We start from the raw sequence: 57671 nt of genomic DNA on the forward strand, positions 1-57671 counted from the left end.
CTGAGACAAAATCTGAAGAACTTTCAGAAATAGATTCTGATTCTAAAATACTTAATTCCTCACTCTCGGAAACAGAAGCCGTAGTGCTGATGGAAACAGAGGCAATAAGTTCTTGTGAAGCTGATTCACTGTAGCTTTCGCTTTCTGAGACAAAATCTGAAGAACTTTCAGAAATAGATTCTGATTCTAAAATACTTAATTCCTCACTCTCGGAAACAGAATCCATAGTGCTGATGGAAACGGAGTCAATAACTTGCTGTGATTCTGATTCACTATGACTCTCACTTTCAAATACAAAATCAGAAGAACTTTCAGAAATGGATTCTGATTCTAAAATACTTGTTTCCTCACTCTCTGAAATAAAGTCTGAGGTACTGATTGAAACAGAGGCGATAAGTTCTTGTGAAGCTGAATCACTGTAGCTTTCGCTTTCTGAGACAGGGGCTGAACTGCCATCTGAGATAGAGGCAGAAGCAAAGGTTTCTTTCGATTCTAAGGTGCTCGTTTCTTCACTTTCTAACGAAGAAGCACTAACTGACAAAGACTGCGAAACACTAAGTGATTCTAACTCTGCTACACTAGCACTTTGGCTAGACAATAAGCTTTCTGAATCAGAGACATATAAACTATGGCTCATAGATTCTTCAACAGAAGAAACTGAGAGAGATTCTGACACTGAAAAAGAATCACTAATCGAGTAAGAAGCAGACATTGAATTACGCAAAGAGTAGCCCTTTTCAGAAATACTTTGACTATAAGATTCACTGTAAGAAACTGCGATGAACTCACTCAGTGAAGCTAGTGCACTAGTCGATAAACTCAAGCTGACATTTTTTATCAATTCAGCCATGTTTAAACTATTTTTTTCTTGGAAAGCTTCTAGAACTTCCATAACTGAAACAGACTCTAATGGTAATTCAAAACTCTCACTAGCTTTCCTCACCATTTCTTTTTGTTCCCTCATCTTTTTGCTAACAGGTTTCACTTCGACTTCATCCGAATGGTAATCATCATAGTCATTCTCTTCCTCATTGACCAATCGCTTGATCTTCGATAACAGGAGCTGAAATCCTGATAACTCTTCTTTTTTACTCATTATATTATTTTTCTCCCAAAAACTATTTATCACTACTATTATAAGGTTTGAAGTTCAATCTGTCAAAGCATTACCCAGAAAAGACCACTAATTTTCTTTTGTTATTCATATCAATATAGAAATAGGCTTTATCATATACAATGCGCAAGTTTCGGTTTAGGATTTTTTCACATAGAATGTTCCCAAAATTTTTTAAACCAAAATGTGAGAAACTTTTATAGCAAGCCATACTGTGATGCTTTCTAATTATTCCATTTCGCTAAAATCTATCATACATTAGCTAAAATTTGCTATAAATTTTAGGCAACTGATCCATAGAAAGTTATTTTCAGTTTATATTTCTCCTCATCCACTCTTCTGTTGTCTCTAGATTTATATTCTGTAATAAAAGTGACTGATCTAATAGATGGACACAATTGGATAGTTCCTGAGTTGCCATTTTCAAATTTGCATATTCTTTAACTCTTGTTGAATCAAATCGATATAGCAATAAATCCCTAAAAATCGGATAATGCACTCGTTTTCGATGGCGTTCCAGTAGGTGATGATAGTCTAATTCAGCTAGAAAATTATCCGTTACCAAGGCATAAGAAGTTAAAAATTGTTTTGAATAAAACAGGGCTGCAATATTTGAAATAGGCCCATAGCCAATAAAAGCCACTTTTTTAAAAGCATACTGTCCTGACAAATCCTCAATTTTTTCGAGTAGGATTCTGAAAAAATCTTTTTCCATATATAAAAGTGCGTTTTTATAGGAAGAATTCACCATCACTAAATTTGGAAAATGTTTTTGCACTCTTTCTGGAACAAAACCTGTCCGATTGAGATCAGGCTCTGTAAAGCAAACGTAAATAGTATCTCTCTTATTATCCTTATAAAGTAAATCTGAAATCCAATAACGATCAACCGTATAGTCTGCTATCCCTTCTTGAACAATATAGATTCCTTCAAACAAGAACCGATGGCAACCACCACTCACTAATTGAATTTTATAGTGATGGGTATCATTTGGCACATAAACACTTACTGTCTCCCCTTGTTTCACACTATGAGAAAAAATCTCCCTATCACTCGAATCCATAAAAATAACTTTTAAGTAAGTAGAACTCTCAGGAAGAGTTTCTATGTAGCTTCCAATAATGTATTTCTCTCCCCGTTTCAAATCAGGAAGTTGGCTTGTATTTCTCAAATCCTGATAATTGGCTTTCGAGTACCATTCGTGAATAACTGTTCCAGACGGCATAAATTGATTCTCATATAAAACTCGGCCATCTTCTAAAATCCTGACAGATGAACCATATAAATACTGAGATACACTTTGCACATCCCAATAAGCAAAATAGACTTCCTCTTTGTATCTCACGAATTAAACTTCCTTTCAAAACTATTCATTAGTAGTGCTATGTATTGATTAAAAAACCATTCGACAACACCTTGTGTATCATCATTATGTCGTCCAGCAAAACTCTTACTAATGATGCTAACCTTATAGTCACGATTTTTTAGTTCTTCCTCCAAGGTAGCATAGGCACGACCATCATAATCATCCTGACTCATATATGCTATGATAAATTTTGTTCTTGAAAAATCAGCAGCTCTAAAGGATTTCCAAAAATACTCATTTAGTTTTGTTGCTGTTTCATCAGATAGCTTGCCCATCGTACGATAAAGGATGTCTAAAGATGTTGGGAAACCGCCTGGACGGAGAGAAGACTCATTTTCAGCAATATCTCCTAAATTTACCAAGGGTTTACCGACAATAACGGTGTGAGGCTCTAGTTTAGAAGCATAATAGAGAGCGCCAAATGTCCCCATTGATAAACCAGACAAAACTAGCTGATCAGCTGTAAATTCTAATTCATCCAAACAATGGTGAATCACTTGAATAAGCTTTTGCTCTAACTCATCTGACCCAAGATAAAAACCACCACCCTCTAAACGCGGATCTCCAATCAATAAAAAGGGTGCTCCCATACCAGCCATCATATCGAATCCTTCAAAGCCTTCTGCTGGACGATAACCTGAAAAATATACATTGAGAGGTGGTTTCAAATCACCTGGATGGAAGAAATAAATCAGTTCCTCTCTATTTTTATCAATAATGCGATTCCCACCAACTAACAAGTCACCATAGCCTAAATGAGAATCTCGATGATGAAGGGGACCTATTTTCACGATGCCTTGTCCCTTAGCTTGAATACTAATGCTTAGATAGTAGGAATCCTGCATGTCTAAAACTAGAGGTTTGTCATAGACCGTTTCATCATAAATCCATTCTTGCATTGGAGAAAGCGCGACAGGATAACCTTTGATAACATAGCGGACCGAGCAGTCTCCTGAGACCCTAAATTCTGGCCACAAGTCCAAAGGGGTATCTGCATCCAGATAAATATTATACTGATAGTTTGCTAGTGTTTGATAATCCTCTCCAAATTGCCCAGCCAAGCTGAGATAATTGTTCCCTTCATAGTTAGTCTGACCACTGAAGAGAGGATGAACTGCCAAATGATTCACTTTGAGCTTGGAGCCACTTTGATGAGGAAAAAAAGCTCGAGAAAAACTATACAAGATCTGCTCAGGATTTTCAAAGTTAAACTTGACTGCTTTCTTACGAAACAAGAATATTTCCAAATCTTTCGTAGTAATCTGACAACGTTCATGGTAAAACAAACGATAAGGTTGAATCAGGATATCCATGACAGTGATGTATTCGAAATGCTCTGCCGTATCCACCAATACAAGGTCATAAATCTTTGCGAGTCTAGCTCTATCTTCTTTACTTCTACTCAGCATCTCAATATCAGTAGGCAAAAGTGATACGATGTCTTCTGGCTTAACAAATGTCCACCTTATATTACTTGGAATATCATATTGTTCTTGCCAATTTTCATCAGCAATTTGTAGAACACTAATCTCTCTCATTTTCCTTTAATTCCTTTATTGTGTTTTTCCACATTTCGATAATTTCTCCCTTTTTGTACTGCTCGATCTTACTAGATGAATGTGCCTTGCATTTATGTACAGACTCTATACCCGTCAAATAATACAAGACTACATTTTTAAGGTCAGAAATATCTGTTATAATAGATCCATTTTCTCCATGCTTGACATAAGAAGAATTATATAAATTAATCTGAGGTATCCCCCCACTTATCCCAACAATTTGTGTGAATTTATCTGCTGGGTTTCCCAAATCAAGAATGACGCGAACATCTTTCATCATTTTTGCCAGTTCAGCTGCACTGTGGAACATCCTAAACTCCATTCGCTCTCTGAAACTCTTCTCATTATCCAAAGTAGCTTCTTTATCTATGGAGTTTATTCCTTCATTAATTGATGTCTTTTCTTCTGAAGCTAGCTTGTTTAACAAATATTCTTTGACAAATTGTCTGATAAATACTACTCTTTCAGACTCCAAACTTTGGGTTCCAATCAGTAACTTCATCCACTCATTCTCTACCATCATATCAAACATGGTCGTAAAGACAGTTTGAAGATATTCTTCAGATAAAGTATCAACATTGATATAGACCGTTGGCTGCTTTTCCTGCTGCCCATCTTCAATATGTAAATGGATATCATAAGGGGCTAACTCATAATATGGCGGAAGTTGGGCTTCTCCGACCATCCCATACATTTTTTGAATCTTGTTGAAACTATCAATAATAAAGAATGGAGTATCTTGCAGATCCTCAAGTATTTCTTCTTTCTCCTCAATCAGATAGCGTTCACCAAAGAAAGAGAAAATAACATTGTGCGCCATCTTAATTTTTTGGAAAAGATGGTTATGCTGAGGATCTGCTGAAACAATAACCATATCATCACTTTCTAGGAACGAGGCTAAGTATTGCTCTAGCTTTTCCTTGATTAATTCTTCAATGTCACGATAAGTAGCCTTTGCAAATACTTCTTGGACTTCAGGATTGATAAGCACCTGACGATTATCTATCGTCAAGAATTCTCTAAATTGCCATTTACCTTGTAAATTGAGGTAATCTTGATAATTTGGTTGGTTATTTTCAAAATAAATCACGCTGGAAACTATACCACGATCATCAAAGATTAAACGATGGTTCGTCTGTTCATTCTTAAAATAGATAATGTCGAAAATATTGCCAGTCTGAGAAAAATTAATCTGAGCATAATGTTTTTGGTCTAAATAAACATCCACAAGAAAGGGGGTATAAAAAAATTCCACTCCCTGAGGCCATTTCAAGTCGTCCAAACGAAGCTTTCGAGGCAATACATCTGTCAAACCTTGCAGACTATCAAATAGATTCCACATACTAGCTGGCTCAATTCTCTCTTGATAAAAAAAGGTTCGAATATGGGGTGAATAGTTCAAAATTAGAATTGTGCTATCTTTTTTCTCTGGTTGAAACATCTGCAATAAATTCATAGTATCATCAAACATCATCTGGTTTGATGAACAATAAAAAGGCAAAGCTGTAGAATACCATTTCCTGCCTTGACAATACCAAGATGGTACAAAGTAAAACATTTCCCTCTATTCTCCTTAACATTCAATTCTTCATTGTAATCAGTTTTAACTCTTAAGGTATACAAGATCCGTATGAAGATAGTCGCAATCAAAAATAAGAGCCTCTTCCTTCAGAGATACTTTAACGAGCCATAAGACGAAATCAATCCTAAAAATGGATCAGTCAATTTTGTAGTGTTTTTCTGTGGTTCAACACTATATAGTCCTCCAAAACTTAACCCATTTTTGCTAGAGTTATTCTTTTTAGTATAGCATATTTAGCGTCTTTCTTCAAACGTCTCTAAACTCTGTTTATGTATTCATGTAACAGATAGAAAGACCAGAGCGTCACTCTGGCCTTTTCCTGTTCAGTTTAGTTTGTAACTAAACTTAGTCTTCTTTTTTGCGAGTAGTAGCTGCAAGTCCTGCACCTAAGCCCAAAAGAGCCAATCCTGCTGCTAAAGCTGACACCTGAGACTCACTTCCTGTATTTGGAAGGTGACCTTTTTCAGTTTGTGTCGCTTTTTCTTCTTGAGATTGTTCTCCTGTTTGAGCCAGTTGGTGCGCATCTGGATTGACAGGAACTTGTGAATTTGGTTCTTCTTGTGCTACAGCAGTTCCCACTTCTACTATGCGATCTTGCGATGCTAGCTTATCAAAGGTTTCCTTTAGAGTGCGTTTCCCATTGTCCACTTCGATGAGATGAACACGTACACCTTTTTGGCCTTCTTGGATCACACGAGTTTGCCCTACTGGAAGTTTATCGTTCTTACGTTCTTGAACTTTGAAATCAATTGCCTCTTCTTCAACCAGAAGTTTTGGTTTTTCATGAACCAAACCTGTAGCTCCATCAAGTGGTTGGGCTGTACCTCGCTTAGTTCCAACGAGAAGAACCCGGTTAACAGGAGCCTGAAGCACTTCACGGAGTTTCTCTTCACGAGTTCCGTCTGGACTAACAGATGTAAGAATGCGTTCCTTACCAACTTGTCCTTCTTGAGCCACACGGCTTTCACCAACATATAGACTTGAATCTTCTTTTTCTACAGTCTGGAAGGCAAGTTCTTTTTCGACAACCTCAAGACTTGGATTCTCTTCTTGAACAGCAGGGGCTGTTTTCTCAGAAACTGGTTTTTCCTTGGTTAACTGGATACGGTATTCCTTGACTTGTTTTCCACTTTCTGAAAGGAGACGAACAAGTACTGGAAGGCTATCATCGCCACTATCTACAACTGTTGAAGCCACTTGATTGCTTTCTTGAACGGTCACTTTTGGACGCTGTCCGCTATAGGTTACTTGATAATCTTGACGGTTTTCAGCGAAATCAGGAAGTTCTTTTCCATCTACTAGAATCTTTGATGCAGTGCTTTCTTGAGCATACTCGCTCGGTGCAAGGAAGGTCATCTCAATCATCGCAACACCGCTCTTATCACCCTTACGCTCCATACGCCATCTCATGACTTTGGCTTTCACGGCTTTAAATGTTACGTTGATTTCATCACCAGCTTCAATGTCTTTATCCGCACGATAAGGAACAGCTTCCCAGTTATCTGGATTGTTGAATGGATGACCTGATTCATAGGCTTGATAGTTTGAATAGTAGGTAGGCACTTCAAAGTCTGGACCGATATAGCGTTCCAAAACAAGTTTAGATGGTGCATCCGTACCACTATCTGCAAAGAAGTGGAGTTTGGCTTGCGCAACAGTCCGTTCGACAATCTTGCCATTTTCACGGAAGATAACACCTGCTGATACTTCTGGATTAGAAGATGGTGTTGGAGACCAGTTTGTCCAACGACGATTTTCATTGTGGTCTCCATCATTGATATAGTCTACACGGTCATGTGAACTTGAATCAATATCATTAGTTGCAGAAGCAAAGGCTTGGTTACTGTTTTCATCATAGTTAGGGTTGTTTGAGAGAGCCTCACCAAGTTTGTCTGTCACTCGTACAGTGAACTCAGCAACGAGGTCACTACCAAGGACACGACCTCGAACGGTAAATTGACCTGCTTTTGTCAGATTTTCTGCTGGAACTTCTTCCCATTCCACTGCCAAGTCTTTTGTTTCGTAACCGTCTTTACCTGTGAAGTAAACAGGAACCTTAGTTGGCAATTCAAGAGGTTGCCCTACTTGTATCAAGCGAGCTTGTTTGGCCGCGGCAACTGGTTTACGAGAGAGCAAGTCTTTATTGCTTGTAAAGTGTAGACGGTATTCTCCTAGGATGTCGCCATTTTCAGCTTTCGCGACGACACGAACTGGCTCACCTTCACGAACACTTGGAACAACGGTAGCGAGACCATTATTGCTAACACTTGCTGTTACTGTAGGAACTTTTCCATTTACAGACTCAAGGTAGTAGTCTGTCAAATCAGGGTTGAAGTTTGTTAAGTCTTTACCGTCAACTTTGATTCTTGTTTGTCCTTGTTTAGCCGCTGCGACTTGTTTCGCAAAGATTTGTACTTCTGTAATAGAGGTTCCAAGTTTGTTGTCTGCTCTTACCATACGAATACGGACAGCATAGGTTTCAACCTTGTCAAAGGTGAAATGATTCATTTCTCCAGCTTTTAATTGAGCTGGTGCTTTGAGATTGGTAACAGGTTTCCAGTTAGCTGGATCGTTAAAGACATGATTTTCAGTTTCAACAAAGCTAGGGTTTTTAGGTGCTGTTGGAACGGTATTACCGACATAATATTCAATCACATAAGACTTCGGTACACCAACTCCGTGGTCTTCGTGGAATCCAACACTTAAGTTATCAACAGAGCGTTTGCTCAAAATACCAGAGTCACCAAAGAGAACTCCTACTGATGCGTCTTTCTTACGATTCCAGTTTGTCCAACGGTTAGCTGGTTGGTTATTGTAGGAAATGAGTTTGTCATTAACATTTGAAACTGGGTCGCTTGGATTTGAGTCTGAAGCAAAGGCAAGTGGTAATTCTGAACCTGTCCATTGGTCAGAAATATTTGCACCTTGCTCAGTTTGAGCAGATACGCGAACATGAAGTTTAGTTGTTAATTGCGTACCTTCTAGGCGACCATTAACTGTAAAGACACCTTCCTTGGCGTATTGCTCTGGACGAATCGCATCCCAAGTAACCTTAGCTGATGAAACGTGACCATTTGAATCGTAGGTACGAACACTTTCTGGTAATTGTGGTGCTTCTGCGATTGGGGTCGTCACACTGACTTCTTCAACTGAAACGATACCTTCTACAGAGACTTTTGCACGCGCTTCAAGATTCAGACCTTCAACTTTACCTAGAACTTCAAAGGTTTGATAGTGGTCGAGTTTTTCTTTTGGAATGGCTTGCCAAGTGACTTTGTGCGCTTTAGGGAAACCTTTGTCATACTCAACTGTTACTGTTGCTGGAAGACTTGGTTCTTGATGCAAGTCTGTCACTACATTTACTGGACGGATAGATTGTGCAACCTTCGTCTCAGTACTGGCTTGGATAGTGAGTTCAACTTGGCCTTTAGCTCCATCATATTCCGCTTTCAGAGTGACTCCTCCTGGCTTATGCAACTCAAGCATTCCTTTACGAACTGCGACTTCCCCTTCACCACTTGTAGAGAAGGTTACTTTATCAGCTGGTAAAACTGCTTGTGTTCCGTCTTGATAGTGAGCGTGTACAGACAATTTCACTGTTTGGTCTTCTTTAAGACCGTCAGCTTGCTCTACTTGTAAGCTCAAGTGGTCAATTTTTGGTGCTTCTTCAAGGAATTGAATTGCATAGGTTTGAAGAGGTCCACCATCTTTTGGTTGAACATAGATGCTTGCACGCATGCCGTTTGCTGCACTTGCTTGGACTACAGTAACATCCGCATTTTCAGCACTTGCTACAACTTCTGGCAAGGATGCACCGTAAGCAAGAGTGCGGTATTGCATTGGTTTTTGACTAGTAAGTCCTGTGACAGCTTCATCACCAACCGTTACATTTGGTACTGCAGGAGCCGCAGGATTACCTTCTTCTACCACAAGGGTAGCGTGAATAGTCTCACCACCCAGTTGACCAGTCATTTGAATACGTGATCCTGCGACTGAAAGTTTGGCTTTATCTGACGCCGCAATCTCCCACTTATCCACTTCGTATTCTTGAACGCTTCCATCTGTTACAGCGATAGAAACGTATTTATCAACTGCATTCAAATCTGTTCCTGGAGCAACACGTTTAACAGTTGGTAGTTCTTTGGCAATTGCTAGAACCTCGACACGAGCCTCTACCTCACGTCCGTCTGCCATGCCTTTAACTGTCACAACTCCAGCTTGGCTCACATCAACAGAAGACCATGTTACTGGACGTTTTTCACGACTGCCATCACTATAGACAAAAGCGACGGTCTTCGGCATTTTTGGTTCTTTCTCGATAACAGTACGTACTTTTGGTACCTCTGTTCCTAGAACTGTCTTTTCTTGTCCTTCTTTCTTACCAGTAAAAACTGTTACTTGACCAGATTTCAAGAGATCTGAATGAGCTGTTAGCGTGAATTTGCCTGCTTGTTCAGTTGATTTGACAATGGCAACACCTTTACCGTTAAAGGCTCTGCGAATCCAAGAACCATCCGCTTGCGCCTTATAGCGTTCACGGCTGGCTTGTTCCCCATTATCGACACCGACCAGTTGACCTTGTCCATGCAATTGGAAACGAACCAAATTATTGGCAGTTGGCACTACATTTCCTTGACTATCAACGATTTCGTAGTAGATGTAGGTCAAGTCTTTTCCATCTGCTGCGATTGCGTGTTCTTCCTTAATAAGACGAACACCTGCTGGTTGGCCTGCAGTGGTAATCTTGTCACGTGCAATTTCTTTTCCAGCTTCATCGCGAGCTACAGCTTCCAAAGTACCTGGTTGGTAAGCAACCTTCCACTCAAGATAGAGTTCCTTAGCATTGGCACCTTCTTGGTAGGTACGGCCATCGCTGGTTTGTTTTTTGTTGAAGGTCTTAACTCCAAGAGATTGACCGTTCAAGAATAATTCTACGCTTGCAGCGTTTGAATAGGCGCGAACTGGGATTTTTCCGTCTGCATCTTCGACTTTCGATGCCAATTCTCTATTTTCCCAGTTCCAGTGAGGAAGGAGGTGCACCATCGGTTTCTTCTTGGCAGAAACCCATTGGCTTTGGTAGAGATAAAAGTCATTTTTTGGAATACCGGCTGTATCTACGATACCAAAGTAAGAGCTCTTAACGGGAGTTTGGTTTTGGTTGTGCCATGGCGTAGGCTCACCGATATAGTCCGTACCTGTCCAGATAAACTGTCCAGCATAGCCAGCATTGTCACGGTCAAAGGTCCATGAATCTGTTGCCGTTTTACCCCAGCCAACTCGGTCATTACCATAGTCAGACTGTTCGTAGTTACGTTCAGGTCCGTTACTATGTTTCAATTCACTTTCAGGACGATAGTAGCTACCGCGTGTACGGGTTGCTGAAGATGTTTCTGAACCATAAATCAACCAGTTTGGATGTTTCGCACGAAGTTTCTTGTAGTTGTCTTCTGAGTAGTTGAAACCAACCGCATCAAGTTCTTCGGCAATCTTCTCATGGCCACCACTACCATCTCCAAAGCGGAACTTATCTGCTCCCATGGTAACATAGCGAGTCTTATCAACATCTTTAATCACTTTTACTAAGCGTTTAACTGTTGCAAGAGAGTGAGCCTTTCCATCTGCTTCACCAATTTCATTCCCGATAGACCACATGAAGACAGCTGGGTTATTTTTATCTCTTTCGACCATGGTACGAAGATCGTAGTCAGACCATTTTTCACCTTTTCTGGCTTCTGGGTGAGTGGCGTCTTTTTCAAAGAAACGCCCGTAGTCATAAGGTTTCTTGCCACCATACCAAGTATCAAAAGCCTCTTCCTGAACGAGCAAACCAAGCTCTGCTGCGATTTGCAAGGTCTGTGGACTTGCAGGGTTATGAGTTGTACGGATGGCATTAACGCCCATCTCCTTCATTTGTTTGAGACGACGGTATTCTGCCTTATAGTTTTCTTCTGCTCCAAGTGCTCCGTGGTCATGGTGCAAGGAAACACCATGGAATTTAATGCGTTCACCATTCAAAGAGAAACCTTCATTTGGAGTCCAGTGATAGTAACGGTAACCAAACAAATCCTTCTTAGCATCAACCAACTGACCGTCACGGTAAACACGCGTAACCAGTTCATACAAGGCAGGTTTGTCATTTAAAACTGTCCAGAGTTTTGGTTGTTCAACTTCTAAAATCGCATCAAGACTTGTTGATTCATGTGCTTTCAAGGTACGACTTGCTGTACGAACCACACCTGTTACAGCCTGACCACCACGTTCAACGATTTGATATTCTGCCACAAGTTCATGGTCTTTATCATCTGTATTGACAATTTTGCTGGCTACATGAGTTTCAACCTTGCCGTGTTGCTGTTCTTCAAGTTTTGGCGTTAGGATGGTTGTCCCATTTTTCTCAACATGAACCTTATCAGTAACTTGCAAGGTCACATCACGATAGATACCACTACCTGAATACCAACGGCTACTTGGTTGTTTGTTGATCGCATGGACAGCAATCACATTCTCACGACCATCTTTATGAAGGTATTTGGTGATATCGTATGAAAACTGGTTGTAACCATTTGGGTAATGTCCCACTAACTGGCCATTAACATAGACTTGAGAGTCCATGTAGACACCATCAAAGGTCACACGAACATTTTTCTTGAGATCTTTTTCATCAAGTTTAAATGTCTTACGATACCAAGCTTCACCACCATTGAGCTGTCCACCTTCGTTTTGGGCAGGTGACTGATGGTCAAAATCGTTAAAGATACTCCAGTCATGTGGGAGATCCAATTTTTGCCATGTCGATACATCTGCATCTGGTTTCACAGCTTCTTTAGGATTCGCATTGAGTTTAAAGTGCCAATTTTGATTAAAATCTACTTTTCTATCTTCAATCATTTGATTCACTTCTTCATTTGTCACAGCTTTCAAATCTTCCTTGACAGGCTTTTCTTGACTTGAAGCTTGGGATTCTACCTTTGGAGCTGTTTCTTCAGGTTTTAGAGATGCTTTCTCCTCTTTTGGAGCTACAGTTTCATCTTCTTTCTGCTCTGGTTTGCTTGCTTCAATTGGAGCAGCTTGACTTTGATCGACACTTGCAGCATCCTTGTGCTCTGCTACAGCTTGATCCTCTTTTTCCTCTACTGCCGGACTTTCCACAGTGTGAGTAATAGGAGTTTCATCCGCGAAAACTGGTGATTCTCCAACGACACTTCCTCCAAATAGAACCGCACAGGTTCCAATCATGACAGAGCAAGCTCCTACAGCAAACTTACGAATACTGTAGACTCTTTTACGATTCCAATGGCCTTTTTCCATAAAATCCTCCTTTAGCAACCGCTTTCATTTATTTGTAAGCGCATTACTTTTTTCATAGCCTTTTAGTTCTATTTTATAAAACAATATAGGAAATTTCAATACCCTAAACACAAAAAATCATAATTTTGATTGTTTTTTCTAAAATTTGTAGAGGATTTTAAAAATATGAATGTAGTTTTAAAACAAAATCAAACATTTCTTGACACTCAGTTAAATACTATAAAAAGTTCCTCTTGTAAGGAACTCCTTTTACTTATAATTAAAGATTCCCCCTGCCAACTTATCGGCTAATTTGGGGAAGAGGGTATAAAGCTTATGGGCTAGCTTCAATAAAACTGGGAGATTGAGTTCCCGTTTGTTTTTTCCTATGGTTTTGACAATCTTTCTAGCGACTGCATCTGGTTCCAAGAGAAAACGGTCCACAGACTGGAGGTAGCTGCCATCTGGGTCAGCCTGGTCAAAAAAGGCAGTACGAATCGGTCCTGGATTGACTGTCGTCACATAAACACCATAGGGCATGAGTTCGAGGCGCAAAGCATTTGAAAAACCAATAGCCGCAAACTTGCTTGCTGAATAGAGACTGGACTTGCTAGTCGCTATCAAGCCTGCCATGCTGACAATATTGATGATATGGCCCTTTCCCCTTTCCTTCATACGAGCTCCAAGACGACGAGACAGATTCATCAGAGCAAAGGTATTGACCTCAAACATCTGGTGAATGTCTTGAACAGAGATCTGGTCGAAATCTTCAAAAATTCCATAGCCAGCGTTGTTAATCAAGACATCAATCTTGCCATAACGGAGATAGAGATAAACTACCAGAGTTTCTAGGGCTGAGTCATCAGTAATGTCGATTTCAATCAATTCTGCATGGGGATGATTTCCATATAGCTCCAACAGTTTTTCCTTGTTTCTACCTAGTAAGATGAGTTGGTCATTTGGCAAGAGTTTAACCATTTCTTGGGCTAAGCCACCGCTAGCCCCAGTTATGATGATGGTGCGCATCTCTATTCCTTTCAAAGTATTGGTCAATTTAATGAAATCTTTTTCCAGCTAAATAATGAGCATAAGCTTGGTCAATGACAGCAGCAAACAGATGATAATCCTCCCAGCTACCTAAAAATTCTAAAGGCAAGTCATACAAGTCATTGACTACAAATTCGGAATAATCATCCATATACTGATGTTCATAATAGTCATTTACAAAAGCCTGAAAATCCTTTGTAATATCCATTATTCCCAGTTTACCATCGCACCAGTCTAAAAGATAATCAACACCCAAAGTTTGCTCATTTTTTACACTTTGAAATACCGTTTCTTCATCAGGAGACATCATTTCCTTTGCATCATGCTGGATGAGCCAAGTAACGAAAAAGCCAATATGATTCGCAGCCCAACGATGAATCTCTCGGTAATCATCTTGTGTCAATTCCTCATTTTGTAATTGGTAGCTGTAAAGATAGTTGGTTAATGCATCCTCAAAATACCAATCTGCTTTATCCAATAAACGATTTTCAACAATCATCTTATTTCCCTCTCAACGAACTGTAACATTATAACTCAACCTCTTCCAGATCTTTAACCACATGGACATTTTCAAAAATACTAGCCGCATCTTTCTTGAGCTGACTGATATCTTTTGAGAGGAAACGAGCACTGATATGATTGAGCAAGAGGCGTTTGGCACCGGCTTCAGCCGCTACTTGCGCTGCCTGCATATTGGTTGAGTGACCGTGATTGCGGGCAATTTTTTCATCTCCCTTACCATAAGTGGACTCGTGGACAAGGACATCGGCGTTGACAGCTAGACGAACACTGGCATTGCTTTTTCGGGTGTCACCTAGAATAGTGATAATTTTGCCCGGACGGGGAGCTGAGATATAGTCAGCTGCCTTGATTTCAGTTCCATCTTCGAGAACAATATCCTGACTGTTTTTGATTTTTCCAAAAAGCGGGCCGAACGGAACACCGGCAGCCTTGAGTTTTTCAGCATCCAAGGTACCTTCTAGGTCCTTTTGCATGACACGATAGCCAACACAGAAAATAGTGTGGTCCAGCTCCTCTGCATACACAGTGAATTTATCGGTTTCAAGGATTTTCCCTAGAGAATCTTGATCAAATTCATGAAAATGAATGCGGTAGGGCAAACGAGAACCTGACACACGAAGGCTGGTTAAGACAAATGACTTGATCCCTTGCGGCCCATAAATGTCCAAATCTGTCTGCTCCTCATTGGCCTGAAAGGCACGGCTAGAAAGGAATCCTGGCAGGCCAAAGATGTGGTCTCCATGCAAGTGAGTGATAAAGATTTTGCTGACCTTCCGTGGTCGAATCGTGGTTTCCAGAATGCGATTTTGCGTTCCTTCTCCACAGTCAAAGAGCCAAACTTCGTTAATCTCGTCCAAGAGTTTCAGGGCGAGACTTGAAACGTTGCGAGCTTTGGAGGGCTGACCAGCCCCTGTTCCTAAAAATTGAATATCCATTCGATACTTTCTAATTAATCAATATATAACATGGCTGTGCGATTTTCCGATCGGAAATAACGCTTGCCAGAAAAAGCAACAGCTTCTTGCAGTAAATCCTCTTGGCTGTATCCTTTGAGACGCTTGCGACCATCAGCCAAGCTTTCCAAATCTGTCAAAGCTGTGAGATTTTCTACACTAACAACTTCCTCGTCCCCGACATGCTTCATATAAATCTTTCCAAACTCTTCAAAGACTAGCTGATGGGGGAAAATTTGCGCAATCTCAAAAAGCAAGGCATCCGTGATTGCTTCCTCAGCTTCTGAGAAAATCCGTCCAAGACCATCTTCCTCGTAGCAAAAGCCAAAGGATTTACCAGATAAATTAAGACGAATAAAAGGCTTATTTTCAAAGGTGAAACTTGGCTCAGCATTGTAGAGGTTCAGTTCCTGACTGAGTTCTGCAAAATAATCCGTCGCAGCTTGAGGACTCTTTTTCTGGTAGAGTTCAGCAAAGTAGGCATTGACTACACTCGGAGGAGGGGTGATGAGGGCTAGCTGCTCCTGCACTGTCTTCCCAGCTAGAAGCTGATCCAGATAGACCTTGTCCAGACTTGTATAGCCCCCATATTTTAAAGCTAAGGTTTTGATATCAGTCATAAAATTCCTCTAATCTCCATTTATTTTTCTCCGAAATGTGGCCTGTGATCACTTCTCCGTCATCTTGGTAGTCACGTTCTTCAAGAATCGCCACACTTTCTAAATCATGTATCTTGTAGGACTTAGAAAAGGGCACGCGCAGAGTAAAGGCTTTAAAAATTTCCTTAATCTTATCTAGCAATAATGCTTGCAAGTTCTCACGACCATCCTCAGACTTGGCAGAAATGAGGGCATAAGGCGTTTGAGTAGGCGTGAAATCCTCCACCAAATCCGCTTTATTGTAAAGAGTCAGGCGAGGAATATCCTCCATATCTAAGTCTTTCATGATAGACAGGACTGTTTTTTCATGTTCCTCGTGATAAGGATTGCTGGCATCGATGACATGAACTAGCAGGTCCACATGCTTGCTTTCTTCCAAGGTTGACTTAAAACTGGACACCAATTCAGTCGGCAAATCTTGGATAAATCCAACCGTATCAGTTAAAGTCACCTGAAGGTTGCCCCCCAGATGGATACTCTTGGTTGTCGCATCCAGAGTCGCAAACAATTCATCAGCCTCATACTGGGTCTTACTGGTCAAGGTGTTCATAATGGTCGATTTCCCAGCATTGGTATAACCAATCAAACCAATCTTAAAGGTGCTAGACTCCAGACGTTTTTCTCTGACTGTCGCCCGGTTTTTCTCAACCACTTTGAGCTGACGCTCGATATCTGTAATTTGATTACGAACACTACGACGGTTCAGTTCCAACTGACTTTCACCAGGTCCACGGGAACCAATTCCCCCTGCCTGACGGCTGAGCATAATTCCCTGACCAACCAAGCGGGGTAAGAGATATTTGAGCTGGGCCAAATGCACTTGGAGTTTCCCTTCATGGCTTCGAGCTCGCATAGCAAAGATATCCAGAATCAACTGCATACGGTCAATAACCTTAACTCCCAGAACTTCTTCTAGATTGACATTTTGCCGTGGAGTCAAACGGTTGTTGACAATGACTGTGGTAATTTCTTCAGCATCAACCATCCGCGCAATCTCTTCCAACTTACCAGATCCGACGAAGGTCTTGGAGTCATATTTTTCACGTTTTTGCCTGTAGCTATCCACAACGACGGCCCCAGCTGTCTTGGCTAGACTGGCCAATTCTTCCATAGAGAGATCAAAATTATCCATGCCCTGCAATTCCACACCGATGAGTAGGACACGTTCCTCTTTTTTCTCCGTTTCAATCATCTAAAAACTCCTCAATCTGGCTTAAAATACGGTCTTGCACACCAGGCTCTCCTATCTGATAAAAGGTGACCTGCATGCGATTACGGAACCAGGTCAACTGACGCTTAGCAAAACGGCGGGTCGCCTGTTTGAGACTATCGCTGGCTTTCTCAAGAGTTTGCTCCCCACGGAAATAAGGAAATAGTTCCTTGTAGCCAATGCCTTTGGCTGCCTGCACATCTGGATAATGGTCAAAAAGCCACTTGGCCTCGTCCAAAAGTCCGGCCTCAAACATCAAATCCACTCGGTGGTTGATACGCTCATAGAGTTGACTGCGTTCATCATCCAAGCAGATAATCAGTGGCTCATAAGGACTTCCCTGATTTTTCAAATCCTGACCAAAATGGGCAATCTCCAAGGCACGCATAGCACGACGACGATTAAATTGAGGAATTTCAAGACCTGCTTGCTCCACAAGATGAACTAATTCCTCATCTGTATAAGGGTCCAAGCTAGCCCGATAAGCTAAAATCTCCTCATGAGGTATTTCCCCACCTAGATGGTAGCCTTCCAACAAGCTCTGGATATAAAGCCCTGTACCTCCCGCTATAATAGCAAGCTTACCCCAGCTTTGAATATTCTCGATAGCCTTCTTAGCTTCTGAAACAAAATCAAAAGCCGAGTAAGACTCGGTCACCTCTCTGACATCAATCAAATGATGAGGAACAACAGCTTGCTCCTCTAGGCTAGCCTTGGCTGTTCCAATATCCAACCCTCTGTATACTTGCTGACTGTCACCACTTACGACCTCTCCACCAAAGCGCTTGGCCACTTCAATAGCAAGGGCTGTCTTCCCAACAGCAGTCGGTCCAACAATCACAATTATTTTTGTTTTCATCTTTTTTCCTTGAAAAATTTCCATTTTTTCGTTACTATTATTATATCACAAAAAGGTCAGTCAGAAAAATGCTACCACTTGAGGAGCCTGGCTGATCGGGAAGATAAAGGAGGAAGACTCATGGCTAAAGGATTCGCTAAAGGTCTTGTAACAGGTGTCGCAGGAACTGTCGCTGCCGTTGCAGGTGCAGTATACGCAATTAAAAAGAAAGTGATTGAGCCAGAAGAGCAAAAAGCAGCTTTCATCGAAGAAAACCGCAAAAAAGCAGCTCGCCGACGCGTATCACATTAAGCAACAAAAGAAGTTGAGAAATCTCAACTTCTTTTTATTTCCTTAAATAGCCAAATCAAACTTCAGTTGTGGCTTGACTGGATCATAGTCAACCAACTCAAAGTCTTCCGCTTTGATATCAAAGAAATTAGTCCCATCAGGAACATTTAAAACCAAACGTGGTTGGCAGTTTGACGGCTCACGACGGAGCAATTCCTCTGCTTGTTCAAATTGATTATCATAGATATGAAGGTTGTTGATAAAATAGAAAAACTTCCCAACCTTCCAGCCGAAATGCTTGGCAATCATCATTTGCAAAGCTACGTACTGCATAGCGTTAATGTGGTGAGCAACCAGCATGTCATTCGAACGCTGGGTCAAAGTCGCATCCAGATAGATGTCCCCATCAACACGACGGACATCAAACATGGTCTGAAAGGCGCATGGAAGGAGGCCGTCCGTCTCCTCAAAAGCTTGATAATCCCAGAGAGAGATGATATTGCGACGATTCCAAGGGTTGGCTTCCAACTGCTTGAGAATCTTATTAATAATATCGTATTTCTTAACGACAGCCCCATACCGCTCACCAATGGTTCCCGTATCTCCCACTTCCCAGTCATTCCAGTAGTGAACATTGTACTTATCATTGAGAACATCTAGGCTATTAGACTGATCTTGGTAAATCCAGAGTACTTCCTTGATGGCGGATTTGATTGCAATGGGACGCAAGGTTGTGATGGGAAATTCCCCTTTAGACAAATCATACTCCGCAAAGGCACCCGTTATGTACTTGGAGTTGGCAATAGTCCCATCCTTGTACTTAGGACGTGCTTGTTCAGAAAAGACACCGTCTTTGAGGATTCGTTCAATATTTTCTTTAAAAATCGTATCTGCTTTTGTCATTTACGCTTACCTCTTTTGTAGTCTTAACTAGTATAGCACAAAAAAAGAAAGGAGGAAAATTACTAGCTTCGAACTGCACTCACTTAAATACTAAAAGATTAAACAACGATTTCAAAAAAGAGCATATTGTAAAAATGATGAAATTGACAATCCCAACATATTTTTCCAAAGTAGTTTTAGATTCTTCTCCCCTATGGTAACCTACTTTAAAGGACCTAGTCCTGTGCAATATAGAACTAAGTCCTTTAAATAATTATTTGTCTAACTTTTTGAAGTCAGTACAAAATCCTAAAAGTTATTTTCTCTTTCTGTTTCTGATGAAAGCAGCCGAGAAAATTAAACCAAGACCACCGAACAAAGCTAAAGCAGTTGAGTTTTGTTCCCCTGTAGACGGAAGGTTTTCGACATCTTTAGCTTCTGAGGCTTGAACATCTACTACTGAACTAGAAGCGAGTTGATATTCCGGTTTCTCAACAGTTGGTGCTGGTTCATCACCTGCTGTACCTAGCGGGCCTGTGTACTCTGGTTTTTCATGTACGGCTGACTCAACTCCATTGACGCCACCAGTATATTCTGGAACTTCACTTACCAAGGCTTCAACCGCATTGACTCCTCCCTTGAACTCTGAGACTTCATGTACAGCTGCTTCTGCTGCATTGACACCGCCTTTGAACTCTGGGACTTCATGTACAGCTGCTTCTGCTGCATTGACTCCTCCCTTGAACTCAGGGACTTCATGTACAGCTGCTTCTGCTGCATTGACACCGCCTTTGAACTCTGGTACTTCAAGAACTGGTGGTTGCTCTTCACCCTTACTGCTTGTCGGTGCATCAGGTTTTTGAGCAGAATCTTTTAATTGATCGAGATAATCTGTAAAGTATTTCACCATTCTTTCCGTCAAGAGATGGTTATCCATCGCATATTTCATGCTCGCCTGAACTCCAGCTACTTCCTCTTGATTTTCTTTGTCTGTCAATTTTTGAGCCTTAGCTAAAGCTGCTTCATATCCTGACAAGTCAAGCGGTGTTTCTGCTACCTGTGGACGAGTAAAGATGAGTTCCGCTGCAGATTGGTATTTATCGCCACCATCTCCGTAAGTCTTGGTACCAGTAAGGACAATTTTCTTAGCCTTGATTGTCTTACCAAAGTTAATATCTTTCGGCTTATTATTATCAGGCCAGTCCGTTGCAGTGAAGGTGTGCTCCTTGCCAGACTCATCTGTTACAACCAGTTTCACATCTCTCAAGTTACCGTTTGAACCTGAACCACGTGGTACATAACGAAGTCCTGTGATTTCAGTAGGTTCTTTCAATACCATGGTTGCAGGTTTTCCGACATCTCCTCCACCCCATGATGTATGCCATAGGCTAGATACATTGCCATCAAAGGCATTTTCTAAGCCTTCACCAGCTTGGGCAGGGGCATTGAGACTTTCAAAGTCTTCTGCTACCAAGGCTGTTTTCTTTTGAACCAAAGCATTCTTCAAGGCTTCAATCTTGGCAATCTCTGCACGTGCTTCTTCGACACTGATATCATCATCTGCCTGACTGAGATTAAAGACCGCTTCTTTCAAGGCATCCATAGATTCTTTGGTATAGTTGGTCATGGCAACCGTTGGCAAGTAGTTCTTCAAAGCATTTTCTGCCAACATCTTACCTGTTAGGGTAATTTCTTCGATTTGAAGATTATCCATCATGAAGTCATTGTAACCACGGAAGTTGGCATTTCCACCAGAATCACCACGAGTATTGCTTGCGTTGCCTGTTGAGTAGATACCTACCCAAGTATCGCCTGTTTCTGCACCAGTCACGAGGAAGGTTACCTTCTTGGCTTTCTTAGAATCCGTCCAAGTATTTGGCAATTCATGCATTTCCAAGTTGCTTTCTTGACTACCACGACGACCTGACTGGAATTCTCCCTTACCAACTACAAAGGCGTAGGTATTGTCTGATCCTGCTTCGTATTCAAAAGTTACACGATAAGTTTTACCAGCTTCAAAACGGAAGTTTTGTGGAATGGTTTGGTAAACCAAGTTACGACGGCTCACTAGTCCATTTGTCTTCAATGACCAATTTCCTTCGATAACATCATCGACTTTCTTACCATTCCAACCACGCTGTGTATATGGATCGTGTTTTTCAGACAAGTGAGTGCGGTTGTCTTCGACACCTTCGACACCGCCCACTACAAATGGGAAGATCCCTTGAGCTACATTTTCAAAGTCTTGTTTGAAGGTTCCTTGACCTGTATCATGCTTGTCTCCGTACATGCTTGAATTGTTTTCAAAGGTACGAATTTCATCAAAGTAAGTTGCTTCATCACCAGCTTCACGACTCAAAGTCAGAGTAACATTTGATACATCAGATCCTGTTGTAAAGAAGGCATACATGTTTTGGAAGTAACTTGTATCGTCAACTGTAGCATTGTCACGACGATTGTTATGAGCATATGCTTTGATATAGTTGAGAGCGAGTGACTTATTGGTATAAGTAGTCACTTCTTTTTCACCAGTATTCACTGTGATACTTGCCTTAGCATTACTACGGTTATCGACACCAACATAAACCGCATACTTGGTATTTGGTTTCAAGCCAGTCAGTTTCTGAGTAAGACTGACCTTACTCTTATTACCTTGGATACGAAGCATTTCATTTGCGCCTTGTGATTTGACAATTTCTGCCTTAGAAGCATCACCAGAAATGGTCCAGTGTTTCAAGGTTCCACTGTTAAATCCTTGGTCATAGATGTGCATGCCTTCGCTCCATGACATTTCAGGATTGGTTTGTTTTGAGCGGTAGAGAACATATGGTTGATTTGCTAGAAGGTCTAGTGTAATCTTGCCGTCTTTTACAGTTAGTTCTTGCTCTTCTGTCTTACCTTGGTCAGTTAGCTTGTAAAGGTAAACCTTGCTATTTGCCCAATCGCTCGGAAGTGTCCAAGTTGTTGCACCAGCTTGCGTATTGAAGTAGTACATCTTTTCCTTATCAGTAGGAAGTTTCTTACCATTTGCATCCCAGTTCCAAGGAGTCAAGTAAGCTGAACCATCTTGGATGACACGTCCGTTGAGCGTTACCGTACGTTCACGGTATTGTGGGCTATTGACATCATTTGACTTACGAGTCACAACTACTTTATTCTTATCAGCATCTACCAATTCCACTCGCATTTCTGGAGTCCATTTATAAGTGCTACCGTTATCAGACATGGTCACTGGTGTGCCATTTTCCCATTTGCTTACAGTGAAGTGTTGGAAATACTTGGTCATCAAGTCATGGGCAAACAAGTTGGTTACATAGCCATTGTAATCACTTCTTCCTTGCCAGCCTTCAAAGTCTTTCATGCTGTAGCCACCTAGAAGTGGATAATCTGCTGCACCACCATAACTTCTATAGTCCCCTACCCAAGCATCTTTTTGGTGATTACGGATAAAGCGGGTGATGGCACTGTTGATACCTTTATTGGTGTAGCCACCGTAGGTCAAGTCAGCTGCCCAGTGATGGAAGGTAGAGTCGTACTCACCACCATGGCCCCACTCGATTGCAAAGCGCCAGCCTTGTTTATTGATTTCTTTAGCAAGAACGTGGGTAGCCCAGGCACCGTTATCACCTGATTGACCATTACCCCAAACGTCTACATAGATAAAGTCGAGACCGTCACCAAGTTTTTTCTTCAAATCTTCCCAACGAGCCAAGCGTCCATGTGCTAGGTCATAAGCAGCATCAATGTTGATACCTTGGTCTAGCCAGTTCCAGCCGTAGCTGTAGCTTCCATCTGGATTCTTACGGAGAATTTTTTCATTAAAGTACTTAGACTCAGGATAGGTTTCAGAAGCGTTAACGTGGATACCTAGATGAGCTCCATATTTCTTCGCTTTTGCAATCAAGGTCTTGAAGTCTTCAACACCACCAATACGTTTACCAATATCAGCATAGTTCAAGTGACCAGAGTCATGGCCTTCGCTACCATATCCTTTAAGGAGAACACCTTGTCCTAGACCATCTGTGTGAAGATTGATTTTCTTGATACCATCCAAAGTCATAAGGAATGGGTTTTGTGCTTGAGAACCAAAGTTCATCGCGATACGGTAAGCAGTGATATCCTTGACTTTTTCCCAACCTTGAGGGTTGTTCATGATACTACGGTAAGCAATGGCTCCATCTTGCCAATCGACTTTGTTATCCGCATTGGCATCTTCGGTGATAACAACCTTGGCACTTGGAAGTTCCTTCGTATATTCTGGGAAGACAATGCCCTTATAAGCTTTTTCCCATTGCCATTCAGAACTATGAATTCCGACATAGTTGGCATTTCCGACTGTTTCTTTGTAGGCTGTCAAGCGGGTCCAGTCATAAGAACCTCCACCGTAGCTGTTTTGAGAGTTACTCCAAACACCTGCAGCAAGCTTATCTGTAGAAACAAATCCATACATGTAACCCTTGGCCAAATCTTTCATTGGATTGGTTACATCGATATGATCATCTCCGCTGACATGGGTATTGTTTGACATGGTTGCCCCGTCAAACTTAGCACCAGCTTGGTCACTTGAAACAGATACTAAAGCATTGCCAAGGAAACTAATGGAAGAAAGCAGTTTTCTTTCATCATCAATCTTTTGACCTGGAGTAACTTGATTATGGTTGACAATCTTGGTCACATCAAAGTGCAACTGATTATCCACAACTTGCAGACGAACTGTCATTTCTGCATTGATAAGATTAGCATCATCGCGAAGCTTCATCAAGTATTCTGCAGTTGTCTCGTTGATTTTTTTGTAAGTAACTTCCGGTGTGACTTCGTGTTTGTTGATAAATACTTTATTGAATTGTTGGACTTGTCCTGGCAAGGTATGCCCGTTCAAACTGTATTCTTTAATACGTGGGAAGGCTTGGTCAATCACTGCTTTGAGGACCTTAGACTGAATAGTGTCATAAGTCACCTTGCTATCATCAACTTCAGGACCTGTTTCTTTTTCAGCAGGAGTATCCTCTGTTTTTACACCCTCTTGGTTATCAGTTTTAACACTAACAACTGTTCGCTCATCGCCATAAGAACCCGCCTTGAGAAGAATTTTCTTCTCATTTTTAAGATGGTCATTGACCGCAGCTGGTAGAGTTACTGTATCAAAGAGCTTCACATCATTATTCGTTGCATTGAGCTGACCATCTGACTTGAGGGTAATTGATAGACGGTTGGTTGATCCTGTTTCAGGGGCAGCGACACGACTACCTCTATACCAAGTGCTAGTTGTTGGAGATTTATACTCCCAGAACCAGCCATCCTTGTCATAACCGACAAAAACATTATTATTGGTATCTTTAAATTTCAGGAAGACACCAAAGCGTGATTTGCCCTTTTCAGAATCTTCTTTGAAGGTTAAATCGACAGTCGCATTTCCATTGGCATCAACGGTCAAGCCCTTCTTTTCAAACAGGGCTGGTTTGCCTGCGTTATCATTTTGAGCAGTTGAGGATAGTTGGTTGTAGCGGACACCTTTTTCTTCTCGGATAGTGACTGTTCCCTGTTGTTCTTTTTTCTCTACTGTTTGCCATTCAGCTGTTACTTTTTCAGGTGTTTCAGGTGTTTCAGGTTTAGCAGCTGGTTTGTCCTCTTTTGGTTTGTCTTCGGCTGGTTTTTCTTTCTCTTCCAAGTCTGCAGGTTTGACACTTGAAATTCCCTTCATGTGATCTTGGATCCATTTCAATTGGGCAGGTGAGAAGAGAATGCCACCACTACGTTGACCAACAACTCCATTTTGATGAACACCGACTAGTTTGCCTTCTGTGTCAAAGACACCGCCACCGCTAGCACCTGGTTTTCCTCCTTGATAACCGATCCCTTGAACACCTTCTCCATATGGTTCTGCAAAATCAACTGTAGTGTTGACAATCGGATTCAATTTCCCTTCTGGATAACCAAAGACATGGAGTTTATCTCCGATTTTCTTAACAACTGGCTTTTTAGTTACTTCAACAGGCGTATTTTCCAGAACTGTTCGCAATCGAACAAGGGCTAAATCATTCTTGTATCCTTTTAGGAAACCTTCACGATCCCAGTGAATAATGTCTTTTTTACTAAATTTAACATCTGGTAAGCCTGGATAAGAGATGCTATAGATATCCCCATCACCATTATCATTGTCAACGACCTTACGATTATTACCATCTGGGACATCTTTTATGAAGTTATGGGAAACAGTTAAAACCAGATTTTCGCCAATGACTATCCCACTTCCTTCACCTGATGGTGTCTTGATTTTGACAGTTGCTCCGTAGTTTAATTCACCATTCTTGGTTTTAGCTACATCTTCTGGAACGAGATTCCCAGTATCTTTAGCTAATTGATCCTTATCAACTTCTTTCCCTTTATCTTCAGCCTTATCTAATTTGCCCCCTAAGCCTTCCGGCAACTTATCTGAACTAGCTGATTTTTCTTTTTCAAGTGCTAATAGTTCTTCTTCTGTCTTAGGTCCATCCGTAACTTCTGGAGAACCTTGATCTTCTCCCGCCTTAGGCGCTTCAAAATCACGCCCATCATTCTCTTTTGCTGTTGCAAGAGCAGTAGCTAAATCCGCTGGTAAATTCGCCGTGGAGCCAGACTGCGTACTGTCTGCAAGAACTGTACTTGTCCCAAAGAATGCAGCTCCAATCATAACAGAAGCAACACCTAATGAAAATTTCCGAATACTATATTTGCAACGTTTTTCAAATGATTCTTTGTTCATAAATTTTTGTTCCTCCTAGCTCAGAAAGTAAGCGTTTGCATATTTCTATAAAAAAATAACCTCCTCCATTTTTAAACACTACTTCCTAAACAAATATTTTCTATTCCAATTTAATATATCAAAAACAACTTAAAAAATCAATAGCTTAATAGGTAAAATTAGTAAAAGTATAATCAAAAAATTGACATTACATACCCTGCTGAATAAAAGATAAAAATAATCAGAATGGAATTCTCTTCTTTTTAGGAGTAATTTCACGATATTTGTAGCAAACATCCTCACAGATATTATGAAGTCTATTTTGTTATCATACTACTAAACTGATTCAGCACAAGGTCTTTATTTTCTCGAACTTTGACCAGTTTAAGAAACTGATTTTTATCACTCTAAACATAAAACAGAGAGGACAGCAATTGTCCTCTCCAGATCTTGGCTAGCATCAGTCCACTACAATTGATAAAGAATCAAAAAAGAGCCAGCCAAAGCTAACTCTTATCCTATGCGGAGAGAGGGACTTGAACCCTCACGACCTAAAGCGGTCACAGGATCCTTAGTCCTGCGCGTCTGCCAATTCCGCCATCCCCGCGTCGATTACTTTACTAGTATATCAACTTTCAAAGTCTTTGTCAACACTTTTTTCAGATTTTTTTCATTTTTTCAAGGGGATTATTCTTGAATTTCAGCAAGATTTTCATCCAGCAATTTGGCTCCTAACGTGTTCTTAAAATGCCCAAGAGCAAACTGATGATTTTCTGGCCAGATAGAGGCAACCGCAGGCTTGACAATATCGATTTGATAACCTAAATTATAGGCATCAATAGCCGTATGAAGAACGCAAATGTCAGTCAGTACACCGGTCAAAATGACTGTATCAACCCGACGTTCCCGCAAACGAATATCTAGGTCTGTTCCTGAAAACGCTGAATAGTGACGCTTGTCCATCCAAAAGACACGACTATCAGAAGCATGGGCTTGGTAAAAATCGGCTAGTTTTCCATACAAGTTGCGACCACTAGTTCCAATGATGTTGTGAGGTGGGAAAAGTTTACTCTCAGGATGAAAATCATCCCCTTCCTCATGAGCATCAATGGTGAAGAAAACATAGTCTCCACGATCAAAAGCTAATCTGGTTACCTGATCAATGGCTTTTGATATTGCTTGAGCGGGTGCTCCAGCAGTTAGCTTTCCATAGTCTGCTACGAAATCCTCTGTATAGTCAATCGAGATTAAAGCCTTTGTCATTAGTAGTCCCTCTTTTTCACTTCCTCAAAAATATCACCAATTAAAACTTTGAGATAAGTCCCCTTCATTCCGAGTGAACGACTCTCAATAATTCCCGCCGACTCCAATTTACGAAGCGCATTGACGATTACTGAGCGTGTAATGCCAATACGGTCTGCAATAACTGATGCAGTCAACTGTCCTTCATTTCCATCCAATTCAGCTAAAATAGCTGATACGGCACGCAGTTCTGAATAGGAAAGGGTATTGACCGCCATGGTAACAGCCGTACGACGGCGAATATTCTTTTCATCCTCTTCACGTTGGAAGTTCAACAGTTGAATCCCTACCACCGTGCTCGCAATCTCAACAAGGATCAAATCTTCATCTTCAAACTTCTTATCATTGCGCCAAATAATCAACGAACCTAGGCGAATCCCTGATACATGAATGGGAGCTATGGTCGTCAAACCATCTGGAAAGTCCGCACGGCTCTCTACAGGGAAAATGGTCAAATCATGTTCAACAGGAAGATTGGCCTCCGTATCGTAGATCATGTTTGCCCCTTGAACATAGTCATCTGGGAAAGTCTTAGTTTGGAAAAACTGCTCTACACGATCTGTATTGGTTTTATAGCGCATAAAGTAGCCCAAGAGACGCCCCTTGCTATTGACAATGCAGGCATTGCAATCAATAATGTCTGCTAGTTGACGTGTAATGGCATTGTATGGAAGTTCATCCTGCATTTGCTCTTCTGAGCGTTTTAAAATTGATGTAATTTTTCTTGTCTTTTCTAATAAATGTGCCATTTTTTACCTCGCATATAATCGTTTCCATTATAACATAGAAAAGTCTTTATTTCAATAATTATCTGAAAATTGCTTATTTAATTGCAATTTTGAACAGCAAAAATATTTTAGAAAAAATCATTATTTTTCATTGACAAGACTTCATCTTTTTGATATTATAACATTATAAGAAGATGAATTAAGGATCCCTTCCCATCTCACCTTTCCTTTACTATTATCCATCTTCTTTTCCCCTTGGTCTCCTTATATATAAAAGCGATTCACATTGTGAATCGCTTTTTCCTATTTATCTCCTTTGTTACGGATAACAAAGCCTGTTTTCTTTTCGCTTGAAGTGTTGCGTGGTTTTTTATTATCCTTACGATATCGTTTTTCCTTATCAAAACGGTCATTTCCACGACTACCTTTCTTGAACTCATCACGACGACCATTGCCACGGCGATCACGGTCTCGACGATCCTCCCCACGACGGCCTCCACGACCTCCCTTAGCTTTTCCACCGAAGCCATTACCTGATGGTTTAAATGGTAGTGGTTTTTCACGTGCAATCTCAACTTCCGGAAGACTGTCAGGATCTTGGACAGTCAGACTCAAGATATACATAGCCAATTCTTCTGGACTGAATTCTGCAGCCAACTTACGAGCATCTTTAGCAAACTTCTCAAAGTTCCCACGGATTGCTTCATCTGCGAAATCACGTTCGATTTTCTTGAGCGCCACTTGCTTTTTAGCTTGGAAGGCTTCTTCTGCTGTCGCTGGTTTCAAGCCTTTCATACGTTTCTTGGTCAAGTTTTCGATGATTTGGAGATAACCCATTTCATTTGGAGAAACAAAGGTAATGGACTGACCTGACTTACCAGCACGACCTGTACGACCGATACGGTGAACATAGCTTTCAGGATCTTGTGGAATATCGTAGTTATAGACATGAGTCACACCTGAAATATCCAAGCCACGCGCTGCTACGTCTGTCGCAACTAGAACATCAAGATTCCCATTTTTAAAATCACGTAGGACACGAAGACGTTTGTTTTGGTCCAAATCACCATGAATGCCTTCTGCACGGAAGCCACGGATTTTAAGTCCACGAGTCAACTCATCCACACGGCGTTTGGTACGACCAAACACGATAGCGAGTTCTGGTTGTTCCACATCCATGAGACGGGTCATGGTGTCGAATTTTTCTTGTTCTTTGACACGAATATAGTATTGGTCCACCAGTTCTGTTGTCAATTCCTTAGCAGCAATCTTCACATGCTCAGGTTCTTTCATAAACTGAACACCGATACGTTTGATAGCATCTGGCATGGTTGCTGAAAAGAGCAAGGTTTGACGATTTTCAGGGACACGTGAAATGATGGCTTCGATGTCTTCAAGGAAGCCCATATTAAGCATTTCATCCGCTTCGTCAAGGATGAGGGTTTCAATGTCTTGTAATTTCAAAGCCTTACGTTTGATCAAGTCCAAGAGACGGCCTGGTGTTCCTACCACGATATGGGCACCCGATTTAAGGGCTTTGATTTGTTTTTCAATGCTTGAACCACCGTAAACTGAGCGAACTTTCACTCCCTTGCTACGGCCAAATCGGAAGAGTTCTTCTTGGCTTTGAACAGCGAGTTCACGGGTTGGAGCGATGACCAAGGCTTGGATGGTCGCTTCTTCTGTACGGATTTTTTCAAGGGTTGGCAAGCCAAAGGCTGCAGTTTTTCCTGTACCAGTCTGAGCTTGACCGATAACGTCTTTTCCTTCGAGAGCCAATGGAATGGTCTGTTCTTGGATGGGACTGGCTTCTACAAATCCAGCTTTTTCAATCTCTGCTAGCAATTCAGCAGACAAGTTAAATTCATTAAATTTCACGTTATTCTTCTTTCTAAAGGTGGTGCGAAGCCACCCTATAGGGCTTTAGTTTATACTTTTCTTTTCATGACGCATCTTCTACAAAAAAGAGATACCGTGTTGCTTCTTTTCCACGAAAGAAAAGTACTAGTTTCTTTGCAACCTATCTAGTATAACACAAGAGAGAAGCAAAAGATAGTAGAATCCATTAGGAAAATTATGTAAACGATTTATTATCTATTGAATTAGAATTATAGAAGTTTTTGATAGACTTTTTGACCGGAAATCATTTCCCGTAGCAGATTTGTGCAAAAAGTGTTTTCTTATGCTAGAATGAAAATCGAATAGGAGGACTATAAATGTTAACATATGATTTAATCGTTATTGGATTTGGTAAAGCTGGGAAAACATTAGCTGGTAAATTGGCTTCAGCTGGCAAAAAAGTTGCCCTCGTTGAACGTAGCAAAGCTATGTACGGTGGAACTTGTATCAACATCGGATGTATCCCAACTAAAACTTTGCTAGTTGCTGCTGAGAAAGACTTGTCTTTTGAAGAAGTCATTGCTACCAAAAATACTATCACTAGTCGCCTCAACGGTAAAAACTATGCTACTGTTGCTGGTACAGGTGTGGATATCTTTGATGCGGAAGCTCACTTCCTTTCAAATAAAGTCATCGAAATCCAAGCTGGTGATGAAAAACAAGAACTGACTGCTGAAACTATCGTCATCAATACCGGTGCCGTTTCAAACGTCTTGCCAATCCCTGGACTTGCTACAAGTAAGAATGTCTTTGACTCAACAGGTATCCAAAACTTGGACAAATTGCCTGAAAAACTTGGTGTCCTTGGTGGAGGAAATATCGGTCTTGAATTTGCAGGTCTCTACAACAAACTCGGCAGCAAGGTCACAGTCCTAGATGCCTTGGATACTTTCCTACCTCGTGCAGAACCTTCCATCGCAGCTCTTGCTAAACAATACATGGAAGAAGACGGCATTGAATTACTTCAAAACATCCGTACTACTGAAATCAAAAACGACGGTGACCAAGTTCTCGTCGTAACTGAAAACGAAACTTACCGTTTCGATGCTCTTCTCTACGCAACTGGACGTAAACCAAATGTCGAACCACTTCAACTTGAGAATACGGATATTGAACTAACTGAGCGTGGTGCTATCAAGGTCGACAAACACTGTCAAACAAACGTTCCTGGTGTCTTTGCAGTTGGAGATGTCAACGGTGGACTTCAATTTACCTACATTTCACTTGATGACTTCCGCGTTGTCTACAGCTACCTTGTTGGAGATGGCAGCTACACACTTGAAGACCGTCTCAATGTGCCAAATACCATGTTCATCACACCTGCACTTTCACAAGTTGGTTTGACGGAAAGCCAAGCAGCTGATTTGAAACTCCCATACGCTGTCAAGGAAATCCCTGTTGCAGCAATGCCTCGTGGTCACGTAAATGGAGACCTTCGTGGTGCCTTCAAAGCTGTTGTTAACACTGAAACAAAAGAAATTCTTGGAGCAAGCATCTTCTCAGAAGGCTCTCAAGAAATCATCAACATCATCACTGTTGCAATGGACAACAAGATTCCTTACACTTACTTTACAAAACAAATCTTCACTCACCCAACCTTGGCTGAGAACTTGAATGACTTGTTTGCGATTTAAGTTGAGACTTCTTGGTATCTCACAGCCCTCATCGGGCTGTTTTTGTTTCTGCGAAATCTCAAATCTATCTTTTCCCTCTTTTATGATATAATATCCAAACTTTACTTAGCAGTCCTAATTATATATTGAGTCTCAGGTCACTCTTTCAAATATCAGCAATACATATGACTTTGAATAACTCGCTTCAGCTCATCGTTTTATGGGTAATTTAAAAAGTATATTTTTCAATGATTGTTTCATGCCTAATTAGTAAATTATCCACTCTTTGCGCGGGTCGTATGTTTATTTTCATCGTTTGTGGAAAGGTTTTACCGTTTGCAAATTGATGGCTAAGTCGATATATTTTTTCTTCTCAAATATTTTCCAAATCATTTAATCTTTTTAAAGATAAGAATTACTTTCTAATCAATCAAAGGATACTTCAAATTTCTTCATTCTTGATAATATGAGCAATACCCTGCAAAATGTTTAAACTTTATCATTGTAAAAAATATCGAAAGAAATCCCATATTACATTAGTATATATTTGGTATGGGATGAAATTGACTTTCGAAAACATTAACGATATAATGTCTGTAAACAAGAAATAATGAGGTAACGATTATGAATAAAACAGAATTACTGTTACAAAGACTAGATGATATTGGTCAGTCTCTAAAAGATTCTAGACAAGCACTAGCTTTGCTGGCACTTGGTTCTTGCGGAGTAGAAAGAGACCGATTGGATCAATACTCAGATTTGGATTTTTTTGTTATTGTAAAAGATGGCTACAAGCAGGCCTATATCCAGGATCTAACTTGGTTAAGTAATCTAGAACCAATTGCATTTCACTACCAAAATACAGTGGACGGACATAAAGTTCTATTTGAAGATGATGTTTTTTGTGAATTTGCTGTCTTTGAAGCTCATGAACTAGTAAACATTCCCTTCGCTGAAGGCAAGATTATCTGGAAGGAGGTCGGTTTTGATGAAACAATCTGCCGGCCACAAAGATTGCCATCAAAAGAAAATAGAGACCGCGAATGGCTGTTGGGAGAAATTTTATGCAACCTATATATAGGACTAGGTCGCTATCAACGAGGGGAAAAATTGGCTGCTTATGATTTCATCCAAAACAGATCCGTCAAGCTTTGGACCGAACTAATCAATTTGGAAAAAACTTCTAAATCTGATTTTATAGATATTTTTAACAGCAACAGAAGATTTGAAAAAGGTTATCCAAACGAGGCCAAACAATTGCCTCACTTTTTGCAAGGTTACGAACGAATTTCTGAATCTGCTCAGGCACTCCTAGAATATCTTGATAAACACTATCCTCTTAACGCATTTATAAAAGAAAAAATTCGTAATTTATTATAAAAGAGACTTTCCAAAAAATGATCTAAATCCCAAAAGCTAGGTATCTTTGTCAACTATAATGGATTAATGAAATTTTAAAACCTGTAGAGGATAATCAATGTCCTCTCCTTTCTTATATTCAGAGTGAGAAAGATTTATTTCTTAAAGTTGCCAAAGTTATCAAATCCAAAGATATTGTATTTGATTGGTTTGGTTTAATCAGAACCTAAAAAGCACTTCTAAGGTTACTTCTTTAGTTGATCTTAGAGGTTACTTTAGTTATTGGACTGCTGGGCGCAGTATGATATAATAGAAACATGAAATTAAAAACTACTTTTGGCCTTCTTGCTGGGCGTTCTTCCCACTTCGTTTTGAGCCGTCTTGGCCGTGGAAGTACGCTCCCAGGAAAACTTGCCCTTCAATTTGATAAAGATATTTTACAACATCTAGCTAAGAACTACGAGATTGTCGTGGTCACTGGAACCAACGGGAAAACCCTGACAACTGCCCTCACTGTCGGTATTTTAAAAGAGGTCTATGGTCAGGTTCTGACCAATCCTAGTGGTGCCAACATGATTACGGGGATTACGACAACCTTCTTGACTGCAAAATCTTCAAAAACTGGAAAAAATATTGCAGTCCTAGAAATTGACGAGGCCAGTCTATCTCGTATCTGTGACTACATCCATCCTAGTCTTTTTGTCATCACTAATATCTTCCGTGACCAGATGGACCGCTACGGTGAAATTTACACAACTTATAACATGATTTTGGATGCCATTCGTAAGGTGCCTACGGCTACTGTTCTCCTCAATGGTGACAGTCCACTTTTCTACAAGCCAGCTATTCCAAATCCTGTACAGTATTTTGGTTTTGATTTGGAAAAAGGACCTGCCAAACTGGCTCACTACAATACCGAAGGGATTCTCTGCCCTGACTGTCAAGGCATCCTCAAATATGAGCACAATACCTATGCCAACTTGGGGGCCTATATCTGTGAAAATTGTGGCTGCAAACGTCCTGACTTGGACTACTGTCTGACCGACTTGGTTGAATTGACTAACAATCGCTCTCGCTTTGTCATTGACGGCCAAGAATACGGCATCCAAATCGGTGGACTCTATAATATCTATAACGCTCTTGCTGCGGTTGCTATTGCCCGTTTCCTCGGTGCAGATTCGCAACGGATCAAGCAAGGATTTGACAAGAGCCGCGCTGTCTTTGGACGCCAGGAAACCTTCCATATCGGTGATAAGGAATGCATCCTTGTCTTGATTAAAAATCCTGTTGGCGCTACCCAAGCTATCGAGATGATCAAACTAGCTCCTTATCCATTTAGCCTTTCTGTCCTTCTCAACGCCAACTATGCTGATGGGATTGATACTAGCTGGATCTGGGATGCTGACTTTGAACAAATCACTGACATGGATATTCCTGAAATCAACGCTGGCGGTGTTCGTCATTCTGAAATCGCACGCCGTCTTCGAGTGACTGGCTATCCAGCTGAGAAAATCACTGAGACAAGCAGTCTGGAGCAAGTTCTCAAAACCATTGAGAACCAAGACTGCAAGCATGCCTATATCCTAGCAACCTATACTGCCATGCTGGAATTCCGTGAACTGCTGGCTAGTCGTCAGATTGTTAGAAAGGAGATGAACTAATGGTTTATACTTCACTTTCCTCAAAAGCTGGCAACTACCCTTATCAGCTCAACATCGCCCACCTCTATGGAAACCTCATGAATACCTACGGAGACAACGGCAACATCCTCATGCTCAAGTATGTGGCTGAAAAACTGGGAGCTCATGTAACAGTTGATATCGTTTCTCTCCATGATGACTTTGACGAAAATCACTACGACATCGCCTTTTTCGGTGGTGGTCAAGACTTTGAACAAAGTATCATCGCAGGCGACCTTCCTGCTAAAAAAGAGAGCATTGACAACTACATCCAAAACGACGGAGTAGTTCTAGCCATCTGTGGTGGTTTTCAACTTTTGGGGCAATATTATGTTGAGGCTTCAGGCAAACGTATCGAAGGGCTCGGTGTCATGGGCCACTACACCCTCAACCAGACCAATAACCGCTTTATCGGTGATATCAAAATTCACAATGAAGATTTCGATGAAACCTACTATGGCTTTGAAAATCACCAGGGCCGTACCTTCCTCTCAGATGACCAAAAACCGCTGGGACAGGTGGTCTATGGAAATGGAAACAACGAGGAAAAGGTCGGCGAAGGGGTTCATTATAAGAATGTCTTTGGTTCCTACTTCCACGGACCTATCCTCTCTCGTAATGCCAATCTAGCTTATCGCCTAGTCACTACTGCCCTCAAGAAAAAATACGGTCAGGATATCCAACTCCCTGCCTATGAAGACATTCTCAGTCAAGAAATCGCTGAAGAATACAGCGACGTGAAAAGCAAGGCAGACTTTTCTTAAACCAAGGAAAACCATATCAAAGAACTCCCCTATCTTGTCGGAGTTCTTTTTGCCTGTTCTTTTACCCTTCTCCCTTGCATTTTCTCTCTTTTTTTGCCAAAATAGAGGGGTAGAAAGAAGGTAGCATATGTCTAAATTACAACAAATCCTAACATATCTTGAATCAGAAAAACTAGACGTCGCTGTCGTATCTGACCCCGTCACTATCAATTACCTCACTGGTTTTTACAGTGACCCTCATGAACGCCAAATGTTCCTCTTTATTCTAGCGGATCAGGAACCTCTCCTCTTTGTCCCAGCCCTTGAGATTGAACGTGCAAGCAGCACTGTCTCTTTCCCAGTTGTAGGCTATGTGGATTCTGAAAATCCATGGCAAAAAATCAAAAACGCTTTGCCTCAACTTGACTTCAAACGTGTCGCTGTTGAGTTTGACAATCTCATCTTGACCAAATACCATGGTTTGAAAACTGTTTTTGAAACTGCTGAGTTTGAAAACCTCACTCCTCGCATCCAACGCATGCGCCTCATCAAATCAGCTGACGAAGTGCAAAAAATGATGGTTGCAGGTCTCTATGCTGATAAAGCTGTAAAAGTTGGTTTTGACAATATTTCTCTTGATAAAACTGAGACAGATATCATTGCCCAAATCGACTTTGCCATGAAAGGTGAAGGCTATGAAATGAGCTTTGATACCATGGTCTTGACTGGCGATAACGCTGCAAATCCACATGGAATTCCTGGTGCAAACAAAGTTGAAAAGGACGCCCTTCTCCTCTTTGACCTCGGTGTCATGGTTAATGGCTACGCCTCAGATATGACTCGTACGGTCGCTGTCGGTAAACCAGATCAATTCAAAAAAGATATCTACAACTTGACACTTGAAGCCCAACAAGCTGCCCTTGACTTCATCAAGCCAGGTGTGACTGCACATGAAGTGGACCGCGCTGCCCGTGAGGTCATCGAAAAAGCTGGTTATGGAGAATACTTTAACCACCGTCTCGGTCACGGTATCGGTATGGATGTCCACGAATTCCCATCTATCATGGAAGGAAATGACATGGTCATCGAAGAAGGCATGTGCTTCTCTGTTGAACCAGGTATCTATATCCCTGGTAAAGTCGGTGTCCGTATCGAAGACTGCGGTGTCGTCACTAAGGATGGTTTTGACCTCTTTACAAGCACCAGCAAAGATTTGCTTTATTTTGATTAAACCTAGACAAGCAAAAAGTCAGCTATTGAAGCTGACTTTTTTATTTTATCTTCTTGACGCTCTGAAAGACTACAAATCCCACAACCATCCCCAAGGTGTTTTGCAGGAAGTTTGGTAAGATTTCTGGTAGGGCTGCTGCCCAGCCATTCATCAAAGTTGAACCCAAGGCGTAGCCCCCTACCATGACAATCGTTGCCAAGATAAGTCCTAGCCACTGAGATTTCCCTTTAAATCCTGCGAAAAATCCCTGCAAGCCATGGTTGATCAAGCTAAAGAACATCCACTGAGGGTAGCCTGATAAGAGGTCAATCAAGAAACCTGCTAGACCTCCAACGACAGCTCCCTCTTTACTACCAAAGTAGAAGGCCGCAAAGAAGATACCCGCATCTAAGAGAGTTAGAATACCTGTTGGTGTCGGGATTTTTAAGAAATAACCTAGAACCACAGAAAGGGCTGTCAAAAGAGATACTAGGGCGATTTTAGTTGTTTTGGTTTGCTTCATATTGTCTTACTCCATATTGATCTGCTTGTGCAATAGCACGATAAACGAAAGCTTTCGAGCTCTCTACTGCTGGTAAAAGTTCATCCCCTTTAACCAAGTGACTGGCGATGCTTGAGGCAAAGGTACATCCTGCACCAGCATTTTGGCCTTGAATGACTGGGTTTTCTAGAACAGTGAAAGTTTGTCCATCATAAAAGACATCCACTGCCTTGTCCTGACTGAGGCGATTGCCTCCCTTGATAATAACTGCCGGCGCTCCTAAATCATGCAATTTCTGCGCTGCAGCTTTCATGTCTTCCAATGTTTTAATTTCCTGACCAGCCAATAATTCTGCTTCAGGAAGATTTGGCGTAATCACACTGACATGAGGGAAAAAGCGAATCAACTCTTGACAGAGTTCACTGACAGCTACATCGTGCGTTTCCTTGCAGACCAAGACAGGATCCAATACCACAGGCACTCCTGGACGTTGCTTGATAAAGTCCAAGGCCTTCTCAGCCACACTGACAGTAGGAAGAAGGCCAATCTTAATCCCTGCAAACTCGACATCACGTAAGCTATTCAACTCATGTTGGAAAATAGTATCATCCGTAGGGAAGACTTCAAAGCCCTTTTCTGTCAAGGCCGTCAAACAAGTGACAGCTACAAAGCCATGCAAGCCGTTTAAGGTATAGGTGGCAAGATCAGCTGACAAACCACCACCACTAAAAATATCATTCCCAGAAAGGGCTAAAATACGATTATTCTTCATAACGAATCTCCTTCAAATACAAACCATTTGGTGCCGCCGTTGGACCTGCTAGCTGCCTGTCCTTCTTCTCCAAAATCAAGTCAATCTGCTCAACTGGCATTCGATTATTTCCGATTTTGAGTAGCGTCCCCACCATATTGCGAATCTGCTTATACAAGAAACCATTCCCTGAAAAGGTAAAGGTCAAAAACTGCCCTGTCTCATCAACACTAAGACTGGCTTCTGTAATGGTCCGAACCTTGTCCTCTACACTGGTTCCAGACGCTGTAAACCCTGTGAAATCATGGGTTCCTTCTAATTTCTTGACAGCCTCCTGCATCCGCTCCACGTCGAGCGGATAAGGAAAGTGAGTGGCATAGTGACGTCGCATCGGATTTTTAGGACGCCCCCTATCTACTATAAACTCATAGGTCTTGCTATGTTTTACATAACGGCAATGAAAATCATCCGCCACAATCTCAATCGAAATCACATCGATATCTTCTGGTGACTGGGTATCCAGAGCAAAACGGAGTTTTTCCTCATCCATCTGATAGGTCAGATCAAAATGAATGACCTGTCCCAGAGCATGGACCCCACTATCCGTCCTACCAGCACCGTGAACAGTGATGGCTTGCCCCTTATTGAGTCTCGTTAAGGTTTTTTCGATTTCCTCTTGAACGCTCCGCGCATGAGGCTGGCGCTGAAAACCAGCAAAGGCATAACCATCATAGGAAATGATTGCTTTATATCTTGTCATAACTTCTATTTTATCAGGAAATAAAAGTGTAAACAAGTTTAAAAACCAATAATTGTCTGGGTACAAAATTCCTAGAAAGAAAAACTTAGGAAATTAATCCTAAGCTTTCTTTTGAAGTGCGTACATAACAAAGATAGAAGTGACAATCAACCAACATCCTAAAATGGTGAAGACCAACATACCGTTTTGAGTCACCAAGCCAATCGCCCCAAGAATGAAAGGTGTCGTAAAGGCTCCAAAGCTGCATCCTAGCACTGCAAAAGATGTTGCCTGATTAAGGAGCTTGGCTGGGATTCTTTCAGAAAGAAGTTGAAAGACAGTGGTCAAGGCCACACTGTAAGAAAAACCTGCCACAACACTTCCAACTACCATCACACCCAATGACGGAGACAAGGCAATCACAATTTGCCCCAATCCAAAGGTGATACCTGACCAAAGGAGCAACCTTTCTTTAAACAGAGAGATAAAGAAAGAAAAACTCACACCTGCCAAGATACCAATCAACTGCATGATACTTAAAACCAAGCTCGATAACTGGGCATCCCCTAGACCTCTTTCCACCATCAGACTAGGAATACGAATGGTGATAGCTGTATTGGTGCAGACAACAACTGCTGCTTCGATAGCCAATAGAAAAATCAAGCCTTTCATCTTTCCTGTCAAACGAGTCGTTTCGGCCTCTCTTTTCTTGACTTCTTTTTTTTCTTTCCCATAAGGGACAAAGAGCAAATAAAGGATCAAAACTAAAAATCCAGCGCTATAAGCCAAGAAAGTCACTGTCCATCCCAAGGATAAGAGTTGACCAACCACTAGAGTCAAAATCGATGCCCCGACAACTTCTGCTGATCCGCGGAGACCCAGCATCTGAATCCGTGTCTTTCCATGATAGCGTTCACTGATGATGGAAATGGCCTTGGCATTGATCATTCCAACGCCCAAGCCAAATAAAATTCGCATCGCAAAGACAAAGTTGTAATCCTGATACCAGAAGGGAGCTGTTCCACCGATAGAGAGGATGAGAAGCCCTAGACTAATCTGAAGGCGCTCAGGAAACAAACGCTCCAAAACACCATTTAAGACCAGCATGATCATAATTCCAAAAGAAGGAAGACTAACGAGAAGCTCAATTTGTTCTTTGGGATAGCCTTGATAGTAGTCAAACATGGCTGGCAGAGCACTTGATATGGAAAAGGAGGTAATCAAAACGAGGGAGAGGGCCAAGATACTAGCCCGTTCTAAATATTGTTTCATGAATTTTCTTTCTATATATTTCTCACTGTTGATCCTTTTAAAAGGAAGATGGCAAGAAAAGAAGGAGCCCGATTGAACTAGAGACTCCGTTCTAACTTTCCTAATAGGAAGACTATTTTCGCTTGATTTGCTTGATCAGGTAAAAGATAAAGCCTGCAACCATATAGGCCGCAAAAATGATCAAACACCATTTGATAACCACGTCCCAACCCTTGTTCACATTTAAAAAGAAATAAGGGAAGGGATTGTCCTTGGAATTCGGAATATTGAGTTTTAAGACCAGGCCGTTAAACAAGGCAAAAATCATATAAACCAAGGGCAAGATGGTCCACAAGACTGGATCCCAGATTTTGTATTGACCCCGTTTATCAAAGAAGAGGGTGTCGGCTAAAAACCAGAGTGGAACGATATAGTGGCAAAGGAAATTTTCCACTCGGTAAAAGTCTGTCGCAATCGGAGCAAGCATAAAATGGTAAATCACACAGGTAATCATGATACTCATGGTAACACCACCCTTGAGACGAAGCAAGGTCGGACTTTGCCAATTTTCACCTGAACGGCTCATCACACGGAGCAGATAGCCTGTGAAAATCGTTACCAAAAGATTGGACAATACTGTGTAGTACAGGAGCATTCCAAAGCCACCGTGCTTGGTAATCTCTAAATAAACTCCTGTAAATGCCGCTAAGAACAAGAGCACACGACTATAAAAGATAAATTTGTAATTCAGTTTCATGGCTAGATTTTCTTAACAAACTCTGACTTGAGTTTCATAGCTCCAAAACCATCAATCTTACAATCAATATTGTGGTCACCTTCTACGATACGGATATTTTTAACACGAGTTCCTTGTTTCAAATCCTTTGGCGCACCTTTTACTTTCAAGTCCTTGATGAGGGTTACAGTATCACCATCAGCCAATTTATTTCCATTGGCATCGATAGCAACAAGACCTTCTTCTACTTCTGCAACTTCAGCAGGGTTCCATTCATAGGCACACTCTGGGCAGACCAAAAGACTTCCGTCTTCGTAGACATATTCTGAATTACATTTTGGGCAATTTGGTAAGTTGTTCATAAGTCCTCCTTAAAATATCAATTATTCTTTAAAATTCATATATTATTGAACAGCAACTATTATACCGTAAAATCCTACTTTTGACAATGTGTCCGAAGTCCAGCAGACAAAAAAAGTCATGCACCTTTTTACAGTTACCTGACTTTTAAAAGATGATTGGTCATGGGCACTTATCAAGCACCTCATGATAAAAGGGGTAGCAACTATATCTTACAAACCAGGAGCTTGTCCAAGTTCTGCTGTAAGCATCCAGACTGTTTTCTCAAGCTCAGCCTTAGCCCCAACAAAGATATCGTTTGTAACATCATCGCCTTCTTCGTCAGTTACATCCAAAGCTTTTTGGAAAAGAGTGATGAGGTAGCGATAAATAGCTAGAACACGTTCCAAGCTTTCTTCAACGTTACGGAATTCTCCTTCTTCTTCTTCGATTTCACTGTGTTGAAGGAACTCTGTCAAAGTTGAGTAAGGTTTGCCACCAAGGGTAATCAAACGTTCGCTAATTTCGTCAAGATAGCCATCAAGGCTATCCATGTATTCATCCATTTTTGGATGCCATACGAGGAAACCACGACCACGCATATACCAGTGAACTTGGTGAAGGGCAATGTGAGCCACATACAAGTCCGCTACTGCTTGGTTCAATACTTCCTTTGTTTTTGCCAATGCTACTGGCGCTGCTTTAGATAATGTTGTTACGTCTTTTACTGCTTCTTTTTTCAATTCAACCATTTTTCTTACCTCGTAAATATTATTTTTGTAACCAATTTATTGATTACTACCTAAGTATACTACTCCTGGTATACAAAAGCAAGGGAATTAACTCATATTAAAAAAGTTGTAATAGACTGATAATTTAAGAATAGTCTAGACAGTTTTGATTAGCTGGATTGTCCAGACTTACTTGAAAATTGGCTTTGGTACAAGTCATAATAAAAGCCTTTTGCTTGGAGCAAGCTTTCATGATTTCCCTGCTCAATAATCTGTCCATCCTTAAGAACGAGAATCTTATCTGCTTCTTGAATAGTAGAGAGACGGTGAGCGATGACAAAGCTGGTTCTTCCCTTCATCAAGCGTTTCATGGCTTTTTGAATCAAGAGTTCCAAACGGGTGTCAACAGAGGAAGTCGCTTCATCCAGAATGAGAATTTTAGGATTGGCTAGGAGAGCACGCGCGATGGTCAAGAGTTGTTTTTGCCCGAGGGAAATATTGCTTGACTCTTGGTTCATCTCCATGTTGTAACCACCAGGAAGAGTTCGGATAAAGTGGTCTACATTTGCTGCTTTAGCTGCTTCTATTATTTCCTCGTCACTGGCATCGAGATTTCCAAAACGTAGGTTTTCTTTGATTGTCCCTTCAAAAAGCCAAGCATCCTGCAAGACCATCCCAAACTGACGGCGGTAGTCTTGTCGTGACAACTGACGAATATCCTGCCCGTCAACCAAGATTGCGCCTGCTGTGACATCGTAAAAGCGCATAAGCAGATTGATCAAGGTCGTCTTACCAGCTCCAGTAGGACCAACAATCGCCACCATCTCTCCTGGTTGAACTTCCAGATTAAAGTCTCGTATCAATGGTTTGTTTTCAACATACTGGAAATCAACATGTTGGAAGGTCACCTGACCTGTTAAGGGTTCAAGGATTTCGAGTTCTTCTCCCTTGACTTCCTCTGTCTCATCCAAGATGTCGAAGATGCGGTCTAACGAAGACTTGGCGCTTTGCATTTGACCCGCAAGTTGTGTGATGTTTTGGATAGGCTGACTGACCTGCCAAACGTACTGAACAAAGGCCTGCATATTCCCCACTGTCAAACGACCCGCAATCACTTGCAAACCACCAAGAACCGCAACGATCAGATAGGTCAAGTCCGATACAGCATGAAGGGCTGGCATCATGAGTCCAGAGATAAAGCTAGCTTTAAAACCAACACGTTGGAGGTTGTCTGTAATCTTAGAAAATTCTTTATGAGAAGTTTCCTCACGACCATAGAGTTTCAAAACATTAAAACCTGTGAGATTTTCCTGCACATAGCCATTCATCCGTCCTAAAATAGCTGCCTGTTCTTTAAAATAAGGCTGAGAACGTTTCAGGATACTTCTGGCACCAAAATAAGTCACTGGGATGGATAGAATCACCACTATAGCCAGTTGAAAGTTCAGGTATAAAACCATTCCCATGACGAGGACAATCGTCAAAACAGCATTGACAATTTGAAGAAAAGACTGTTGAAGAGCATTAGACACTGTCTCAACGTCACTAGTAAAGCGTCCCAATAAATCACCAAACTGGTGTTTGTCAAAGAAAGATACTGGGATACGATTGAGCTTTTCAGTCATTTCATTTCGCAGATCCTGAGTCATAGACTGGACCGCATTGGTCATGAAATAGTTGGAATAATAAGACCCAAGTTCATATAAGAGACCTCTAAAGAGGTAAATGATTAAAACAGTTCCGATGTAGCCAGTATTGATATGAGCGCCTGCAAGACCATTAGCCATATCTAAGAGATTCTTTGTCAACTCCGTAATGGCTAACCCCAATACAAAAGGCTCCAAGACACTCATGACTACGCTTAAAACTTTTAGAAAGACGGCAAAGAAGACAGAAAAACGGTAGGCTTTTAAATAGCTCCACAAACGAGCCAAACTAGATTGTGTTTTCATATTTCCTCCTATTCTTCTGTTAGAGATGCATTTTTCAACTGCGACTCAGCAATTTCACGATAGATGTCATTGGTTTCCATCAATTCCTCATGTCGACCGCGACCCACGATTTCTCCCTTATCAAGAACGATAATCTGGTCCGCATCCATGATGGTTCCGACACGTTGAGCGACAATTAAAACTGTAGCATTTTGAGTGACTTCCTTGAGACGACGGCGTAAAATAGCATCCGTACGATAATCCAAGGCTGAGAAAGAATCGTCAAAAATATAGATATCAGGATTCTTTATAACCGCTCGGGCAATTGAGAGACGTTGCTTCTGTCCTCCAGAAAGATTGCTTCCGCCTTCAGCTAGATGAGTCGCAAAGCCTTCTTCTCGGCTTTCGATAAAATCTTTGGCTTGCGCCACGTCCGCTGCCTGATGTAGGTCTTTGTGACTAGCATCCTCCTTCCCATAGCGGATATTTTCAGCGATAGTTCCGGTAAAGAGCAAGGCCTTCTGCGGGATAAAACCAATCTTTTGACGGAGAGACTTGAGGCGATAATCTCTCACATCGATACCATCAACTTTGATTTTCCCAAGCGTGACATCGTAAAAACGAGGAATTAATTGCACAAGAGAGGACTTGCCTGATCCAGTCGATCCGATAAAGGCAATAGTTTCACCCGGTTTAGCGCTGAAAGAAATGTTATGCAAAACAGGATTTTCCGTCTCGCCAGGATAGGCAAAGGTGACATTTTCAAATTCCAAATAGCCGTGAGTTTCAGTTTCTCTGATACCTCCTTCATTTGGATCAATGGAAATCGGCATGTCCATGACTTCTTTCAACCGTTCACTCGAAACGGCTGTACGAGGATACATGGTGAAGAGATTGGATAGGAAAAGGAAGGACAAGAGGGCGTGGAAACTATATTCGATAAAGGCTACTAGGTCCCCAATTTGCAAGCTTCCTTGTTTGATAGGGTCCAGAGCAAACCAGACAATAGCTACAATCATGGCAATGATAATCTGAACAAACAAGGGTTCCGTCAAACCGGTTAGTTTAAACAGACGATTGGAATTGGCTGCATAGACTGCATTTTGTCCTGCAAAGCGTTCCTCTTGAAACTCCTCACGGGCAAAGGCACGAATGACACGGAGTCCCATTAGATTTTCCCTGGCATATTGGTTTATCTTATCTAAGGTAGCTTGCTGTTTCTCTGATAATGGTCGAGTCTTGACCGCTACATAAATGACCACCACAGCCAAGAAAGGTACTGCAAAGGCCACTATCCAGGCTAATGACGGACTGGTTAGGAAGATCATTAAGATACTAGACAGCATCATCATGGGAGTGATGACACCCAGTTTTAAGGTCTGTTCTGCAAATTGCATGAGAACAAAGGCATCACTGGTAATACGAGTAACCAGTGAAGACACTCCAATCTTTTCATACTCATGATGAGAATACTCTTGTAATTTGGCATAGAGATCATCTCTCATATCCTTGACCATATTGGTCGTCAGCTTACTAGCAGCATAAGCCAAGACTATACGCCCCAAGGTTCCACATAGGATAATCACCAGCATAATTGCAGCCCAAACATACAATTGCTGTTCATTCCCTTTATTCACACCTTCATCAATCATCCGAGCCAGAACAGTTGGCAATCCAAGATTGACGACAACAAAGAAAACTGCTCCAAAGAAATCCATGAATAACCACTTGGGATATTTTTTCAAATAAGACCAAATATAGAGCATAACTCCCCCTTTCATAACCTTTTGATACAGAAAAGAGCGCGCATCCGCACGCCTTTCCTTCCCTAAGGAACTTCCCTAGTCGGAAAAATTCCTCTTTCACAAGAATACTCCAAGTAAAAACAAGACAGGCAGTCAAAGTTACCTGATACTTTTGACTGTCTGTCTGGAAAAAACTAGATTATTTTACAAAGTCAAGCAATGCCAAGAAGCTTTCAGCTTCAAGTGACGCACCACCAACAAGGGCACCGTCAACGTCTGGGCAAGCCATGTATGAAGCAACGTTCTCAGGTTTAACTGAACCACCGTATTGAACACGAACTTTGTCCGCAACTTCTTGACCAAAGTCAGCAGCTACAACGTCACGAACAACTTTACACATTTTTTGTGCGTCGTCTTGTGAAGCTGATTTACCAGTACCGATAGCCCAGATTGGCTCATAAGCGATAACTGATGCAGCAACTTGTTCAGCTGTCAATCCAGCCAATGCAGCAGATACTTGAGCACCTACGAATTCAGCAGCTTTACCAGCTTCGTAAGTTTCAAGTGACTCACCACAACAGATGATTGGAAGCATACCGTTCGCAAAGATTGCTTTTGCTTTTTTATTGATATCTTCGTCAGTTTCATGGAAGTAGTCACGACGTTCTGAGTGACCAATAACAACGTAGTCAGTACCGATTTCTTTCAAAACTTGTGGGCTAGTTTCACCAGTGAAAGCACCTACATTTTCAAAGTAGCAGTTTTGAGCAGCAACTTTAAGGTTTGAACCTTTAGCAGCAGCAAGAACAGCTGTCAAATCAACTGCAGGAGCTGCGATACCTGCTTCAACAAGGTCTGATGAAGGAAGTTTTGATGCAACGGCTTCAACGAATGCTTTTGCTTCTTCTGGATTTTTGTTCATTTTCCAGTTACCAGCGATAAATGGTTTACGTGACATTTCACATACCTCTTTTTTCATTTTATTTTCTATTATTTTATCATATTTATAAGGAGCTTGCAAACCTTACTCTAATTTTCAAGATTTTTCAAGCGGCTACTCTTGCCACAAATTCATGGCATCAAGGAAATCAGCCGAAGCCTGAACTTGTTTAGGATTGTTTGCTTCTCTCTCTGCTCGTTTGGCCTCCACCTGAGCCACAGACTGGATACCTTCATGACGCCAGTTTCGTAGAATTGCCTGAATATATTTCCAGTTTGGCTTGCCATTGAGAACGGCCTCTCGGAGAGCTTCCTTGATCAAATCCGTCTTAACTCCATCTTCTTTGACAGTCTTGGAAAGATCTTCGATTTCAAATGGCGTTAACAAGCGACCCAATTCCTGCTGAAAAGTTTCAACCAGATCTTTCAACTGATTCTGCGGGTTTGGGGCAATTGTAGCTGGAGTTTGGCTGTCTAGCAAGTTATCCAAGCGTTCAAAAGCCAAACTAGCATCAAAAATCAGCTCAATTTCCCCATTTAGTTCAATGGTCCGATATTGTAGCAAACCATTTTCAGTCAAATTTGAAATAGATTGGTTGACATCTGCCACCTCTTTCCCAATGATTTCAGCAATCTGACTAGGCGAAACATCTCCTAAGGCTGTGGTATTTTGTAAATAGAAAAATTGCCAGACGAGAAAATCCTCGCTGGAAGGAAAGAGTTCCTTAAAATGCAAGAGAAGGGCACTTGGTAAAACCAAGTTCCCTGATTTAAAAGCGTCAAAATATGTCATAATTCCTCTTATAGATATCCAAATGCAGCCGCATCATCCTCTAGCTTTCTCCAGTCAAAAGGGGTTTCTTGATAAACTGCATAGTTTACCCAATTGCTGAAAAAGAGGGCAGCTGATGAAGACCAACAGAGACAGGGCGTCTCATTTACATCATCATTTTTAAAGTAGTTCTCTGGGATATGAGGGTCGAGTCCCGCCTCATAATCACGAAAATACTCTCTTGCCAAAGTGTCACGATCGTACTCCAAATGACCAAAACTATAAATCTCACGCAAATCTCGACTAGCCAGGATAGAAACCCCAACCTCAGGTCCTTCTGACAGAATCTCCAGATTGGTCTTGTTTAAGATTTCTTCTTTTAAAATCTCAGTATGACGAGAATGAGGAGCTACATAGCGATCATCAAAACCTCTAAAAAGAAGGTGCCCTTCTTTTAAGGTGTCCTGTGGATAAATTCCTGATAGTTTCCGATCCATCTGGTGCTTCTCAACGCCATAGCGAACATAAAGACCTGCTTGCGCTCCCCAACAGATATGGAGGGTTGAAAAAACATGCGTCTTGGACCATTCGATGACCTGCTTGAATTCTTCCCAGTAATCTACCTCCTCAAAAGGCAAATGCTCCACTGGTGCTCCTGTGATAATCATTCCATCAAAAAAGTCATCCTTGACCTCTGGAAAGGTCTTATAGAAGGTTTCCATATGTTCGGCACGAGTTGTCTTGGAACGATGTGTTTCCATATATAAGAAATCAATATCTAATTGCAAAGGGGTATTAGCCAAATGCCGTAAGAGTTGCGTTTCTGTTACCATTTTTTGAGGCATGAGATTTAAAATCAAAATCTTCAAGGGGCGAATATCCTGATGAGCGGCCCGTTGGTCGTCCATAACAAAGATATTTTCTGTCCTTAAAATCTCCACAGCTGGTAATTTTTTATCAATTCGAATCGGCATAATACCCTCCTAACAGTTCTCTATTTCGGGAATGATGTTGTCTGTTTGAAAGTAAAAACCTCCAAATACTTCTTCCCTTTATTATACTGTATGAAGATATAGTTTTCAATTATAGTTTTTCTCTAACTAGCTATAGTTAATTTATATAGCAAAAGAAGAGAAAACAGCCCCAAGGACTGTTTTTCATTAATAATGCATAAGTACCTTGTAATCGTAATCTCCGATTTTTTCACGGCCTTTAAGCTCATCCAGCTCAATCAAGAAAGCACAACCGGCTACAACTCCACCAAGTCTTTCAATCATCTCAATTGTTGCCTTGACAGTTCCACCTGTTGCCAAAAGATCATCTACGATGAGAACGCGTTGACCTGGCTTAATCGCATCCGCGTGCATGGTCAAGGTATCAATACCATACTCTTTTTCATAGTCAGCAGAAATGACTTCACGTGGCAATTTCCCTGGTTTACGAACAGGTGCAAAGCCAATTCCCAACTCAAAAGCAACTGGGCAGCCAACAATAAATCCGCGAGCCTCTGGACCCACGATCATGTCGATCTTTTTGTCCGTTGCATACTGAACGATTTCACGAACAGCGTAGCTATAAGCATTCCCATCTGCCATCAAAGGGCTGATATCACGGAAGGTAATACCTTCCTTAGGATAATTTTCAATCGTTGCGATATAATCTTTTAAATTCATCTTTTTCTTTCTTTCAAAGTTTTTACTCTCTATTATACCATATTTTCTGTGAAAGAAGAAATAGAAGATTTTTATTTGCTAATCCAAGATTTCGTCCTGCTGATTTAAGATTCAAGTTTTAATCCAACCACTGAATATAGGCTGTTTTATCTTCACTATTATAACCTGCTCCCTTATAAAAATTCTGAGTACTTGCATTTTTAGAACCTGTCAGGAGCATCATCTTATAACAATTTTCCTCTTTAGCTATTTGTTTAGCATATTCAAGACAGGCACTTGCATACCCTTTCCCTCTATCTTCTTCTCGGGTCACCACATTTTCTATCAAAACATAGGGTCTCACACCTCTTGTCAAATTGGGAATAATGACACAAATACAGGAGGAGACTATTCTTCCTTCCACCTCTTTCACGATAACATGATGGCGCTGGTCAGAAATCATCTCACTCCATACTTGCTGCAAATGAAGACTATCTTCTGGGATTTCTTTCTCATGTAAGGACAGGTAGAGATTTAATAACTCAAATAAATCCTCCTGTACAGCTTCTCTCAACAATTTTATTTCCTCCAATCCTTTGTTAATAGATTTGAATAAAAAAACTCTGACCGAAGCCAGAGATTCTAGTTAATTAAAGTGAGTTCACGTCAACCTTGATACCAACACCTTGAGTAGTTGTGATTGTCAAGTTTGTTACGTAAGTTCCTTTAGCTGTAGCTGGTTTTGCTTTTTGGATTGTTTCGTTGAAAGCTTTAAAGTTTTCAACCAATTTTTCAGCTTCAAATGATACTTTACCGATGATTGCTTGAACGTTACCTGCACGGTCAGCACGGTAAGTGATTTTACCACCTTTAGACTCTTCAACTGCTTTAGCAACATCCATTGTTACAGTACCAGTTTTAGGGTTTGGCATCAAGTTACGTGGTCCAAGGACACGTCCTAGACGTCCAACAAGAGCCATCATGTCAGGTGTAGCGATAACTACGTCGAAGTCTAACCAACCGTCGTTGATTTTCGCAACAAGGTCATCTTCACCAACAAAGTCTGCACCAGCAGCTTTTGCTTCTTCAGCTTTTGCACCACGTGCGAAAACAAGAACGCGTGAAGTTTTACCAGTACCGTTTGGCAATACCATTGCTCCACGGATTTGTTGGTCAGCTTTTTTAACGTCGATGTTCAAGTTGTAAGCAACTTCTACAGTTGCGTCAAATTTTGCAAAGTTAGTTTCTTTTGCAAGTGCTACAGCTTCTTCTACGCTGTACGCTTTTGTGCTGTCGATTTTCTCAAGTGCAGCACGAAGTTGTTTGCTTTTTTTAGCCATTTTCTATTCTCCTTGTAAGTGGTTCAATCGATTTTCATCTCCCACGTCACTTCTCGAAATGATGAAGTCTTGCGGGTTATATTGGGGGTGTTATTGATTAGTCAACAACAGTGAATCCCATAGAACGAGCAGTACCTTCGATCATACGCATTGCAGACTCAATGTTTGCTGCGTTCAAATCTGGCATCTTAGTTTCTGCAATTTCTTGTACTTGTGCACGAGTAACTGTAGCAACTTTAGTTTTGTTAGGTGTACCTGATCCTTTTTCAACACCTGCAGCTTTTTTCAAAAGAACAGCAGCTGGTGGTGTTTTTGTAACGAAAGTAAATGATTTGTCTTCGTATACTGAGATAACAACTGGAATGATCATACCAGCTTGGTCAGCTGTACGAGCGTTGAACTCTTTTGTGAATCCCATGATGTTGATACCAGCTTGACCAAGAGCAGGTCCAACTGGTGGAGCTGGTGTAGCTTTACCAGCAGGGATTTGCAATTTTACAAGTTTTTCGACTTTTTTAGCCATTTTTAAATCCTCCTTTGTGGTTTTGGCGGTAATTAAAGATTTTTACCTCCCACAAGTATGCTTTACACATACCCATCTATTATACACTATTTATCTAAAAATGCAAGAGAAAAATTACTTTTTTAATCGACGTAATCTCCGCCTTCAAAGCCATAGTACTCTTCCAAACTAAGGCCACTTGCAGCAATTTCTTTGGCTTCTTTTCCAACGTAGCGGAGATGCCATTCTTCTGCCATGTAGCCAGTCTCTTTTTCCTTGCCTTTGAGATAGCGCACAACAAAGCCATAGTCAGCTGCATGATCCAAGAGCCACTGGGCTGCCTTCTCCTCTGTCACCAATTCTCCATTAGTCCCGATCAAATCAAAAGCAAGACCTGTTTGGTGTTCACTATAACCTGGTCGAGCTGAGTAGCGATCAGCTGCTTCCTTACCGTCTTGATTGACATAGTCTTGATAAAGTTTGGTTTGAGTTTCATAACTTCTAAAACCACTGTAATGATCGCTGATTGGGTAGCCAGCTGCTTGCATGGCTGCAATGAGTTTGACCAACTCTGCTTTAGCTGTTGGATTTTCTCCTGGATTGTAGTCTTTTGACAAAGGATAGTGCTTATTGGCTACGACGATTTCATCATATTTCCCTTGGATACTATAGTGGTCTCCCTTATTCACAACTTCTGCTTTTTTCTGACTAGAAGCTTGGGATTTACTTCCTACAGTTCCCTCAGGTTGACTGCTTTGCTCCGTCTTTTGAGTGTTTTCTTCATTTTTAGGTTTTTCTTGAGCACATGCTGCTAGGGTTACTGCTAGCAAACTAGATAAAACGATGTATCTTTTCTTCATTTTTTCTTCCTCTCTTAGACCAAATGCTTCTCTAGTTCATCGGATAAGGCTTTAATCATCTCTTCCAGTTCAGGCGATTGTACTTGGCAATCTTCTGCCGCCATTTCTTCCCATGGCACCCACCAGACTGGACCACGGCCATTAAGTCCATGACCCTTCATATCACCTGACCGTCTTGGAAAGAGGTGCCAGTGAGCATGGGCATCTCCATTTCCTAGAAGTTCAATGTTCATCTTTTCAGCTTTAAACGTTTTGGCAACAGCTTCTTGGACCAAACTCATTTCCTCTAAAAAACGCAGTTTTTCAGAAGTCTCCATATGGTGAAGTTCTGTGACATGCTCTTTTGCTAAAAACAAGGTATAGCCCTTAAAGTATTGGTGGTCTCCAATGACAACATAGCCTGTTTCTAGTTCTTTTACAAAGTAGGGATTTTCCCCTGCCTTGATCCATTCAATTCTTTGACAAATCAAGCACATATTAGTCTACCAATGCACTCTTGAGATAAACATCAACCATACGCTCAGTCGCCACTACTGAATCAATGTGTGTTCGTTCGTAAGAGTGACTGGACTCAATACCCGCTCCAAGGAGGGCATGTTTGACCTCTGCTCCTGCGGACATGGCTGCGGAAGCATCCGAACCATAAAATGGATAGATATCTAGCTTAAATGGAATATCTTGCTCCTTTGCTAAAGCCACTAAATGTTGACGAAAGTCATAGTGATAAGGACCTGAAGCATCCTTGACACAGATAGACACTGTGTACTCATCCGTCTGCTGGTCATCGCCCATAGCTCCCATATCGACAGCTAGATATTCCACTACCTGAGCTGGAATATTGGAGTTGGCACCGTGGCCCACCTCTTCAAAGACTGAAAAAACAAAATGAGTTGTTACTGGCAATTCAATCTTCTCTTCCTTATAAGTACGAAGAAGATTGAGTAAAATCGCTGCACTGACTTTATCGTCCAAATGGCGAGACTTGATAAAACCAGTCTCTGTCACGACAGTACGTGAATCAAAGCTGATAAAATCACCGACCTCGATGCCCAAGGCACGCGTTTCTTTTTCATTGGTCACTTTTTCATCCAAACGCACTTCCATATTGTCCTGCGTACGTTCTGCAGTTCCTGCATCCTTGTAGACATGGCAAGAAGTTTGATGGATGAGGATGGTTCCAGATACCTTTTTACCTGTGCTAGCCACATGGACTGTACAGTTTTCTCCCTCAATCATGTTCCAAGGAAAACCACCGATACGATCCAATTTGAGACGGCCATCCGGTTTGACTGCACGAACAATAGCACCCAGCGTATCCACATGGGCAGTCACATAGCGTTGTTGTTCATCATTTTGACCTTTAATGGTCACATTGACACCACCCTTGGCTGTACGAACTGGCTGGTAGCCAAGTTTCTCTAAAGTATGGACTAGATAATCTGAGATCTCACGAGTAAAGCCTGTTGGAGATGCAATAGCGGTTAGTTCTTTGATATAGTTTATAGTCTGATTCATTTCTTCACCTCTTTCCTACCATTATAACATTTTTCTAGTCAGACTCCTTCTCAAAAGGAAAAAAACTGTGTTTAGTTGCTTTCAATATAGATTCATGTTATAATACAAATACTTTGATTACGAAAGGAAATTGTATGAAAACTTACTTTAAAACATCACTTGCCCTTGCTGCTGCTTTGCTCATTCTAATGGGGTGCTCTAAACAAGTATCAGCACCTACTAGTAACAGTGCCAAAGAAGATAAAACTGCTCAGTCAAGCGAGACCAAGCAAAGCACTGAACAATCTTCTGAGAAGAAAGAAACAGCCAAGACACATACTTTTGTCAATAAAAGCAATCCTGGAATCACTTCTACCTTGGTTTATACTGTAGAAGGCGACAATGTTACCAAGCAAACCGCTCAGAATGTTGCAGATCCTGAAATCCTTGGTGCAACTCCAGAAGATGTCAAGAGTTTTATCGAAGAAAAGTACAAAGGTTATAATGGACTCAAAGGTGTTAAACAAACCATTGAAATCAAAGATGGAAAAGTTGTTCAAGATCTCGAAGTTGATTTCTCAACTGCAAGCCTTGACGAACTTAGAAAAGCACTCCCTGAAGAATATTCTGGTATCGGAAATCGTGTAAGTTTTTCAAGCTCTAAAAAAGCACTAGAGAAAATGGGATTCACTGAAAAGACGAACTAATCTCCTAAAATTTTATATAGACTAGTGTAGGACCACCCCAAAAGTTAGACACAGCTCTAACTCTTGGGGTATTTTACTATATCCCTAACCGATGAGTCTAATAGACTCCTCCCGATTCCATAAAAAATGCATTTGAAACTTTATCCCCTTTTCAATCCATACGATAAAAGACCTTTGAAACAGATAGAGACAAAACTTTAATCGTCAGACTAGTTTCTATTCGTTGTCATGTCAAGTCATATGAAAGGATAGGTCAAGTTGATTTTGAAGTAGAATCATGTTATAATATAAAATACTTTGATTATGAAAGGAAATTCTATGAAAACTTATGTTAAAACTTCACTAGCCCTAGTGGCTTCACTTGTCCTCCTACTCGGATGTTCCAAACAAGCATCTACACCTGCTAGCAGCAGTACCAAAGAAGACAAAACAACTCAGTCAAGCAAGAACAAACAAAATAGCCAACAATCATCTGAAAAGAAAGATGATACAGAAACCCACACATTTGTCCACAACAGCAAACCTGGAATCCATTCTACCTTGACTTATACTGTGAAGGGAGATGACGTTGTAAAACAAACTGTTCATAATGTACTTGACCCTGAAATACTTAATAATACCGCGGAAGGTATTAAGGAAATTGTTGACGATACTTATAAAGGTTACGAAGGAGTCAAAGGGGTGACACAAAAAGTTGAAATCCAAGATAGGAAAGTCATCCAAAACATCGAGGTTGACATGTCTGTCGCAAGTCTTGACGAACTGAAAAAAGCAATGCCGAATGAATATTATGGTATTGGAAACCGTGTAAGCTTTGCTGCTTCGAAAAAAAAGCTTAAAGAGGCTGGTTATACTGAACAAACCAACTAATGACTCGTTCTCATACAAAAAATTCTTGGTCGATGACCAAGAATTTTTTTATTCCATCTCAAAAACATCACTCTCCTGTTTGTTTGGTAGAACCAAGGAAAGCAAGATTCCGATAATAGCTGGCACTAGCCACGGAAGAGAGGCTGATGCAAACGGAAGTGCATTAACCAGATTTTCTAGAAACTCAATCTTAAAGGAACTTCCAAGAACACTTGCAAGAGCAATCGCTGTAACAAGCCCAATGGTTAATTGCATGCCCGGTTTTGATAGAGCGACAAACTTATTCACAATCACGATCATCACAATGGCGATGGTGATTGGGTACAAGATTACCAGTACTGGAACTGAATACTTAATAATTGCATCAAGTCCAAGATTGGCAATAGCAAATCCAATCAAGGTAAAGGCAGTGGCATAGACCTTGTAGCTGATTTGTGGGAAACGTCCGTTAAAGAACTCCGCTGTCGACACAATCAAGCCAACTGTCGTTGTGAAGCAGGTTACAGTTACCATAACAGCAAGGAAGAGTTGAGCTGTTGAACCAAAGATTTCCTGAGTTGCTTGCGACAAGATATAAACACCTGGTGTTCCACCCTTCATCACTTCTGCTGGTACTGGGAAGTGATTTCCAAGGAATCCTAAACCAATGTAAAGAGCGCTGAAAGCAAGAGCTACAACGATACCAACCACCCAAATAGTTGAAATGTATTCTTTCTTACTGGAGAATCCAAGTTGTTTCAAGGTTTGAACAGCAATCACACTAAAAGCCACTGAGGCAAGGGCATCCAAGGTATTATAACCTTCTAGGAAACCTGTACCAAAGGCAGAAGCTTGATAAGCAGCTGAAGCCGCTTGAGGACTTGTTCCACCGTATTTGAAGGCACCTAGTACAACCAAGATAACGATCAACAAGGCAAAGACTGGCGTTAAAACACGTCCAATTCGATCCAAAATCTTTGATGGATTAAGCGAAATCAAATAAGCCGCTGCAAAGTAAAGCACAGTAAAGACAATCAATCCTAGACCTTTGTTTGCTTCGGATAAGAGGGGACTAATCCCAACTTCGTAAGCTGTTGTGGCTGTACGCGGAATGGCAAAGAAGGGACCAATCGATAGATAGAGGACTGCAAGATAAAGTGTCGCAAACCAAGGTGAGATTTTCTTAGAAATCTCGTGAATGTATCCTTTCGGGTTTAGTGTTCCAATAATAAGTGTCAAGACGGCAATACCGACACCTGAAAAGACAAAACCTGCGATGGCAGGAAGAAACTGTTCTCCAGATAAAGCACCTAGAGAAGGCGGAAAGATCAAGTTCCCCGCACCAAAAAATATTCCAAACAGGAGCAAGCCTGTTAGGGCACCTTTTTTAGCCATAATAATCTCCTTCATATTTCTAAAATACTGACCTAGTATACCATGATTAAGACTCTGAAAAAAGTATCCAAAATTAATCATTGAATGTTTTCAATATTTTTAAAAATAAGAATTATCTAAAAACAAAATCCCTAACTCAGTTGGAACCGAGCAAGGGAAGATTAGGATCTATCGCCATAGAGGTTTAAAGATTTTCAAAGGCCGTCATTCCACCTTGGACATTGATGACCTTGTATCCATGTTCCTCTAAGAATTGGCAAGCACGAGCTGACCTCATCCCAGATTTGCAAATGACATAATGCAACTGGTCCTTGTCCAATTGATCATAGATATCAGCTAATTGACTAAGTGGTAGGTTCTGAGCACCTTCTAAATGAAGCGTCTCGAACTCTTCTACTTCTCTCACGTCCACTAGAGAAAGTTTCTCATTTTGATAAAGCTGGTAAAATGCGTCAAAGGTAATTTCTTTCATTCTTTTTCTCCTAAAATCGTTTTAATTCTTTTTTTCAATTCTGGCACCACTTCTGCCTCAAACCAAGGATTTTTAGCCATCCAGATTTGATTTCGTGGTGACGGGTGCACCAGAGGGAAAAATTCTGGTAGATAGTCTTTGTAGCGTTTTACCCGCTCTGTTACCTTGCCACTAACTTTCTCATGTAAATAATAGGCTTGGGCATATTGGCCAATCAAGAGGGTCAATTCAATGTTTGGACATTCCTTGAGGAGTTGTGGGTGCCATTTTTCTGCGAAACCTGTACGAGGTGGAAGGTCGCCTGATTTCCCATGTCCTGGGAAATAAAAGTCCATGGGAATAACTGCAAACAACCCTGAATTGTAAAAGGTGTCTTCATCAACACCTAACCACTCACGCAGACGATCACCACTCTTATCCTTCCAGTAAATTCCAGCTTCTTGCGTTTTAAAGCCCGGAGCTTGTCCGACAATATTGATGCGAGCAGTCTTTGGCGCCGCAAAGAGAGGTTCGATTCCGCGTTCTGTATAGCTGGCATTCTGTGGATCCGCCATAATGGCCTGCTTTATTCTTTCGATTTGAGACATCTGTTTTCCCTCCAAAAAGAAGTCCAAGCATAAAATCTCAGACTTCTATCGTTTTATTTGATCAATTCATAAATAGCTTCGGCATAGATTGCTGCTGCTCGGAAGAGATCATCCAAGGCGATAAATTCATTGGCTTGATGCATGGTGTCAATAGAGTCTGGGAACATGGCACCGTAGGCAACCCCACGTTCCAGCAAGCGACCAAAGGTCCCACCACCGATGACTTGTTCATGACCTTGAAGTCCAGTTTGTTTTTCATAGACATTCAACAAAGTTTGCACAAGTGGATCTTCCATTGGTACATAGTGAGGGGTGTGGCCGTGTTCAGAAAGACTAATAGAAGCAACTGGCAAGGTTTCAAGGATTGACTTGATTTGTTCTGGACTTGTTCCTTTTGGATAACGGAAGTTAAGAGCAATCGTATTGTCAGCACTTGTTTCATCAAAGCGGAAGACACCGGCATTCATAGAAAGGGCACCCATCTTTTCATCCACATGAGCCACCTTGAGATTTTCACCCTCATGGTCATTCAAGAGAATCTTACCAGCGATGTCGAGGTAGTCTTTTGCAGGTCCTGCAAAGTCAAACTGGCTGAGGAAGAGTGCTAGGTAAGTAGCTCCATTGACACCTGAAGCAGGCATAGCACCATGGGCTGATTTACCAATCACAGTCACCTTGTACTGGCCGTTTTCTTCTTGGAGTTCTCCTCTAAGTTTGTGCTCCGCAACAAAGGCATCTAATTTAGCTTGCAAGTCAGCCAAGTCACCTGAAACGACTGCTGTTGCTGATTCAGGTACCATGTTTTCACGCAAT

Annotated in this window: 46 protein-coding genes, 1 tRNA gene and 1 pseudogene (1 of these 48 running past the window's edge); 8 read left to right on the forward strand and 40 right to left on the reverse strand. The window is 41.2% G+C overall.

Annotated elements, in window-relative coordinates; all coding sequences use genetic code 11:
• The 11 genes and pseudogenes from K1I97_RS09010 to miaA all read right to left on the reverse strand — a co-directional run.
• Positions 1-1096 (reverse strand): annotated as a pseudogene (locus tag K1I97_RS09010) (hypothetical protein); the annotation flags it as partial.
• Positions 1097-1424: 328 nt separating this feature from the next.
• Positions 1425-2459 (reverse strand): accessory Sec system protein Asp3, encoded by a 1035-nt coding sequence (gene asp3, locus K1I97_RS09015; RefSeq protein WP_223332226.1) that lies wholly within the window; start codon positions 2457-2459, stop codon positions 1425-1427.
• Positions 2456-4018, reverse strand: a complete 1563-nt coding sequence (gene asp2, locus K1I97_RS09020) for an accessory Sec system protein Asp2 (RefSeq protein ID WP_223332227.1) — start codon at positions 4016-4018, stop codon at positions 2456-2458. The genes asp3 and asp2 overlap by 4 nt, the downstream gene beginning before the upstream one ends.
• Complete coding sequence (gene asp1 / locus K1I97_RS09025; protein ID WP_223332228.1) at positions 4005-5597, reverse strand: accessory Sec system protein Asp1; 1593 nt, start codon at positions 5595-5597, stop codon at positions 4005-4007. Before asp1 ends, asp2 begins: the two co-directional genes overlap by 14 nt.
• 369 nt (positions 5598-5966) lie before the next feature.
• Positions 5967-12929 (reverse strand): LPXTG-anchored adhesin/beta-galactosidase BgaA, encoded by a 6963-nt coding sequence (bgaA, locus tag K1I97_RS09030; RefSeq protein ID WP_223332229.1) that lies wholly within the window; start codon positions 12927-12929, stop codon positions 5967-5969.
• A 249-nt stretch (positions 12930-13178) separates the two neighbouring features.
• On the reverse strand, positions 13179-13934 hold the full coding sequence (locus K1I97_RS09035) for an SDR family NAD(P)-dependent oxidoreductase (RefSeq protein WP_223332230.1): 756 nt from the start codon (positions 13932-13934) through the stop codon (positions 13179-13181).
• Positions 13935-13962: 28 nt separating this feature from the next.
• Entirely contained in the window at positions 13963-14454 is a 492-nt protein-coding gene (locus K1I97_RS09040; protein ID WP_223332231.1) for a DUF7832 domain-containing protein, read from the reverse strand.
• A 28-nt stretch (positions 14455-14482) separates the two neighbouring features.
• Positions 14483-15412: a ribonuclease Z gene (gene rnz, locus K1I97_RS09045; RefSeq protein ID WP_223332232.1), complete on the reverse strand. Its 930-nt coding sequence runs from the start codon at positions 15410-15412 to the stop codon at positions 14483-14485.
• Positions 15413-15426: 14 nt separating this feature from the next.
• Complete coding sequence (locus tag K1I97_RS09050) at positions 15427-16050, reverse strand: cystathionine beta-lyase (protein ID WP_223332233.1); 624 nt, start codon at positions 16048-16050, stop codon at positions 15427-15429.
• Positions 16043-17281, reverse strand: coding sequence for a GTPase HflX (gene hflX, locus K1I97_RS09055; RefSeq protein WP_223332234.1), 1239 nt, complete (start codon positions 17279-17281; stop codon positions 16043-16045). Before hflX ends, K1I97_RS09050 begins: the two co-directional genes overlap by 8 nt.
• On the reverse strand, positions 17274-18158 hold the full coding sequence (gene miaA / locus K1I97_RS09060; protein ID WP_223332235.1) for a tRNA (adenosine(37)-N6)-dimethylallyltransferase MiaA: 885 nt from the start codon (positions 18156-18158) through the stop codon (positions 17274-17276). The genes hflX and miaA overlap by 8 nt, the downstream gene beginning before the upstream one ends.
• Positions 18159-18278: 120 nt before the next feature.
• Between miaA and K1I97_RS09065 the strand changes: the two genes are divergently transcribed.
• Positions 18279-18449, forward strand: coding sequence for a DUF3042 family protein (locus tag K1I97_RS09065; protein ID WP_001051782.1), 171 nt, complete (start codon positions 18279-18281; stop codon positions 18447-18449).
• Positions 18450-18491: 42 nt separating this feature from the next.
• On the opposite strand, the gene K1I97_RS09070 is transcribed toward K1I97_RS09065, so the two are convergent.
• From K1I97_RS09070 to K1I97_RS09095, 6 genes are all read right to left on the reverse strand, one after another.
• Positions 18492-19331 (reverse strand): thymidylate synthase, encoded by an 840-nt coding sequence (locus K1I97_RS09070; RefSeq protein ID WP_223332236.1) that lies wholly within the window; start codon positions 19329-19331, stop codon positions 18492-18494.
• Positions 19332-19626: 295 nt separating this feature from the next.
• A complete protein-coding gene (locus K1I97_RS09075) occupies positions 19627-26052 on the reverse strand; it encodes a SpGH101 family endo-alpha-N-acetylgalactosaminidase (RefSeq protein WP_223332237.1) in 6426 nt (2141 codons plus the stop codon).
• Positions 26053-26552: 500 nt separating this feature from the next.
• A tRNA-Leu gene (locus K1I97_RS09080) sits at positions 26553-26638 on the reverse strand.
• Between the two features lie 80 nt (positions 26639-26718).
• Positions 26719-27294 carry a cysteine hydrolase family protein gene (locus K1I97_RS09085; protein ID WP_223332238.1) on the reverse strand — a complete coding sequence of 192 codons (576 nt, stop codon included), beginning with the start codon at positions 27292-27294 and terminating at the stop codon, positions 26719-26721.
• Positions 27294-28082 carry a GTP-sensing pleiotropic transcriptional regulator CodY gene (codY, locus tag K1I97_RS09090; protein ID WP_061453377.1) on the reverse strand — a complete coding sequence of 263 codons (789 nt, stop codon included), beginning with the start codon at positions 28080-28082 and terminating at the stop codon, positions 27294-27296. Before codY ends, K1I97_RS09085 begins: the two co-directional genes overlap by 1 nt.
• 282 nt (positions 28083-28364) lie before the next feature.
• Positions 28365-29939 (reverse strand): DEAD/DEAH box helicase, encoded by a 1575-nt coding sequence (locus tag K1I97_RS09095; protein WP_223332239.1) that lies wholly within the window; start codon positions 29937-29939, stop codon positions 28365-28367.
• A 338-nt stretch (positions 29940-30277) separates the two neighbouring features.
• Between K1I97_RS09095 and K1I97_RS09100 the strand changes: the two genes are divergently transcribed.
• The 5 genes from K1I97_RS09100 (at position 30278) to K1I97_RS09120 (ending at position 36585) form a co-directional block, all read left to right on the forward strand.
• Positions 30278-31594 carry an FAD-containing oxidoreductase gene (locus tag K1I97_RS09100; RefSeq protein ID WP_223332240.1) on the forward strand — a complete coding sequence of 439 codons (1317 nt, stop codon included), beginning with the start codon at positions 30278-30280 and terminating at the stop codon, positions 31592-31594.
• A 603-nt stretch (positions 31595-32197) separates the two neighbouring features.
• Entirely contained in the window at positions 32198-32953 is a 756-nt protein-coding gene (locus K1I97_RS09105) for a hypothetical protein (RefSeq protein ID WP_095726185.1), read from the forward strand.
• Between the two features lie 296 nt (positions 32954-33249).
• On the forward strand, positions 33250-34593 hold the full coding sequence (gene murT / locus K1I97_RS09110; RefSeq protein WP_223332241.1) for a lipid II isoglutaminyl synthase subunit MurT: 1344 nt from the start codon (positions 33250-33252) through the stop codon (positions 34591-34593).
• A complete protein-coding gene (gene gatD, locus K1I97_RS09115; RefSeq protein ID WP_125413446.1) occupies positions 34593-35375 on the forward strand; it encodes a lipid II isoglutaminyl synthase subunit GatD in 783 nt (260 codons plus the stop codon). The genes murT and gatD overlap by 1 nt, the downstream gene beginning before the upstream one ends.
• A gap of 127 nt (positions 35376-35502) precedes the next feature.
• On the forward strand, positions 35503-36585 hold the full coding sequence (locus K1I97_RS09120; RefSeq protein ID WP_223332242.1) for a M24 family metallopeptidase: 1083 nt from the start codon (positions 35503-35505) through the stop codon (positions 36583-36585).
• 40 nt (positions 36586-36625) lie between these two features.
• Here K1I97_RS09120 and K1I97_RS09125 read toward each other — a convergent pair whose 3' ends face one another.
• The 19 genes from K1I97_RS09125 to K1I97_RS09215 form a co-directional block, all read right to left on the reverse strand.
• Positions 36626-37087: an ECF transporter S component gene (locus K1I97_RS09125; protein WP_223332243.1), complete on the reverse strand. Its 462-nt coding sequence runs from the start codon at positions 37085-37087 to the stop codon at positions 36626-36628.
• On the reverse strand, positions 37065-37838 hold the full coding sequence (locus K1I97_RS09130) for a bifunctional hydroxymethylpyrimidine kinase/phosphomethylpyrimidine kinase (RefSeq protein ID WP_223332244.1): 774 nt from the start codon (positions 37836-37838) through the stop codon (positions 37065-37067). Before K1I97_RS09130 ends, K1I97_RS09125 begins: the two co-directional genes overlap by 23 nt.
• Positions 37828-38577, reverse strand: a complete 750-nt coding sequence (gene truA, locus K1I97_RS09135; RefSeq protein ID WP_223332245.1) for a tRNA pseudouridine(38-40) synthase TruA — start codon at positions 38575-38577, stop codon at positions 37828-37830. The genes K1I97_RS09130 and truA overlap by 11 nt, the downstream gene beginning before the upstream one ends.
• A gap of 99 nt (positions 38578-38676) precedes the next feature.
• Positions 38677-39828 carry an MFS transporter gene (locus K1I97_RS09140; protein ID WP_223332246.1) on the reverse strand — a complete coding sequence of 384 codons (1152 nt, stop codon included), beginning with the start codon at positions 39826-39828 and terminating at the stop codon, positions 38677-38679.
• 112 nt (positions 39829-39940) lie between these two features.
• On the reverse strand, positions 39941-40564 hold the full coding sequence (locus tag K1I97_RS09145) for a Pr6Pr family membrane protein (protein ID WP_000775204.1): 624 nt from the start codon (positions 40562-40564) through the stop codon (positions 39941-39943).
• Positions 40565-40566: 2 nt separating this feature from the next.
• Positions 40567-40905 (reverse strand): zinc ribbon domain-containing protein YjdM, encoded by a 339-nt coding sequence (locus tag K1I97_RS09150; protein WP_001061599.1) that lies wholly within the window; start codon positions 40903-40905, stop codon positions 40567-40569.
• A 210-nt stretch (positions 40906-41115) separates the two neighbouring features.
• Positions 41116-41634: a Dps family protein gene (locus K1I97_RS09155; protein ID WP_084971555.1), complete on the reverse strand. Its 519-nt coding sequence runs from the start codon at positions 41632-41634 to the stop codon at positions 41116-41118.
• Positions 41635-41783: 149 nt separating this feature from the next.
• Positions 41784-43565 carry an ABC transporter ATP-binding protein gene (locus tag K1I97_RS09160; protein ID WP_223332247.1) on the reverse strand — a complete coding sequence of 594 codons (1782 nt, stop codon included), beginning with the start codon at positions 43563-43565 and terminating at the stop codon, positions 41784-41786.
• A gap of 8 nt (positions 43566-43573) precedes the next feature.
• A complete protein-coding gene (locus tag K1I97_RS09165; RefSeq protein WP_223332248.1) occupies positions 43574-45310 on the reverse strand; it encodes an ABC transporter ATP-binding protein in 1737 nt (578 codons plus the stop codon).
• A gap of 178 nt (positions 45311-45488) precedes the next feature.
• Positions 45489-46247, reverse strand: a complete 759-nt coding sequence (gene tpiA / locus K1I97_RS09170) for a triose-phosphate isomerase (protein WP_223332249.1) — start codon at positions 46245-46247, stop codon at positions 45489-45491.
• 96 nt (positions 46248-46343) lie between these two features.
• Entirely contained in the window at positions 46344-47021 is a 678-nt protein-coding gene (locus K1I97_RS09175; RefSeq protein ID WP_223332250.1) for a DnaD domain-containing protein, read from the reverse strand.
• An 8-nt stretch (positions 47022-47029) separates the two neighbouring features.
• Complete coding sequence (gene metA / locus K1I97_RS09180; RefSeq protein ID WP_223332251.1) at positions 47030-47974, reverse strand: homoserine O-acetyltransferase MetA; 945 nt, start codon at positions 47972-47974, stop codon at positions 47030-47032.
• 186 nt (positions 47975-48160) lie between these two features.
• Complete coding sequence (locus tag K1I97_RS09185; RefSeq protein ID WP_001049316.1) at positions 48161-48673, reverse strand: adenine phosphoribosyltransferase; 513 nt, start codon at positions 48671-48673, stop codon at positions 48161-48163.
• A 118-nt stretch (positions 48674-48791) separates the two neighbouring features.
• Positions 48792-49229, reverse strand: coding sequence for a GNAT family N-acetyltransferase (locus tag K1I97_RS09190; RefSeq protein ID WP_223332252.1), 438 nt, complete (start codon positions 49227-49229; stop codon positions 48792-48794).
• A gap of 73 nt (positions 49230-49302) precedes the next feature.
• Positions 49303-49992 carry a 50S ribosomal protein L1 gene (gene rplA / locus K1I97_RS09195; protein ID WP_001085675.1) on the reverse strand — a complete coding sequence of 230 codons (690 nt, stop codon included), beginning with the start codon at positions 49990-49992 and terminating at the stop codon, positions 49303-49305.
• Positions 49993-50089: 97 nt separating this feature from the next.
• Positions 50090-50515 carry a 50S ribosomal protein L11 gene (gene rplK / locus K1I97_RS09200; protein ID WP_001085808.1) on the reverse strand — a complete coding sequence of 142 codons (426 nt, stop codon included), beginning with the start codon at positions 50513-50515 and terminating at the stop codon, positions 50090-50092.
• A gap of 122 nt (positions 50516-50637) precedes the next feature.
• The gene (gene ldcB / locus K1I97_RS09205) at positions 50638-51354 is read right to left on the reverse strand and encodes an LD-carboxypeptidase LdcB/DacB (RefSeq protein ID WP_223332253.1); all 717 of its coding nucleotides are present in this window, start codon (positions 51352-51354) and stop codon (positions 50638-50640) included.
• Positions 51355-51368: 14 nt separating this feature from the next.
• Complete coding sequence (locus tag K1I97_RS09210; RefSeq protein ID WP_223332254.1) at positions 51369-51830, reverse strand: HIT family protein; 462 nt, start codon at positions 51828-51830, stop codon at positions 51369-51371.
• A 1-nt stretch (position 51831) separates the two neighbouring features.
• Positions 51832-52869, reverse strand: coding sequence for a M42 family metallopeptidase (locus K1I97_RS09215; protein ID WP_223332255.1), 1038 nt, complete (start codon positions 52867-52869; stop codon positions 51832-51834).
• A gap of 134 nt (positions 52870-53003) precedes the next feature.
• Between K1I97_RS09215 and K1I97_RS09220 the strand changes: the two genes are divergently transcribed.
• Entirely contained in the window at positions 53004-53555 is a 552-nt protein-coding gene (locus K1I97_RS09220; protein ID WP_223332256.1) for a DUF1307 domain-containing protein, read from the forward strand.
• A gap of 318 nt (positions 53556-53873) precedes the next feature.
• Positions 53874-54425, forward strand: coding sequence for a DUF1307 domain-containing protein (locus tag K1I97_RS09225; protein WP_223332257.1), 552 nt, complete (start codon positions 53874-53876; stop codon positions 54423-54425).
• Between the two features lie 48 nt (positions 54426-54473).
• Here the strand turns inward: K1I97_RS09225 and brnQ are convergent, their stop codons facing one another.
• The 4 genes from brnQ to pepV all read right to left on the reverse strand — a co-directional run.
• On the reverse strand, positions 54474-55799 hold the full coding sequence (brnQ, locus tag K1I97_RS09230; RefSeq protein ID WP_223332258.1) for a branched-chain amino acid transport system II carrier protein: 1326 nt from the start codon (positions 55797-55799) through the stop codon (positions 54474-54476).
• Between the two features lie 184 nt (positions 55800-55983).
• The gene (locus K1I97_RS09235; RefSeq protein WP_223332259.1) at positions 55984-56271 is read right to left on the reverse strand and encodes a rhodanese-like domain-containing protein; all 288 of its coding nucleotides are present in this window, start codon (positions 56269-56271) and stop codon (positions 55984-55986) included.
• The gene (locus tag K1I97_RS09240; RefSeq protein WP_223332260.1) at positions 56268-56858 is read right to left on the reverse strand and encodes a uracil-DNA glycosylase family protein; all 591 of its coding nucleotides are present in this window, start codon (positions 56856-56858) and stop codon (positions 56268-56270) included. The genes K1I97_RS09235 and K1I97_RS09240 overlap by 4 nt, the downstream gene beginning before the upstream one ends.
• A gap of 53 nt (positions 56859-56911) precedes the next feature.
• Positions 56912-57671, reverse strand: the 3' portion of a protein-coding gene (gene pepV / locus K1I97_RS09245; protein ID WP_223332261.1) for a dipeptidase PepV. 641 nt of this gene lie beyond the right edge of the window; only the last 760 of its 1401 coding nucleotides appear in the window; its start codon lies off the right edge, out of view; the stop codon is at positions 56912-56914.

Origin of the sequence: Streptococcus oralis, assembly GCF_019929345.1 — a bacterium.
Taxonomy (GTDB): domain Bacteria; phylum Bacillota; class Bacilli; order Lactobacillales; family Streptococcaceae; genus Streptococcus.

Excerpts from the sequence above, each read along its gene's own strand:
- miaA (WP_223332235.1), bottom strand. The coding sequence starts at position 18,158 with ATGAAAACAAAAATAATTGTGATTGTTGGACCGACTGCTGTTGGGAAG.
- bgaA (WP_223332229.1), bottom strand. The coding sequence starts at position 12,929 with ATGGAAAAAGGCCATTGGAATCGTAAAAGAGTCTACAGTATTCGTAAG.
- rplK (WP_001085808.1), bottom strand. The coding sequence starts at position 50,515 with ATGGCTAAAAAAGTCGAAAAACTTGTAAAATTGCAAATCCCTGCTGGT.
- K1I97_RS09235 (WP_223332259.1), bottom strand. The coding sequence starts at position 56,271 with ATGAAAGAAATTACCTTTGACGCATTTTACCAGCTTTATCAAAATGAG.
- brnQ (WP_223332258.1), bottom strand. The coding sequence starts at position 55,799 with ATGGCTAAAAAAGGTGCCCTAACAGGCTTGCTCCTGTTTGGAATATTT.
- rplA (WP_001085675.1), bottom strand. The coding sequence starts at position 49,992 with ATGGCTAAAAAAAGCAAACAACTTCGTGCTGCACTTGAGAAAATCGAC.
- K1I97_RS09105 (WP_095726185.1), top strand. The coding sequence starts at position 32,198 with ATGAATAAAACAGAATTACTGTTACAAAGACTAGATGATATTGGTCAG.
- K1I97_RS09240 (WP_223332260.1), bottom strand. The coding sequence starts at position 56,858 with ATGTCTCAAATCGAAAGAATAAAGCAGGCCATTATGGCGGATCCACAG.
- ldcB (WP_223332253.1), bottom strand. The coding sequence starts at position 51,354 with ATGAAGAAAAGATACATCGTTTTATCTAGTTTGCTAGCAGTAACCCTA.
- K1I97_RS09070 (WP_223332236.1), bottom strand. The coding sequence starts at position 19,331 with ATGACAAAAGCAGATACGATTTTTAAAGAAAATATTGAACGAATCCTC.
- K1I97_RS09085 (WP_223332238.1), bottom strand. The coding sequence starts at position 27,294 with ATGACAAAGGCTTTAATCTCGATTGACTATACAGAGGATTTCGTAGCA.
- hflX (WP_223332234.1), bottom strand. The coding sequence starts at position 17,281 with ATGATTGAAACGGAGAAAAAAGAGGAACGTGTCCTACTCATCGGTGTG.
- codY (WP_061453377.1), bottom strand. The coding sequence starts at position 28,082 with ATGGCACATTTATTAGAAAAGACAAGAAAAATTACATCAATTTTAAAA.
- K1I97_RS09100 (WP_223332240.1), top strand. The coding sequence starts at position 30,278 with ATGTTAACATATGATTTAATCGTTATTGGATTTGGTAAAGCTGGGAAA.
- rnz (WP_223332232.1), bottom strand. The coding sequence starts at position 15,412 with ATGGATATTCAATTTTTAGGAACAGGGGCTGGTCAGCCCTCCAAAGCT.
- K1I97_RS09175 (WP_223332250.1), bottom strand. The coding sequence starts at position 47,021 with ATGACATATTTTGACGCTTTTAAATCAGGGAACTTGGTTTTACCAAGT.
- K1I97_RS09035 (WP_223332230.1), bottom strand. The coding sequence starts at position 13,934 with ATGCGCACCATCATCATAACTGGGGCTAGCGGTGGCTTAGCCCAAGAA.
- K1I97_RS09120 (WP_223332242.1), top strand. The coding sequence starts at position 35,503 with ATGTCTAAATTACAACAAATCCTAACATATCTTGAATCAGAAAAACTA.
- asp1 (WP_223332228.1), bottom strand. The coding sequence starts at position 5,597 with ATGTTTTACTTTGTACCATCTTGGTATTGTCAAGGCAGGAAATGGTAT.
- tpiA (WP_223332249.1), bottom strand. The coding sequence starts at position 46,247 with ATGTCACGTAAACCATTTATCGCTGGTAACTGGAAAATGAACAAAAAT.
- K1I97_RS09065 (WP_001051782.1), top strand. The coding sequence starts at position 18,279 with ATGGCTAAAGGATTCGCTAAAGGTCTTGTAACAGGTGTCGCAGGAACT.
- K1I97_RS09155 (WP_084971555.1), bottom strand. The coding sequence starts at position 41,634 with ATGGTTGAATTGAAAAAAGAAGCAGTAAAAGACGTAACAACATTATCT.
- K1I97_RS09225 (WP_223332257.1), top strand. The coding sequence starts at position 53,874 with ATGAAAACTTATGTTAAAACTTCACTAGCCCTAGTGGCTTCACTTGTC.
- K1I97_RS09215 (WP_223332255.1), bottom strand. The coding sequence starts at position 52,869 with ATGAATCAGACTATAAACTATATCAAAGAACTAACCGCTATTGCATCT.
- K1I97_RS09220 (WP_223332256.1), top strand. The coding sequence starts at position 53,004 with ATGAAAACTTACTTTAAAACATCACTTGCCCTTGCTGCTGCTTTGCTC.
- K1I97_RS09165 (WP_223332248.1), bottom strand. The coding sequence starts at position 45,310 with ATGCTCTATATTTGGTCTTATTTGAAAAAATATCCCAAGTGGTTATTC.
- K1I97_RS09050 (WP_223332233.1), bottom strand. The coding sequence starts at position 16,050 with ATGACTGATATCAAAACCTTAGCTTTAAAATATGGGGGCTATACAAGT.
- K1I97_RS09075 (WP_223332237.1), bottom strand. The coding sequence starts at position 26,052 with ATGAACAAAGAATCATTTGAAAAACGTTGCAAATATAGTATTCGGAAA.
- gatD (WP_125413446.1), top strand. The coding sequence starts at position 34,593 with ATGGTTTATACTTCACTTTCCTCAAAAGCTGGCAACTACCCTTATCAG.
- murT (WP_223332241.1), top strand. The coding sequence starts at position 33,250 with ATGAAATTAAAAACTACTTTTGGCCTTCTTGCTGGGCGTTCTTCCCAC.
- asp2 (WP_223332227.1), bottom strand. The coding sequence starts at position 4,018 with ATGAGAGAGATTAGTGTTCTACAAATTGCTGATGAAAATTGGCAAGAA.
- K1I97_RS09160 (WP_223332247.1), bottom strand. The coding sequence starts at position 43,565 with ATGAAAACACAATCTAGTTTGGCTCGTTTGTGGAGCTATTTAAAAGCC.
- truA (WP_223332245.1), bottom strand. The coding sequence starts at position 38,577 with ATGACAAGATATAAAGCAATCATTTCCTATGATGGTTATGCCTTTGCT.
- metA (WP_223332251.1), bottom strand. The coding sequence starts at position 47,974 with ATGCCGATTCGAATTGATAAAAAATTACCAGCTGTGGAGATTTTAAGG.
- K1I97_RS09130 (WP_223332244.1), bottom strand. The coding sequence starts at position 37,838 with ATGAAGAATAATCGTATTTTAGCCCTTTCTGGGAATGATATTTTTAGT.
- K1I97_RS09140 (WP_223332246.1), bottom strand. The coding sequence starts at position 39,828 with ATGAAACAATATTTAGAACGGGCTAGTATCTTGGCCCTCTCCCTCGTT.
- K1I97_RS09210 (WP_223332254.1), bottom strand. The coding sequence starts at position 51,830 with ATGTGCTTGATTTGTCAAAGAATTGAATGGATCAAGGCAGGGGAAAAT.
- K1I97_RS09145 (WP_000775204.1), bottom strand. The coding sequence starts at position 40,564 with ATGAAACTGAATTACAAATTTATCTTTTATAGTCGTGTGCTCTTGTTC.
- K1I97_RS09150 (WP_001061599.1), bottom strand. The coding sequence starts at position 40,905 with ATGAACAACTTACCAAATTGCCCAAAATGTAATTCAGAATATGTCTAC.
- K1I97_RS09125 (WP_223332243.1), bottom strand. The coding sequence starts at position 37,087 with ATGAAGCAAACCAAAACAACTAAAATCGCCCTAGTATCTCTTTTGACA.
- K1I97_RS09185 (WP_001049316.1), bottom strand. The coding sequence starts at position 48,673 with ATGAATTTAAAAGATTATATCGCAACGATTGAAAATTATCCTAAGGAA.
- K1I97_RS09040 (WP_223332231.1), bottom strand. The coding sequence starts at position 14,454 with ATGATTGTTGAAAATCGTTTATTGGATAAAGCAGATTGGTATTTTGAG.